25 protein-coding genes are annotated in these 44,701 nt (G+C 50.6%); 12 read left to right on the top strand and 13 right to left on the bottom strand.

Annotated elements, in window-relative coordinates; translation table 11 throughout:
• Positions 1 to 286 precede the first annotated feature (286 nt).
• The 6 genes from A3842_RS22300 to A3842_RS22275 form a co-directional block, all read right to left on the bottom strand.
• Positions 287 to 1,132 carry a DegV family protein gene (locus A3842_RS22300; RefSeq protein ID WP_074102783.1) on the bottom strand — a complete coding sequence of 282 codons (846 nt, stop codon included), beginning with the start codon at positions 1,130 to 1,132 and terminating at the stop codon, positions 287 to 289.
• Between the two features lie 174 nt (positions 1,133 to 1,306).
• Complete coding sequence (locus A3842_RS22295; RefSeq protein WP_256701808.1) at positions 1,307 to 2,200, bottom strand: AraC family transcriptional regulator; 894 nt, start codon at positions 2,198 to 2,200, stop codon at positions 1,307 to 1,309.
• A gap of 81 nt (positions 2,201 to 2,281) precedes the next feature.
• Positions 2,282 to 3,970, bottom strand: coding sequence for a glycoside hydrolase family 13 protein (locus A3842_RS22290; protein WP_074102781.1), 1,689 nt, complete (start codon positions 3,968 to 3,970; stop codon positions 2,282 to 2,284).
• 276 nt (positions 3,971 to 4,246) lie between these two features.
• A complete protein-coding gene (locus A3842_RS22285) occupies positions 4,247 to 6,565 on the bottom strand; it encodes a glycoside hydrolase family 65 protein (RefSeq protein ID WP_074102780.1) in 2,319 nt (772 codons plus the stop codon).
• A 285-nt stretch (positions 6,566 to 6,850) separates the two neighbouring features.
• Positions 6,851 to 7,513, bottom strand: coding sequence for a beta-phosphoglucomutase (gene pgmB / locus A3842_RS22280; protein WP_074083878.1), 663 nt, complete (start codon positions 7,511 to 7,513; stop codon positions 6,851 to 6,853).
• A 175-nt stretch (positions 7,514 to 7,688) separates the two neighbouring features.
• Positions 7,689 to 8,726 (bottom strand): LacI family DNA-binding transcriptional regulator, encoded by a 1,038-nt coding sequence (locus A3842_RS22275; protein WP_074083879.1) that lies wholly within the window; start codon positions 8,724 to 8,726, stop codon positions 7,689 to 7,691.
• Positions 8,727 to 9,475: 749 nt separating this feature from the next.
• Between A3842_RS22275 and A3842_RS22270 the strand changes: the two genes are divergently transcribed.
• Positions 9,476 to 17,122 (top strand): pullulanase, encoded by a 7,647-nt coding sequence (locus A3842_RS22270; protein WP_074102779.1) that lies wholly within the window; start codon positions 9,476 to 9,478, stop codon positions 17,120 to 17,122.
• Positions 17,123 to 17,709: 587 nt separating this feature from the next.
• Here the strand turns inward: A3842_RS22270 and A3842_RS22265 are convergent.
• Entirely contained in the window at positions 17,710 to 19,455 is a 1,746-nt protein-coding gene (locus A3842_RS22265) for an alpha-glycosidase (RefSeq protein ID WP_074083881.1), read from the bottom strand.
• Positions 19,456 to 20,324: 869 nt separating this feature from the next.
• On the opposite strand from A3842_RS22265, the gene A3842_RS22260 reads away from it, so the two are divergent.
• The 7 genes from A3842_RS22260 to A3842_RS22230 all read left to right on the top strand — a co-directional run bounded on the left by A3842_RS22260 (position 20,325) and on the right by A3842_RS22230 (position 29,840).
• Positions 20,325 to 21,662, top strand: a complete 1,338-nt coding sequence (locus A3842_RS22260) for a sugar ABC transporter substrate-binding protein (RefSeq protein WP_074083882.1) — start codon at positions 20,325 to 20,327, stop codon at positions 21,660 to 21,662.
• A gap of 114 nt (positions 21,663 to 21,776) precedes the next feature.
• Positions 21,777 to 23,090, top strand: a complete 1,314-nt coding sequence (locus A3842_RS22255; RefSeq protein ID WP_074102778.1) for a sugar ABC transporter permease — start codon at positions 21,777 to 21,779, stop codon at positions 23,088 to 23,090.
• Entirely contained in the window at positions 23,087 to 23,935 is an 849-nt protein-coding gene (locus A3842_RS22250; protein WP_074102777.1) for a sugar ABC transporter permease, read from the top strand. The genes A3842_RS22255 and A3842_RS22250 overlap by 4 nt, the downstream gene beginning before the upstream one ends.
• A 98-nt stretch (positions 23,936 to 24,033) precedes the next feature.
• Positions 24,034 to 26,088, top strand: coding sequence for a methyl-accepting chemotaxis protein (locus tag A3842_RS22245; RefSeq protein ID WP_074102776.1), 2,055 nt, complete (start codon positions 24,034 to 24,036; stop codon positions 26,086 to 26,088).
• Positions 26,089 to 26,293: 205 nt separating this feature from the next.
• The gene (locus tag A3842_RS22240; RefSeq protein ID WP_074102785.1) at positions 26,294 to 27,235 is read left to right on the top strand and encodes a helix-turn-helix transcriptional regulator; all 942 of its coding nucleotides are present in this window, start codon (positions 26,294 to 26,296) and stop codon (positions 27,233 to 27,235) included.
• Positions 27,236 to 27,343: 108 nt separating this feature from the next.
• Entirely contained in the window at positions 27,344 to 28,849 is a 1,506-nt protein-coding gene (melA, locus tag A3842_RS22235) for an alpha-glucosidase/alpha-galactosidase (protein WP_074102775.1), read from the top strand.
• Positions 28,850 to 28,943: 94 nt separating this feature from the next.
• Positions 28,944 to 29,840, top strand: coding sequence for a stalk domain-containing protein (locus tag A3842_RS22230; protein ID WP_218618695.1), 897 nt, complete (start codon positions 28,944 to 28,946; stop codon positions 29,838 to 29,840).
• Between the two features lie 65 nt (positions 29,841 to 29,905).
• Here the strand turns inward: A3842_RS22230 and yhbH are convergent, their stop codons facing one another.
• The 4 genes from yhbH to A3842_RS22210 all read right to left on the bottom strand — a co-directional run bounded on the left by yhbH (position 29,906) and on the right by A3842_RS22210 (position 40,346).
• Positions 29,906 to 31,066: a sporulation protein YhbH gene (gene yhbH / locus A3842_RS22225; RefSeq protein WP_074084048.1), complete on the bottom strand. Its 1,161-nt coding sequence runs from the start codon at positions 31,064 to 31,066 to the stop codon at positions 29,906 to 29,908.
• Between the two features lie 106 nt (positions 31,067 to 31,172).
• Entirely contained in the window at positions 31,173 to 32,840 is a 1,668-nt protein-coding gene (locus A3842_RS22220; RefSeq protein WP_074083889.1) for a DUF11 domain-containing protein, read from the bottom strand.
• On the bottom strand, positions 32,837 to 39,559 hold the full coding sequence (locus A3842_RS22215; protein ID WP_143186339.1) for a DUF7507 domain-containing protein: 6,723 nt from the start codon (positions 39,557 to 39,559) through the stop codon (positions 32,837 to 32,839). Before A3842_RS22215 ends, A3842_RS22220 begins: the two co-directional genes overlap by 4 nt.
• 157 nt (positions 39,560 to 39,716) lie before the next feature.
• Complete coding sequence (locus tag A3842_RS22210; protein WP_074102773.1) at positions 39,717 to 40,346, bottom strand: class I SAM-dependent methyltransferase; 630 nt, start codon at positions 40,344 to 40,346, stop codon at positions 39,717 to 39,719.
• Between the two features lie 214 nt (positions 40,347 to 40,560).
• Between A3842_RS22210 and A3842_RS22205 the strand changes: the two genes are divergently transcribed.
• The gene (locus A3842_RS22205; protein ID WP_074102772.1) at positions 40,561 to 41,499 is read left to right on the top strand and encodes a hypothetical protein; all 939 of its coding nucleotides are present in this window, start codon (positions 40,561 to 40,563) and stop codon (positions 41,497 to 41,499) included.
• Positions 41,500 to 41,594: 95 nt separating this feature from the next.
• Here the strand turns inward: A3842_RS22205 and A3842_RS22200 are convergent, their stop codons facing one another.
• Positions 41,595 to 41,996, bottom strand: a complete 402-nt coding sequence (locus tag A3842_RS22200; RefSeq protein WP_074083892.1) for a hypothetical protein — start codon at positions 41,994 to 41,996, stop codon at positions 41,595 to 41,597.
• A gap of 173 nt (positions 41,997 to 42,169) precedes the next feature.
• On the opposite strand from A3842_RS22200, the gene A3842_RS22195 reads away from it, so the two are divergent.
• Positions 42,170 to 42,547 (top strand): DUF423 domain-containing protein, encoded by a 378-nt coding sequence (locus A3842_RS22195; RefSeq protein ID WP_074083893.1) that lies wholly within the window; start codon positions 42,170 to 42,172, stop codon positions 42,545 to 42,547.
• Positions 42,548 to 42,650: 103 nt separating this feature from the next.
• Here A3842_RS22195 and A3842_RS22190 read toward each other — a convergent pair whose 3' ends face one another.
• Positions 42,651 to 43,187, bottom strand: a complete 537-nt coding sequence (locus A3842_RS22190; protein ID WP_074083894.1) for a hypothetical protein — start codon at positions 43,185 to 43,187, stop codon at positions 42,651 to 42,653.
• 219 nt (positions 43,188 to 43,406) lie between these two features.
• Here A3842_RS22190 and A3842_RS22185 point away from each other — a divergent pair, with 219 nt between their 5' ends.
• A complete protein-coding gene (locus A3842_RS22185; protein WP_074102771.1) occupies positions 43,407 to 43,709 on the top strand; it encodes a YunC family protein in 303 nt (100 codons plus the stop codon).
• Positions 43,710 to 44,002: 293 nt separating this feature from the next.
• Entirely contained in the window at positions 44,003 to 44,464 is a 462-nt protein-coding gene (locus A3842_RS22180; RefSeq protein WP_074083896.1) for a Dps family protein, read from the top strand.
• The last annotated feature ends 237 nt before the right edge of the window (positions 44,465 to 44,701 follow it).

Genomic DNA, 44,701 nt, shown 5'->3' with positions numbered 1-44,701 from the left:
ACCCGAACCCCATAACCCCCGACACTAAAAAGATAAAGAATTCTTACAACAACAGCGGCCGGCAGTTCAAACATTCCCCGCAGCTGCGACAAGGCCCCATATGTAAATATCAAATCCAATTGATATAGTAACGCTTTAATGTTGACGCGGAAAAATAAGGCGTCCACATAGAAAACGAACCCATGTCTGCATAAAATGCAGTCAACGGGCTCGTCACAGAGCGCACTGGCTATTTGATTGCGGCTGCAGCTGGAGCATGATCGCTTGCCAGCCTTCAAAAGTCTTATTAATGCATATACATGAGGCCTACTGTTCCAGGGCCACAGTGGCTGCCGATCACGCAGCCTGCATGGATGGTGGCAATTTCGTCCACCCCTGTCTGTTCCCGGAGTGCTTGCTCCAAGTATCTGGCATCCTCTTCTGCCAGGGTGTGGGCGACTATCAGGAGCTCCTTGTCGATCTCATCTGCATGGGCCAGAGCGTGCTGCAGCATCTGCTCGACGACCTTTTCTTTCTTGCCGCGAATCTTGCTGACCGGGACGATGGCACCGTCAATCAAACGCAGCACAGGCCGGATTTTAAGCAAACTTCCAATAAAATTCTGCATACCGGAGCAACGCCCGCCCATATACAGATAGTCCAGCGTATCCACAACAAATTCTGTCTCCACCCGGCTGCGGCACTCCTTCAGCATAGCGGCAATCTCCAGGGCGTTTTGGCCTTTTGCTGCCGCACGGGCGGCTTTTATGACCAGAAGGGCTATGCCTCCGCACAGCGTTTCGGAATCAACCACCTGCACCCGGCCTTCCGGGAACTCCCCGGCAGCCAGCAGGGCATTCTGATATGTAGAGGATAAGGCAGAGGAAAGACTGATATAGACGATATTGCCTCCATCCCGGATCACCGGCTCGAAGGCAGTCATGAAATCGGCAGGCGAGGGTGCGGCTGTCTTGGGAAGGGCACCACGTGCAGCTACCTGTTCATACACTTCCTCAGGCGTGATATCCACCCCATCCTTGTAAGTGGCATCGTCGAACACAACATACAGCGGCACGATACCGATATCATATTTTTCCTTCCAGCTTTGAGGCAAATCAGATGTGCTGTCTGAAAAGATTTTTACGATAGACATGAATTTCTCCTTCACCGATTCTAGGATGACATTCTTTCATAGTATAAAAGCCGTATAATCTGTAATTATACCAAGCCCGCACCAATTCTCAAAATGAAAATAATAGTTTCGCTCCTACATCTGCAAAAAGACCAGCCGCACCTGCGGCTGGTCTTGAAAATAAACGTAGAACGGTTACTTCTTCATCACCGGAATCCACACTTCACAAACGTAATCCTCGGCACTCGGATCTCCTGGTGGATATAGCTCAAACTCGGGTCCGCCTGTATGCTCATAGCCTGTTCCCGGGAACCACTCCTGGAAAATCCGCTGCCACACCTGTTGAATCGCATGGGGCATAGGGCCGACTGAAGTGAATACAGCCCAGCTTGCAGCCGGAACCACAGCAGTCTCATAGCCTTCGGGGTTAGTCTCCGGGGTACCCTCCACTGCAATCCAGTAGGACAGCAGTTCTTTTTCCATGTCCATACCCATACAGATTCCAAGCCAATTGGGGTCAGTGCCGAGCTGAATCAGCTTATCCGAAGTGCCGTCTGCATTGCATTCATTCCAGAATTCCGGGATTCTGCGGAAATTTTCTCCATCCCGTGTAGTAACCTCCATAGATTTACCGATAACGGTAAAAGCTGCTTTTTCCACGATTTTGTATTCCATTTCCTGATCTCCCTTCAAAGATAGATGGAAGGAGAGGCGGGGGAATGCTTTGAGCTGCACTCCGGGCTCACGCGCGGCCGATGGGGTTAGCCCATGTGCCTTGCGGAATGCCTTTGCGAATGCCTCGGGGGAGTCGTAGCCGTATTTCAATGCCACGTCCAGCACCCTGATTTTTGAAATAGCCAGCTCTTGAGCCGCCAGGGTTAATCTCCGTTTGCGGATATAGTCTGCCACCGTTACCCCGGTCAGCATGCTGAACATACGCTGGAAGTGAAAAGGAGAGACATGGGCTACCCTGGCAACGTCTTCGATGCGCATGGGTTCAGTCATCTTGCTCTCCATATAATCCAGTGCATTTTTCATGCGGATCAGCCATTCCAAATCTGCCATCTCCCTTTGTATCCATACTATCATGCTAATCCTGCGCCAGTCCTGTTATTCTCTGCTCATTGAAGACAGGTCTGATAATAGTATAGCCTTAGAGAGATGAAGAAGTCAGCTCCCCAGCCGGCAGACTCTGGCCTCATAAGGACGCAGGGTTCCCCGGTCCATGGCTGCTTGCTCCTCTGGATAATTGCTGATGATGGTTTCAGTTACAGCGTTCAGCTCATCCAGGAGCTCTACGGTTTGCGGAGTTTCACAGAAATTCAGCAGTATCAGCCACCGCTCGCCCTCAAGCGTCCGGGTATAAGCATAAATGTTCTCATGCTCCGGCAGCAGCAACTCGTAATCGCCGTATACCATAATAGGATGCTCTCTGCGCAGCCGGATCAGCTTCTGATAATAGTAAAATATCGAATCCGGATCGGCCAGCGCCTGTTCCACATTGATCTCCTCATAACGCGGATTGAGCTTCAGCCAAGGAGTTCCTTCCGTGAATCCGGCGTTGGCTGAAGAGTCCCATTGCATAGGCGTACGTGCATTGTCCCGGCCTTTGGAATGGATGGCATTGAGGATCGTATCATGATCACCGCCGCCCTCAGTCACCTTTTCCCGGTACATGTTATGAATTTCAATATCCTTGTAATCTTCAAGCCGGGAGAACTTCACGTTCGTCATACCGATTTCCTCACCCTGATAAATGTAAGGTGTCCCCTTCAGCGTGTGCAGCAGGGTAGCAAGCATTTTGGCCGAAATGACGCGGTACTCCCCGTCATCGCCGAACCTGGAAACCATCCGGGGCTGGTCATGGTTGTTCAGGTACAGGCTGTTCCAGCCTTGTTCCGCCAGACCCACCTGCCATTTATGCAGAATGTCGCGCAGCTTGGTCAGGGTCCAGGGAGCCACATTCCACTTGCCGCCAGGGCCGGAATCCACGTCCATATGCTCGAATTGAAAAACCATCTGCAGCTCTTGCCGGTCTTCAGCAGTGTAGAGGATGGCGTCCTCTACCGTAGCTCCAGGGGTTTCACCCACTGTCATCACATCATATTTAGCGAGAACCTTGCGGTTCATTTCCTGGAGATATTCGTGAACACGCGGTCCGTTCATATAATATTCCCCGCCACCGGCCAGCTCGCCGGGAGCAAGACCCTCCTGATGGGCAGAAGGCAGGCCTTCGACCTTGGAGATCATGTTGATGACGTCCATCCGCAGTCCGTCCACTCCTTTGTCCAGCCAAAAAGCCATCATCTTGTACAGCGCATCCCGCAACTTCGGATTCTCCCAGTTGAGATCCGGCTGCTTGCGGGAGAACAGATGCAGGAAGTATTCGCCTGTCTTCTCATCCAGCTCCCAGGCCGGACCGCTGAAGATGGAACTCCAATTGTTGGGCATTTCGCCATCAGGACCAGCGGGACGCCAGATATAATAGTCCCGGTACGGACTATCCTTGGAGGAGCGGGACTCCAGGAACCATGCGTGTTCATCCGAGGAGTGGTTGATGACAAGGTCCATCATCAGCTTGATACCGCGTGTATGCAGCCCGTTCAGCAGATCCTCCCAGTCGCCAAGTGTGCCGAATTCATCCATGATATCTTCGTAATCACTGATATCATAGCCGTTGTCATCATTTGGGGACTTATAGACCGGCGACAGCCAGACGACATCGACCCCCAGCTCCTGCAGATAATCGAGGCGCGAGATAATCCCCCGCAGATCCCCGATCCCGTCTCCGTTGCTGTCCTGGAAACTGCGAGGGTAGATTTGATAGACTACGGCTTCTTTCCAAAAGGTTCTGTTCATATGAAACTAGCTCCTTTGAATGGGATTTTAATATAAGATGGGTTATAAAATAGAATTAGCAAGTATGTTGGTTCCAGGGAACGTTTGGAGTTTCGGCCGCTGTTGTTCTCGGATTTCTATATTTAATGTTCAATATTTCGGATGAAATCCGAGAACAAAGGCGGACGCTAACGCTCCTGCACTTCCAAATTCCCCGCCACCTTTCTTGCCGATTCAATTTTCCAGTGGAACTTATAAAAATATCCCCGAAGCGGAGCTTCGGGGTAACGGCAGCAATTACACCGTAACAGAAGAGCCTTCAGACGTAACGCTGCTCAGACCGTTCACAGTATAATCCTTGCCATGAATCGTGATGGACGCCGGAATATCGGTTTCGTTGACCACGGTAACCAACGCATCCGTAACGTTTACCTTCAGACGGGAGCCGCGGAACATGATCTTGAACGAATAAGCCGTCCAGTGGCCCGGGTTGGATGGATTCAGAATCAGCCGGCCCGACTGCACACGCAGTCCGCCGAAGCCGTGCACGATCGACATCCAGGTTCCTGCCATGCTGGTGGTATGGCAGCCGTCTTCCGTATCGTTGTTGTAATTATCAAGATCCAGTCTCGATGTGCGCAGGTACATTTCATAAGCCTTTTCCTTGTACCCCAGCTCGCAGGCAAGAATCGAATGGATGCAAGGGGAGAGGGAGGATTCATGAACGGTGATCGGTTCATAGAAATCGAAATTGCGCTTTTTGGTCTCCAGGTCATAGCGGTCGCCCAGGAAGTAGAGTCCCTGCAGCACATCGGCCTGTTTGATGAAGCAGGAACGCAGGATGCGGTCCCAGGACCATTTTTGATTCAGCGGCAGATTCTCCGGCAGTACATCCTTGACCTGAATGATCTCCTTGTCGAGGAAACCGTCCTGCTGCAGGAAGATCCCGCGTTCATCATCGGCTGCATAGTACATTTTAGAGACAATCTCATTCCACTTCGCCGTTTCATCTTCTGCAAGCTCCAGCTTGTCGACCAGCTCCGCATAGCGGGAAGGCTCATTCTCCTGCAGATACGCCAGCGCTTCCAATGTATATTCCATCGTCCAGGAAGCCATCCGGTTCGTATACCAGTTGTTGTTGACATTGTTCTCATATTCGTTCGGACCGGTGACGCCAAGCATTACATATTTGTCCTTGTGCGGCACATAGTGCACGCGTTCCTCCCAGAAGCGGGAAATTTCCACCAGCACCTCAAGGCCGTATTGGCCAAGATAGGATTGGTCTCCGGTGTAGTTCACATAGTTATAAATCGCATAGGCAATCGCGCCGTTGCGGTGAATCTCTTCGAACGTAATCTCCCACTCGTTGTGGCACTCCTCGCCGTTCATCGTCACCATTGGATAGAGGGCACCTTTTTTGAAGCCGAGCTTGCGGGCATTTTCCTTGGCTTTCTCCAGATGTTTGTACCGGTAGATCAGCAGGTTGCGGGCAATCGAGGAATCCGCAGTACTTAAGTAGAATGGCACACAATAAGCTTCCGTATCCCAATAGGTGCTGCCGCCGTATTTTTCCCCGGTGAAGCCCTTAGGTCCAATGTTCAGCCGGTCATCTTCACCGGTATAGGTCTGATTCAGCTGGAAAATATTGAACCGGATCGCCTGCTGCGCTGACACATCGCCTTCAATGATAATGTCGCTTTCCTTCCATTTATCTTTCCAAGCCTCCGCCTGTTCGGTCAAAAGCGCCGAAAAACCGGCTTCCCGGGCACTGTGCAGCGCGGTTTCTGCGGCCTCAACCAACTGGCCCAGCCCATGATTACGGGAGGTGACATTTGCAGCATACTTATAAATTACCACCTGATCGCCGGATTTTACCGGAAAGGATACTTTGCTGGCTACATATTTTTCCTGCTCGATGGCTTCAGCTGTACGGGTAAGCTTGTCACCATTCACGAGAATGTCGAACAGATAAGCCGAGGTCACGTGAAAATCGAGTTTCTTTGTTTTAAGCGTCAAATGCCCGCCGTCCGGTGCGCCTTTTTTCTCGACTTCATTCCAGAATTTCTCGTCATAGTTGGCATCTTTGTTCTTGATGTCACCGTCGAGGTAGGGGGTGATGGTCAGGTCTCCGGCAAAATTAAGCGGGGTGATGGCATAGCGGATGGCACCAATCTCGCGGCGGGCCATGCTGACAATACGGATGGTCTCGACCCGTACTTCCTTGCCGCCCTCTGTGGTGGCTGTGAAGCTGCGGGACAAGGTGCCTTCCTTCATATTAAGCTCCCGGTGGAAATCGCTAACGGTGCAAGTCGCCAAATCCAGCGGTGTGCCGTCAATGTCAATGTTGATCCCGATCCAGTTCGTGCTGTTCAGCACTTTGGCAAAATATTCGGGGTAGCCGTTTTTCCACCAGCCCACCCGTGTTTTGTCTGGATAGTAGACGCCAGCCATGTAGCTGCCTTGCAGGCTATGCCCGCTGTACTGCTCTTCAAAATTAGCGCGTCCGCCCATGTACCCGTTCCCGAGGCTAAAGACGCTTTCGGAAATTTCCTGGGTCTGCGGATCAAAGGATTCTTCGATAATGGACCATTCGTCGATTTTTAAATATTGTTTCATGCGTACCGGCTCCTTTTAAATGGGGAATGATATAAATGGAACTATCTGTTCAATGTTGCAAGTTACATGGCCGCTCCACAAGCGAAAGGTTGTTACGATCGCTGTTGTCCCCGGATGCTCCGATTGAAGCTTAAGGTAAGCATCCGGGGACAAAGGCGAGCGCTGACGCTTCTTCACAATCCTTTCGTCCGTTACGCTCTCACGTAACTCCAGTTCTCACATATAGTTCTTTTATAAAAAAGTAGGGCAAAAGAGACTCACATTACTTATAACTGTTAATGTTCGTCAAACGCTTGTAAATGATTCCCTGAGTGCTGCAACGCTGATATGCGCCAGCGAAGGGACGACGATATCCGCTGCCGAAAGTGTCTCCGGCGAACCGATACCCACACTGCGCATGCCGGCGCGGATAGCGGCGGTGATTCCTGCTTCGGCATCCTCGAAGACAACACATTCTTCAGGTTCAACATATACGGCTTTGGCTCCGAGGAGGAAGACTTCCGGATCAGGCTTGGCTGCGCTGGTATGTGTGCCGTCGATAATGCCATCGAAATAGGGCGTAAGCCCGGTGTTCTGCAGGATCATCATTGCGTTTTTACTGGCGGAGCCGAGAGCGGTCTTGATCTTCTGCGCCCGGCATTCCTTCAGGAAGTCCAGGGCGCCCGGCAGAATCTCCGAACTGTCCATCTTGGCGATGTATTCGACATAGCGATTGTTCTTCTGCTCGGCGAGCTCGGCTTTGCGTTCTTCGTCCAGGGTCAGTCCGCCGATCTCCAGCAGAATGTTGAGCGATGCCGTCCGGCTGACGCCCTTGAGACGTTCGTTGTCCTTCTCGGTGAAGACGAAGCCGAGCTGCTCGGCGAGCTCTCTCCAGGCAATGTAATGATATTTGGCGGTGTCGACGAGCACGCCGTCCAAATCGAATAAACAGGCTTTGATTTCTGACATATTGAACCTCCTAAAAGTTTTGTGAGCATAACCTCATCGATTCACTTCGTACAAAACTCGCTTCGAAAGCATAGGCTTAAGTTTTGTGAGCTTGCTCTTTATGTAGCGCAAACGTTTGTACAAGTGTCGAAAAAATAAATGAAGCATCGATAGCTTCATTTATTTTGTTGCGAAGTTACTTCTTCACTGGTGAATACATGGAAGATTCCCTGACGATTAAGCGGTGCGGAATCACGAACCGGTTCGTATATCCGTCATGGTTATCCGGTTTCTGGATGCTCTGGATCAGCACCTGGGAAGCGGTGTAGCCTAGATGATAGATACCGATATCGATACTGCTGATCGGCGGGCTCGACAATTCCGAAAGCGGAATATTGTTAAAGCTGACGATTGCCAGATCCTCAGGAACCTTGTATTTCAGCTCATTCAGCCCGCGAAGGACACCGAAAGAGACCATATCATCGACTGCTACAAGTGCTGTGGGGCGGTTCGGGAGATTCATGAAGAAAGACATTGCCCTGTAGCCGCTGTCCTGCAAAAATTCACCTTCGACAATCCATTCAGCCCGCATTTCCAGTCCGTTCTTCTCCATCGCTTTGCGGTAACCTTCAAGCCGGTCGCGTGAAACGATGAGGTTGGGCGGCCCGCTGACGAAGCCAATGCGTTCATGTCCCATCGATATCAAGTGGTTGGTAGCATCGTAAGCAGCCATGATATTATCGTTATCCACCGATAAGATGTTCTCATAGCGGTCACTTCGCCCTACCAGTACAAAAGGGTAGCCACCCGATTCCAGAAAATCAATCACGGCATCGTCTTTGCGTGAATACAGCAGAATAACGCCGTCAACACGGCGGCCTTTGAGCAGGCGTGAGACGGACTCAAGCTCTTCCTTCTCATTCGCGCCGGAACTGATCAGCACATCATAGCCGGACCGGCTGGACTGTGTAACGATCCCGCGGATCAATTCCATAAAAAACAAATTGGAAAACAGCTCTTCAGCCGGTTTTGGCAGGATAATGCAAATGCTGTTCGTCGTCTTCGAAACCAGGCTTTTGGCCATCATATTCGGAGTGTAGCCCATTTCCTCCATAATCACTTTGACTTTACGGGAAGTTTCTAGGCTAATTCTGGGATGGCCTGACAACACCCGGGATACCGTGGAGGGAGATACTCCCGCTTTCTTAGCCACGTCCTTGATGGTAACTGTCATAGAAACCTCCTTATGGAACCGTTTGCTTTACTCTGTAATATTAATCGAAGAGCTGTTAATTGTAAATAGTGAAACTCTTGTTCAGGGATATGATTAGTGGTTCTGCAGGACAGCCGGAGATGGTGCCTCCCTGTACTTTACCAATGAGATCAGGTGATGAAGGGGAGGATTAGGAGCTTTCTGCAAAGGCTGCTGAAAGGGGGGCGGTGTATTTTTCTGTCATCAGCGATGTAATGAACGGACTTACTACTGGTTGCCCTGATCTGGATTTTTCAAACCCGATGATCCGCAGTGTTGTGCAATATTGTGCAAATTACGGGTGTGTTTGTGTGCAAATGATACCTGTTGCAGAATTGGAATTCTAGATGAGGTCTACAGATTCATTTGGAAATGATTGTTGACAACGCTCCAGGTAGAGGATTAGTATGTTGAACAGAAATAAAAAGCGCTTACAATCGTTGGTTTTGCTTGATTAGCCTTTCTCTATCCCTAATTTTATATGGCTTATCCGCCACATTCCTATTTTTGCAAACGTTTGCGCATAAACGGAGCAAATCAGCGGATAGCAGACAATATTATTTGGCCGGGAGGGAGTTAGGTGACAGGGAATAAAGGGGGGATGGAAGAGGAACGGAGAGGATTAAGGGATTGAAGCCGCAATGAACAACATGAACTAGTCCAAGAATATGCGGTGAGATTGAGGAACACCTGCTTTTCAGGCTAATTCAATTACGGGGGGTATTCGCACAATGAAACGAGCGTTATGGGGCAAGAAGGCATTTGCCATCTGTATGATTGTGGTTTTTGTATGTTCTTATTTCTCATATCCGGGCAATGTGAAAGCGCAAACATCTAAAGTCGTGCTTGTTGGCAATCTTCAATCGGAATTATCAACGGAGGCAGCGCCTACAAGTGACTGGAATCCGGATGCCAGCGTGACACAATTAACCTATGTGGACAATGGGATGTATAAGTTCACGGGCACCTTGCCGGCAGGCGTATATGAATACAAGATCGCCTTGAACGGCACCTGGGACGAGAGCTACGGATACAGCAGCTATACCAATCCCGCCGGAGTCAATACAGACGGCAATATTCAGATAACGCTTACTGCCGAGACCAGCGTAACCTTTTATTATAATGACCTCACCAAGAAAATCGCCGATTCCACGTACTATACACCTCTTTCGGTTGATAAGCTGCCGAGGCTGACAGGAACACTTCAAACGGAGCTGGGCGATGCCCGGGATTCTTCTCCGGCTGATGCGGGAGCCACGTTGTCCGATCCTGATTTTGATGGGATCTATGAACGGGTAGCCGATCTGCCTGCAGGAGAATATGCCTATAGAGTGTATGTTCCCGGAGATACCCCGGAAGCAGATAAGCTCTATCCAGACCAGGATCAGACCCTGAAGCTTCCTGCCGATCTAAAAGTCACGTTCAGGTACAATGCACAGGACCACGGGGTCAGTGCTTCTTTTACAGCTCCGGCTGTACCCGGAAAGGTGATTCCTGTACCGGAGGGGCAGCTGCGGATTCATTACAACCGGCCGGCCGGGGATTACTCCGATCAGGGACTGTGGCTATGGGATGATGTAGCTTCACCTTCTGCAGGCTGGCCGACAGGGGCAACCCCTTTTCCTGAAGGACAGACTGATGCTTATGGGGCTTATGCCGATGTGCCGCTGAAGGCGGGGGCCAAGAAAGTCTCCTTCCTCGTCGTTAACCGCAGCACACAGGCCAAAGACAAAGGCGATAAGCTGTTCACGATCAATACACCGCAGACCAATGAGCTGTGGATCAAGCAAGACTCGGATATTGTGAGTCCTTACGAGCCGGTGGTGCTTCCGGCCAATACCGTGCGGGTCCATTATACGAGAGAGGACAGCAATCAGAATCAATACGGCTTATGGCTGTGGGATGATGTGGCTTCGCTGCCGGTCACCTGGCCGGGAGATGCAGCTCCGTTTCTTGCGGAGCATACCGATGCCTATGGGGCCTATGCCGATATTCCGCTAAAGGCAAATTCCAAAAAAATGGGCTTTGTGGTGGTGAACCGCTCCAGCGGCGATAAGGACGGAGGCGACAAAACGTTCGGTCTGCTGGACCGCTACAATCAGCTGTGGATCAAAAAGGGTGATGATCATGTATATGTGTCCCCTTTTGGAGAACTGCCTTTGAGTCTTGCATCGGCGGAGGTGCTGTCCACCAGCAAGATTCTTCTGACCTTTACCTTAACGGACGGACTGGACGCTGCCGGGTTGAAATCTGCCATAACGGTCACGGATAAAGCGGGCACTCCGGTTCCTGTCACTGCCGTGACGATCAAGAGCACGACTTCGGTAGAGGTGGACACAGGAGCTTTTGAACTGGATCAATCTCCGCTTAGTGTGACTTATTCCGGGAAAAGTGTATCCGCTTCCGCAGGCTGGAGAATGCTTGATGAAATGTACAATTACACCGGAGATGATCTGGGAGCGACCTATCATCCGGCGGACAAGTCGGCAAGCCTGAAGCTCTGGGCACCTATGGCCAGCAGTGTAGTGGCGAATGTGTACAGCAAGACCGACGCTGCTGCAAAAGTCGGACAGGTCAGCCTGACTCCAGGCGATAAAGGCGTCTGGTCGGTGGAGCTGAAGCCGTCTGATCTGAGTGGTGCGGGGGATGTGCGTGGCTACTACTACCAATACGAAGTAACCAATAACGGCGTAAGCAAGCAGGTACTTGATCCTTATGCCAAGTCAATGGCTGCATTCACTGTGGATACCACGGATGCGGCAGGGCCTGACGGTGACAGGGTGGGCAAAGCGGCAATTGTTGACCTCAGCGGGACGAACCCGCCGGATTTCAAGGCAGGGGCTATTGCTGGCTACCAAAAGCGCGAGGATGCTGTTATTTACGAGGTCCATGTACGGGATTTCACTTCTGATGTATCGATTGAAAGCCAGCTGGGCGGCGAACGTTGGGGCTCTTACGCAGCTTTTGAGAAGAAGCTCGATTATATCAAATCCCTGGGCGTGACCCATATCCAGCTGATGCCGGTGATGGCCTGGTATTATGGCGACGAGACGAAGATGGGCAACAGGGAATCCGCCTATTCTACCCAGAACAATGAATACAACTGGGGGTATGATCCGCACAGCTATTTCTCACCGGATGGGGCATATTCACAGCATCCAACCGATCCCGAAGAGCGGATCAAGGAGCTGAAAGGCCTGATTGATGCGGTCCATAAGGCGGGCATGGGGGTCATTCTCGATGTGGTGTATACCCATATGGCCAAAAAAGATTTTCTGGACGACATCGTGCCGGATTACTACGCCTTTAAGGATGCGAACGGCAACTTCGTCGGGGGTTTCGGCAACAATCTGGCGACCAGCCACAAGATGGCCGAGAAGCTGATGGTGGATTCGGTCAAATACTGGTTCAGCGAATATAAAATAGACGGCATGCGCTGGGATATGATGGGTGACGCGACAGCGGATGCTGTTCAGGCAGCCTATGATGCCGCTGAAGCGATCAATCCGAAGGCGCTGTTCATCGGAGAAGGCTGGAAAACCTTCGCCGGGGCGGCCTCCGATCCGCTACTAACCGGCAAAGGCGCAGACCAGTCCTGGATGGACAAAACGGATAGTGTCGGTGTATTCTCCGATGAATTCCGCAATGAGCTGAAGTCCGGCTATGGCTCGGAAGGGGAGCCGCGGTTCATCACAGGCGGAGCACGTTCTATCGCTACGATCTTCAACAATATCAAAGCACAGCCCTCCAATATTCCTGCGGATGATCCGGGCGATGTCGTGCCGTATATCGAAGCCCATGACAATCTGACGCTGCATGATGTCATTGCACAGTCGATCAAGAAGGACCCGTCAATAGCCGAGAATGAGCTGGAAATCCAGAAGCGGATCCGGCTGGGCAATCTGCTGGAGCTGACTTCCCAAGGGACAGCCTTCCTGCAAGCGGGCCAGGAGTATGGACGCACCAAGCAGTGGAAGGCAGCGGGGGTGCCCGAGCAGAAATATACGGAATTAATGGATGGGAACGGGCAATCCTTTGGCTATTTCATCCACGACTCCTATGATTCTTCGGATGCGGTTAACCATTTTGATTGGGCCAAAGCAACGGATGAAGTGAGCTATCCGGTTCAGAATACAACCCGGGCTTACACGTCGGGGCTCATTCAGCTCAGACAATCTACCGATGCCTTCCGGCTTGGTGACAAAAGTCTGGTGGACTCCAATGTCAGCCTGATCGCAGCGCCTGAGATCAAAGCAACCGATCTGGTGATCGGCTACAAGAATAAAGCGACCGATGGAACCGGGCTCTATTATGTCTTCATGAACGGGGACAACACAGTAAGAACCCTGACGCTGTCCGAGGATCTGACCGGAGGGCAGGTGCTTGTAGACAACGATCAAGCGGGAACTGGGGCAATCCCTGCCGGAAGCCAGTCGGGCTTCACGCTCACAGCAAATTCGATTACGCTGGCCCCGCTTACTGCCGTGATCATCCGTAAGGATGCTGCCGCCGCCGTTCTGGCTTCTCTTGGAACGGACAGCCCAAGCTATTCGCTCCAAACCGGCAGCACGCATCAAACGGCTGTAATGGCTAAATACGATGATGGCAGCTCCAGAAAGGTTACCGATAATGCGGCCTATATCTCCAGCAATCCGCAGATTGCCACGGTGACAAGCAAAGGACTGGTCAAAGCCGTTAAGGCAGGTGCAGCCACGATCACCATCTCCTATGGCGGTCTCACTACCAAGGTTACTGTTGAAGTGACCAAAGATGCGGTGGATACCAAAAGGTATGTCCAGATCACCTATGTCCGTAAAGATAAGGATTATACAGACTGGAATCTCTGGGTGTGGAATACGGGGGTCAAAAACGATCAGATTGATTTCACCACCTTCAAGGACGGTAAGGCCAGTGTGCTGATTGAGGTGGCACCGAATGCCACAAGTGTGGGCTTTATGCTGCGCAAGGGAACAGACTGGAACACTGGCAAGCAGGATTATCCGGATGACCGGGTTATACCGTTGACGGCGGGTGAAGCTTTTACCAAGGTGATTGTGACCAGTATGGTAAAAGAGCTGGATATCAAGCCGGTGATAAGCGGTCCGGTGATGAAGGATGGGACGATTACCTTCCGGTACCGGGACGATGCCCTGTTCCGCAGTGATAATCTGGCTGCAATCAATGCGGTTAAGGTCAAAGTGAATGGCACGGAGTATCCAATGGTGTACGAAGCGGCCAATGAATGGTTCAGCTATCAGCTGAAGGATGTGCAGGAAGGCACGTACAAGTATACCTTCCTCGTGACCAGGGACGGAGTGACCGAAGAGCTGACCGACCCGAAAAACACTGTGAACGGTGAATCGGCTGCAGTCTATCATATCCCGGCTGTCACGATTACTGCATTAGTCCAGCCGGAGGCTATTAACTCCAATGAAAATGCAGTGGTTACCGTTAACGCTGCTTCTCCGGAAGATGTATCCTATGTGGACGGTTATATGGATCTGACTGCCCTCGGCGGACCGGGCGCAGTGAAGCTGGATACAGCGCTCATGAAACAGACGGTTGCGGTTAAGGACACTGTGCCAGCGGGGATCAAGACCATCCCGATCACTCTAATGGATCAGTACGGGAATTCGCATAAAGGTGCAGCCAAAGTCGAAGTAAAGGCAAGAACGTATACAGATGACCGGCTTGATTTTGACTGGGATGAAGCCCGGATCTACTTCGCGCTGACTGACCGGTTCAAGGACGGGGACAGCACGAATAATACCGGTGTCGACAAAACCCATCTGGAAGCCTATCACGGCGGAGATTTCCGCGGAATGATCGACAATCTGGACTATCTTCAAAAGCTTGGCATTAATACTCTCTGGATTACGCCGATTGTAGACAATATCGATTTCAACAAGGGTGTTGATTTCGGCGGAACGCAGTATGCTTACCATGGCTACTGGGCCAAGGATTTCACCCAGCTGGATGAGCATCTTGGCAATATGGCAACGTTCAAGGAACTGATCGAGAAAGCCCATGACAAGGGCATCAAAATTATGGTGGACGTTGTGCTCAACCATGCCGGTTACGGCCTAAAGGCGGAAGACAGCTATCCGGGCGTTACGGCTGAGGATAAGGCTCGTTTTGAAGGGATGCTCCGCACAGACGGTGTATCCGCTGACACCGACCCGGTTAAAGGTGAATTGGCAGGGCTGCCTGACTTCAAAACCGAAGATCCGGCAGTGCGCAAGACTATCATCGATTGGCAGACGGGCTGGCTGGACAATGCCCGGACAGAGCGCGGAGATACCATCGACTATTTCCGTGTGGACACAGTGAAACATGTGGACAACACAACCTGGAAAGCGTTCAAAAATGCGCTGACCGCGATTGATCCAGAATTCAAGCTAGTCGGAGAATATTACGGCGGCACTTTGGACAACGATGGCGGTAACCTGAAGTCTGGCCAGATGGATGGACTGCTTGATTTTGGCTTCAAGAACGCCGCAAAAGACTTTACAGACGGGAAAATTTCGGCTGTGGATGCGTATCTGCAAACCCGGGAAGCGCAGATGGACAACACCGGAATGATGGCTCAATTCCTGAGCAGCCATGACGAGAACGGCTTTTTGTCCAATGTTGTAGGCGGAGACAAGGGCAAGCTGAAGGTGGCTGCCGCGCTGCAAATTACGGCCAAAGGACAGCCGGTTATCTACTACGGGGAAGAGCTGGGCCGTTCCGGTGCGAATGCCGGAGACATGTCCAAAGGAGAATTCAGTGAGAACCGCGGGGATATGCCTTGGGATCAGCTGAGTGCGGAACAGGGGCTTCACGATCACTACCAGAAGCTGCTGAACATCCGTGCCAAGTATTCGCAGATCTATTCCAAAGGTGTGCGTACCAAGCTGGCCGGCTCGGACGAGCTGGGTTATCTGGCTTTTGACAAGCAGTATGGAACTGAACATATTGTAACAGCGATCAACACGAAGACAGGGGCGGTATCCGTCAGCCTTCCGGTTCCTTTTGCCGTACAGGCTGCGGTTGTGGATGAATACAGCGGCAAGACCTATACGGTATCACAGGATCAGAAAGTGACGGTTGAGCTGCCGGGCAGGGATGACGGCGGGACGGTTATTTTGGCCGCAGTGCCGAAGGTAACGCCGACGCCGACACCGTCGGTGAAACCTACACCTACACCTAGTGTGACACCTGCACCAACAGCGACACCTGTGTCTACGCCAGTCTCGTCTTCGGCTGTTGTGCCGACAGCTGTACCTGCTGCAGATACGCAGCTTGTGAGCGGAGACACGCTGAAGAACGGCAAGGACGGTAAAGTCAATGTGGAACTCGCTTCAGGCAAGCAAGCAGTGCTATTGCCCCTCCAGGCTGCAGCCTTGCTGGGGTCAAATGATCTGGTGCTCCATATGAATAGTCTCACAATCACGCTGCCCGCCCGGGTTCTGGGTAAAATTCAAGGGACATTGGCTGGTGCGGATGCGGAGGGTGCGCAGATTCTATTTAGAGCAGCGCCGCTGCAAGGCAATGCATCAAGCACTCTGCTGGCTGGTCTAAGTAAGGACCATACGGCTGTAAAAGCGGCATCGGATGTCTATGAGTTCAAGCTCAATATTGTGCGCAAAGACGGTACGCTTCTTCCGGTAACCTCATTTGCAGAACCAGTTAGGCTGGCCTTCCAGATTAAAGGAAATCCCGACAAGGCGCTGCTCGGTATCTACTATCTGGGTGACGGCAACCATTTGGAGTATGTCGGAGGTACGCAACAGGGGGATGTCATCACTGCTGAGGTTACACATTTCAGCAAATATGCAGCGCTTGAGATCAACAAATCCTTCTTGGATGTTCCGGCTGGCCACTGGGCAGAGACGGCGATAAAATCACTCAGTGCGAAGCAGGTGATTTCGGGGGTTACGGCTGCCGAATTCAAGCCGGAAACTTCTGTCACCCGTGCGGAATTCACTGCACTGCTCGTACGGGCGCTGGGACTCCGAGCTGACGGGCAGGCTGCATTTACGGATGTGAAGGCGGATGCCTGGTATGCTTCCTATGTGTCCGCAGCAGTCCGTCAAGGGATTGTGACGGGACGCAGCAAGGACTTGTTCGCTCCGGGTGCAGCAATCAGCCGTGAAGAGATGGCTGTCATGATCATTCGGGCACTGGAAGTGAAGCAAGGCAAGAAGATGGAAGCTGTAAATGGCAGCCCGGCCTTTGCCGATGCTTCCAGCATTAACTCATGGGCAGCAGCTTATGTTCATGCTGCTGCAGAGCAGGGGCTTCTGCAGGGCAGAGCGGACAACCGGTTCGCGCCGAAGGCATCGATGACCCGTGCTGAAGCTGCACAGGTGGTCTATAGATTGCTGGATAAATAAGCTGCTTAGTGAGTCTACAACCACAGTGAGAATTGTCTGCTTCACGGAGCGTGTGAAATGTATGGGAATTAGCATGATGTCCTATCAATTTAGTAATTAGTAACCCAAAGGGCCCTCTTCGTCGCGAAGAGGGCCCTTTGGGTTGGTTAGTTGTTTAGTTGTGCTGTATGGATGCTAATAAATGATAATAAATGTTGATCAATGCCTGATCGATGCCTGATAGATGCTAATTGTGCTGATGGACGCATGTATGGTGCTAAGTGGAAAAAGTAAAACAAATTCGGTGCAATCCTGGCTACAAGCGGTTTTAGTTGGATTTTGTATACTTAAATATTTCTATTTCACCACATCCGGCCGGATATGGCGGAATTAGTTATCCTTTTTCCAACGAAGACCGCTCCCTGTAGAGGAATGGACTGGATTAGTTATCCTTTTTCCACTATGGGTATTACACACGCTGGATATCTTAGCTTAAGGATACTTTTATTCCGGCTGCAGTTTACCCCTTGAGTTTTGCGTTCAGCTGTGACGAGTCAGAAGCCTATACACCCAGGAGTTACTTCACCGTACAGCCGCTCCAGCTTCTTTTACAGCAGCGCCTTAAGCACCGCATACCCGTAGGCAGGCAGCTTGATCGACAGCTTGCTGCGGTCGGCGCGCAGCGCTTCGCCTGTGAATAAATTCTCCCAGTTGCGGTCCTCCACATCAAGGCGGAAAGTTTGTGCTGTTTCCTCTGTGTTGACCAGTACCAGGATGATGTCGTCACCCAGACGACGCTCATAAGCCAGCTTACTGCCGTGTCGTCCGGCTTCCAGGAAGGTGAAGCTGCCGGTACGAAGCGCAGGATGGCTGCTGCGGATTTCAATCAGCTTGCGGTAGTAGCTGAACAGGTCCAGGTCCTGATTCTCAGGATTCCATTCCATGCATTTGCGGCAACCGGGATCACCCTCACCATCCATCCCGATTTCATCGCCGTAGTAAATGCAAGGTGTGCCCATGAAGGTGAATTGGAACAACGAAGCGAGCTTTTGCTTGTTCTTGTCTCCTTCAGCCAGAGTCAAAAGACGCGGAGTGTCATGGCTGTCCAGCAGGTTGAAGGCCACTTCACTAGCCTGCAGCGGGTAGCGGGAGAGCTGTTTGCCAATGGCGTTAGCGAAGCTTTCGGCATCAAGTGTGCCATAGATGAAGAAGTCGAGCACCGCATCGGTGAACGGGTAATTCATGACTGCGTCGAATTTGTCGCCCTCCAGCCACGGTGCAGATTCATGCCAGATTTCGCCCAGGATATAGGCATCGGGGTTTGCTCTTTTGACGACCTTGCGGAAATCGCGCCAGAATTCATGGTCTACCTCATTCGCCACATCGAGCCGCCAGCCGTCAATATGGGCCTCGGTAATCCAGTATTCCGCGACCTTCAGCAAATAGGCCTTCACTTCGGGGTTCTCGGTGTTCAGCTTGGGCATCAACGGCTCAAACGCAAAAGCATCATAGGTAGGAACACTATCCACTACCTGTAACGGGAATTCACGGATATGGAACCAGTCTTTGTAGCGGGAAGCTTCACCCTTTTCAAGTACATCCACAAACGGGGCAAAGGTTCGGCCCGAGTGGTTAAACACTGCATCGAGCAGGACCCGGATGCCGCGTTCGTGGCAGGCGTCCACCAGTTTTTTCAGCGTTTCGACATCACCGAAATGCGGATCCACAGACATGTAGTCTTCTGTATCATATTTGTGGTTGGTAGTGGCGGTAAAGATCGGCGTGAAGTAGATACCGGTAATGCCAAGCTCGCTCAAATGGTCAAGATGGTCGATGACTCCTTGCAGATCACCGCCGAAGAAGTTCTCCGGTGTAGGCGTTTCGCCCCAGGGCTGCACATGTGCCGGATTGCGGCTGGGATCTCCGTTCGCGAACCTTTCAGGGAAAATTTGATAAAAAATAGCGTCCTTCACCCAAGCCGGTGGAATAAAGACGTCGCCGCGGTTGATGTACGGAAATTCAAACAACCGATTGGGGTTGGTAGGGCGTTCAGTCTGGAAATCACTTTCGGTCATCCAAATGCGTTCATGTCCTTTTTGCAGCAGAAATCCATATTTAAGCCGCCGGTGCTTGGGGACCGAAGAGCATTCCCAATAGTCGAACATCGCATCCGAGGTGAAAAGGGTCATCGGGATTAGCTCCTTGGTGGCATCCCAGGCATATTTATCTCCGGCCCAGGCGAAGACCTCGGTTAAATCCCCTTTTTTGGCGCGCAAGCGCAGATGAATCGTCTCGTGATCATAGGCATAAGACCAGTTTAAACGCGGACGGTGGTAGACAGCTTCAAGCAACATTCATAATTCCCCCTAAAAGTTTTGTGAGCATAAGCAACCTGGAACAGCTTCGTACAAAACTGGCTTCGGAAGCACACGCTGGGTTTTGTGAGTATAAGCAACCTGGACGGAATCTCTGCTAAATAGGCAGCAGTCATCCCTTAGGCGTTACAGATGAATAAGGCCGTATTTCACCACAAAAAGGTAATAACATGAAATATGAATCCGTTATGCCTTGTTGCACTCTTTTTTATGCCTTAATGCACCAACCGGTCCGTTCTATGTACACAACAAAAAGGCACAACCGCCGCCGGGTGGCTTGTCCGAGGTTGTACCTTTTTGAAGTAACATTGCCTTTTAGTTGTTTGAAATGAAAGGACGGCAGTGGTGCCTTGTTGAAAGGACAGGCTGCTTATAATGTTTTGGATTATAGCACGGAATAATTATAGGTTCAATACTTTAGTACAAACCATTGCACAAAATAAAAATACAAAGAAAACCGGTTTTCTTTTGTAAAAAATATTATTAATAACATAAAAATAACCATTTATCAAGAATAAATCTCCGCTGAACACAATTTTATAGTGATTAACTACTGTAAAACGGAAAAAATAGGAGTTTCCTTCTGAAATAGAGAGGAAACCGGTTTTTTTATAAAAAAAACGAACAAATTCGCCTAAATTTACTATGTGCAAACGTTTTTGCAATTATGATTCCTGTTGTATTATGAAATAGGAAATGAAGCGCTTTCCAGAACTTGATGAAGCGTATATAGAAGGGGCAACAACGAATACATACTTTTTTTTGAATCCCCTGAAATCGTTTGCGCAAGATCTGGGGCATCATCGTAAGCGTGAGGTATGATACACAAATTAGGAGGGGTTTAAGCAATGGAAATGAAAAAGCTCATGGTTCTCACCGCAGCGTTCTCTATGGCAGTATCCATCACGGCGTGCGGTTCTAACAACAATGGCAATAACGGGGGAAATGCTGCGGCAAGCAATGCACCAACAGACAACGCTACAGCTACTAATGCTGCTACGAACAGCGGTAATGCTGCTGCAACTGGTGAAATTGCACCGGAAGACGGCGCATCGCTGCTTGTATGGGAGAGTAAAGAAGAGAGACCTTTTGCCGAAGAAATCGCCAAACAATTTACAGCTAAATATAACGTTCCCGTGAAAATTGAAGAGATAGCTCCGCCGGATCAAGTAGGCAAGCTTACACAGGATGGTCCATCCGGTCTGGCTGCAGACGTAGTACTGATCCCGCATGACAATCTGGGCAAAGCCGTAAGCGCAAGCCTGCTGCTTCCAAACGATATCTTTACTGAGCAGACCAAAGCAGACAACACAGAGGCTTCCATCATAGGCTCCTCCTTCGACGGCGAATTGTACGGCTATCCTAGAGCGGCAGAAACTTATGCGCTCTACTACAACAAATCGTTGGTCAAAGAAGCTCCTAAATCCTTCGATGACGTGATTGCCTTCAGCAAAACGTTCACAGACAAGGCGAAGAGTAAATATGGAATTATGTGGGAAGTGGGCAACATGTACTTTGGCTATCCGTTCATTGCCACTACCGGCGGTTACCTGTTCGGTAAAGACGGCACAGACAAAGACGATATCGGCCTGAACAACGAAGGTGCCATTGAAGGTCTGAAGACTTTCGTCAAATTGAAGGAAGCACTGCCTGTCAAGAGCGGTGATATTACTGCAGACATCAAACGCAGCTTGTTCAGCTCCGGAGATGTAGCCATGGATATGACAGGTCCTTGGGAGCTTGCCGCCTACAAGGAAGCGCTTGGTGACAAGCTGGGTGTTGCCCCAATCCCAACTATTGACGGCAAAACAGCAATTTCATTCTCCGGCATCAAAATTTTCGGTGTCAATGCTTACTCGAAATATCCGAACGCAGCCAAATTATACGCTCACTTTGCGTCAAGCAAGGATGCACAGCTCCTGCTCAATAAATTGATCGGTTCCATTCCAACCAACAATGAAGCGCTGAAGGATGCACAGATTACGGGTGATCCGTACATCTCCGCTTTTGCTGAGCAGGCGAAGAACTCCCAGCCAATGCCGTCCATTCCTGAAATGGGCAACGTATGGAGCCCTGTGAATGCGGCCCTTCCGGAAATTTGGGATAACAACGCTGATCCGAAGGCGGCAATGGATAAGGCCGTTCAGCAGATCAAAGACCTCAATAACGGTTCAACTTCTAAGTAACAGAGGTTTTTAAACAGCACATCATTAGCACATAGTGGATATTCATTCGCCCGCCGCTCCGGGTAGCGGCGGGCGGTTTCCTGAATTCCGCGCGGAGAGGAGAACGGAAGAGAAATGCAGCGACACCGCAGCAGAGCCGCAATACTGTCGACCATTTTTATGGGATTGGGACAAATATATAACCGCCAATTCATTAAAGGGCTTATTTTTTTAGCTGTAGAGGCTGGAGCTCTGGTCTATTTCATCGCTAATTTGGGAAGGGCTTTTTGGGGGATTACTTCACTAGGGGACTCTCCAAGCCATTTGGTAAAGGTAAAGGGAATCACGAAAATGGTGGCTGGAGACCATTCCATCGTCATTCTGATTCAAAGCTTGATCACCCTGATGTTCTTTGTGTTATTCCTGATTGCCTGGTATATGAATATTAGGGATGCCCATAAAACCGGAGAAGAACGCGATAACGGTCGTCCTTCGAATACATTCAAACAGTCTGTACGCTACATTCTGGATTACAAGTTTGCCCAGAGCTTTTTATTGATTCCGGGTCTCGGTATTTTGTTCTTTACCATTATGCCGATTATCTTTATGATCATGCTGGCCTTTACAAACTTTGCCGCACCGGATCATATTCCGCCGGCGAAGCTGGTGGACTGGGTAGGGTTTCAAACCTTCCGCAATCTGCTTGTTTTGAAATCCTGGAGCCACACCTTTTATGGGGTACTTACCTGGACGATTGTCTGGGCGGTTCTATCAACTGTAACTACTTATTTCGGCGGGATGCTTGTCGCTCTGCTGATTAATCAAAAAGGTATCCGTTTCAAGGGTTTGTGGAGAATGATTCTTATTTTGCCTTATGCGATTCCGCAGATGATTTCCCTGCTGCTGATGCGCAATCTGTTCAACGGGCAGTTCGGCCCGATCAACCAGTATCTCGGCTATTTCGGACTTGGAAAGCTGCCTTGGCTGACAGATCCGTTTTGGGCTAAGTTCACTGTTATTATTGTCAACATGTGGGTAGGGATTCCAGTATCGATGCTGCTGATTATGGGTGTGCTGACTACGATCCCGCGAGACATGTACGAAGCAGCCGAAGTCGACGGGGCGACCAATTATCAAAAGTTCCGGATTGTTACGCTGCCAATGATCTTGTTCTCTACTGCACCTACGTTGATTATGCAATTTGCCGGCAATATCAACAACTTTAATGCAATCTACCTTCTGACTCAGGGGAATCCGGTCAACGGGAATTATCAGTATGCCGGATCAACGGACTTGCTGGTAACGTGGCTCTACAAGCTGACGGCGGATCAGAACAAAAATAATATGGCTTCCGCAATAGGCATTATACTCTTCATTATTGTAGCCGGGTTCTCCCTGTACAATTACCGCCGGACCAAATCATTCCAAGAGGAGGATATGATTCAATGATTATCGGACGCAAGCTTACGAGCATTATTCGCTTGAGCCTCAGTTACATCGTTCTGATTGCGCTGGCGATTGCTGCAATCTATCCGGCACTCTGGATTCTGCTAGCATCCTTCCGGCCGGGCAAGTCTTTGTACAGCAAAACGCTGATTCCTGAACACTTTACGTTAGCGCATTACAAGGAACTGTTCACTTCACCGGTCTATATGTTTGGGACCTGGTATGCGAATACACTTAAGATTGCCGTATTCTCTATGCTGATCGGTGTGGTGCTGACCCTTCTGACCAGTTACGCTCTATCCAGATTCCGCTTCAAAACCCGTAAGACTACCATGTCGGTACTGCTCATTCTCGGGATGTTCCCGGGCTTCATGAGTATGATTGCGATCTATCTGCTACTCAATCAGTTCGACCTGCTGGATACGCACATGGCACTCATTATCGTCTATGCGGCAGGAGCGCCCCTTGGCGGTACGCTGATCGCCAAGGGCTTCCTGGATACCATTCCACGATCATTGGATGAAGCGGCGCGGATTGACGGAGCCAGCAATTTCGGTATTTTTGTCCGGATTATTCTTCCGCTCTCCCGGCCTATGATTACCTATATGGCGCTTACTCAGTTTGTCGGCCCGTGGGTGGATTTCATCTTTGCCAAGCTGATTCTGCGGACCAAGGAGAACTGGACGGTCGCTGTCGGGATGTGGGATATGGTCAATACGATGCAGAATTCCAATTTCACACTGTTCGCAGCGGGGGCGGTGTTGATCTCTGTGCCGATTATGATTCTGTTCGGATTCCTGCAGCGTCTGCTCGTTGACGGTTTGACCGCTGGCGCCAGCAAAGGATAGTTGTCTTGCCTGCTTCATGAATCACCGAAACACAAGGTACAGCCTTTATGTTGTCTATTAAGGGCTGTACCTTTATTTTGTCCTGAGGAGAGAGTGTAATGAAACGCCCGCGTAACTTACGATTTAGATCGGTAGGCATCAAGTTGTTCGTCATTTTGTTCTGTACGATTGTGCTGCTGTCCTCGGTCCTGGGTCTGACTTCATATTATGCAGCAAAAGGCATCATTACAGATCAGGTTGCTGCTGCTTCCTCCCAGTCCATCGTGCAGGCTGCAGACAAGCTGGATTTTCTATTTGCCGAGTATGAAGCACTTTCGCGGCAGTTTGCCGTGGATTCCATTTTAAAAGCAGATATGGAGACGGTGAACCATCCGGGAGCCGGAACTGTCGCCAAAGCGGCGGCTGAGGACCGGATCCGCCGCAAGCTGGACTCGGTCAAAGGCTCGGATGAACGGATGCTGGGCATCCGGCTTATCTCAAGAAACCTGGTGGAGTCCGAATCTTACAAGTCGACAGGCATCAGCGCCGTCCGCAGCGACGAAGGCATTCTGGCAAGAGTAAAACAGATTGATGAAGCCAAAGGCGATCCCGTCTGGTTCTCGGTAAGGGCCAAAGGCTTCTTCGATGTGTATGCCGAGTCTTCGATGACGATGGGCAGGCTATTACGGAATATCAAGCATCCCGAAGCGGAGTACTACATGCTGATTGAGATCAAGGGTCAGGCGCTTACAGATATTCTCTCCAATCTGCATATCGGGCGTGCCGGTGAGATCCGCATTCTGGACCCGTCAGAAAGTATTGTGTATGGAGCGGACAACAAGCTACTCGGCGAAGCCTCATACATACACCCTGAAACAGAGCCACCGAAGGGGCAGCTTCATTCGTTCACAAGTGAAAACGAGCAGGGTGCTCCTCAGCTTGTGGTCTATCAGCCGCTGGATACGGCCAAGTGGACGCTGATGGGATATGCTCCGGTTAGTGATTTTACCAAATCTGCGGACAAGCTGCTCTACATCACACTGTTGGTTGTCCTCGCTGCGGTTGTGATTGCTCTGTTGATCGGCTACCTTCTGGTCCGCCAGATTGGCCGTCCTCTGGGCAAGCTAGCCCGGCTGATGGAGGAAGGCGAGCAGGGCAATCTTCAGGTGCGCACGAGCTTCAAAGGCCAGGATGAGATTGGCCGGCTGGGCCACAGCTTCAACAAGATGATGGAGCAGATCTCATTATTAGCAGGCCAGAGCGGCAGCTCGGCAGCTCAGGTTCTGTCTACCTCGGAGCAGTTGGTGAATGCGTCCAGTACGACCTCCACCCATGCAAGAGAAGTGGCGGCTGCCACTGAAGAAATTGCTCACGGGGCAGCCAGCCTGGCGCTTGAAGCAGAGAGCAGTAACCGCAACGTGGAAATGATGAATCTACAGATCAAGGACGTGAAGGAGATCAATCAGGCCATGGATACTTCGGCGGAGAAGGTCATCACAGTCAGTGACCAGGGAGCCGAGCTGATGAAGACACTGGTTGCCCAGAGCGAATCCACTGTGCGGATGATGGATTTGATTCAGGAAAATTCCATCAGACTGAGAGAAAGCACACATCTGATCCGCAGCATCCTGACCCCAATGGTCGCTGTGAACAAGCAGACGAATATTCTGGCGCTCAATGCTTCCATTGAAGCTGTTAGAGCCGGAGCAGCCGGAAGAGGCTTCATTGTAATTGCCGACGAAATCCGCGGTCTGGCCAATCAGTCCAACCAATCGATTGCCTCCGTGTCAAGGATTACAGAGGAAATCAGCAGCCATATTGAAAATACGGTTCAGGTTGTGGGCGAGACCGCTCCGTTATTTCGTGAACAGATTGCTTCCGTACGGGAATCTTCTATTATCTTTGAAGATGTCCGGGCAGAGATGGAGCAGTTCATCGGCTATTTGAATGAGTCGTCGGCGTCGGTCACGGCACTGACAGAATGCCAGCACCTGCTGGGTGAATCCATGGCTAGCGTCCGGGCGGTGGTTCAGCAGACCAGTGCCTCTACTGAGGAAGTGGCCTCCATGTCCTCACAGCAATTCATCGTGAGCGAGGAACTGGTCGCTCTGTCCGGCAAGCTGGAGACGCTGGCTGAGGAGCTGAAGCAGTCGCTGGTTTCTTTTCACGGATAAGCTTGATTGGAAAAAATGGGCCCCTGCGTCGAATCATCGGCGGGGGGCTTTTTGGCATCGTCTGTTTCGCGTTGAACCTATCCAATTCTTGTTCTGGCAGGGTTCAAAGGATACACTTAGTCTATAATAACAGAACGCATTGAGAGGCCTTATAGGAAGAAATGAGCACTCTGCATACTGAAAGGGGGAGGCTTGCTTGCCAGAATTGAATGGAAGCCTGTTTCAGCAGGCTTTGCTGGAAGGGGAGTATGGTCCGCATTTTTTTGCCTACTATTATAAGCAGTGGAATTCATATACGATGGCGTACCATCAGCATCATTCGACGGAGATCATGTACCTGATTTCGGGAAGCTGTATAGTCGATGTGCGGCAGGATGCGAATGCAGAGGAACGCTACCGCCTGAAGCGGGGAGAGCTGATTATGCTGGATGCTAATGTGCCGCACCGTCTAATTGTCGAGGAGGGCACGTCCTGCCGGATGCTGAATGTTGAATTTGGCTTCACAGCTTCTACGGGAGCGGCCCCTTCCATCGCCAGACTGGCCGGGGAGGAAGAGGACCTGGCCGCACTGCTGCGTATGCCATTCCGCAGTCTGGTGCTGCCGGACCCTGAAGAGGTATTTCATGTGCTTAAATCGCTTGTACTGGAGCTGGACCGGCACGGCGGCGATGGTGAAGCGCGGGGGGCCGGGCAAGGGGGCATAATGATCGGGCTGCTGTTTGCCGAGCTGCTGCTGCGCTTATCCAGACTTCGTCGGGAACAGCTTCAGACCAGCCAGCAGCCCTCGCAGCTCTATGTGCGGCGCGCGATTGAATTTCTGCATCAGAATTATGACCGCAGTATTCAGGTCAAAGAGGTAGCTGCCGAGGTTAGCGTTCATCCCGGCTATTTGCACCGCATCTTCCGGGCGCATACGGGCCGGACACTGACGGACTACCTGAATATGCTGCGTATGGAGAAGGCAAAGATGCTGCTGGGACAGAGCGAAATCCCTGTTGCGGAAATCGCTGACTATGTAGGGATCAGCAGCAGACAGTATTTTCACCTCCTATTCAAGAAGTACACCCGCTGTACTCCAGTGGAATACCGTAATTCGATAGAACGCTTCTCATGGAGTGATCATCAGCCAACGGCTACAGACAGGTGAGGATTATTGACAGGTTACCGGTAAAATAGTCATGATATTGGTAACGCTTCCCGCGGCCACCTTGCTACAATGGACAGGAACCATTCATTCATTGGGAGGATGATAGCAATGTCTTTTAAAGTAGCTTTTATAGGGGCGGGCAGTATCGGGTTCACACGCGGCTTGTTGCGTGACCTGTTGACGGTACCGGAATTCAAGGAGATCGAAGTCTCCTTTATGGATATTAATCCTCAGAATCTGCAGATGGTCACCGAGCTGTGCCAGCGGGATATCCGGGAGAATGGCCTGAAGATCACCATCTCGCCTACGACAGACCGCAGAGAAGCTCTCGAAAATGCCAAGTACGTATTTTGTACTATTCGTATGGGAGGGCTTGAGGCGTTTGCAACCGATGTGGATATTCCGCTGAAGTATGGCGTAGACCAGTGCGTAGGTGATACCTTATGTGCAGGCGGAATCATGTACGGGCAGCGGGGGATTGCCGAAATGCTGGAGATTTGCCGTGATATCCGGGAGGTGGCTGCGCCGGATGTGCTCCTGCTCAATTACTCGAACCCGATGGCCATGCTGACCTGGGCCTGCAATAAATACGGGGGTGTGCGGACGATTGGACTGTGTCACGGAGTGCAGCATGGGCATCAGCAGATAGCCGAGGTCTACGGGCTGGAGAAATCCGAGGTGGATATAATTTGTGCCGGGATCAATCACCAGACCTGGTATATCTCCGCGAGGCATAATGGCAGGGATTTGACCGCAGGGCTGCTTGAAGCTTTTGAACAGCACCCAGAATTCAGCCGGACGGAAAAGGTGCGGATTGACATGCTGCGCCGCTTCGGCTATTACAGCACCGAATCTAATGGACATTTGAGCGAGTATGTTCCGTGGTACCGCAAGCGCAGCGGTGAAATTATGGACTGGATTGACCTGGGCTGCTGGATCAACGGAGAAACCGGGGGGTATTTACGGGTATGCACCGAGGGACGCAACTGGTTCGAGACTGATTTTCCCAACTGGATGAAGGACCCCGCACTGGAATACCATTCTGAACACCGGAGTGAAGAGCATGGCTCCTATATTATTGAAGGATTGGAGACGGGCAGAGTATACAGAGGCCATTTTAATACCGTCAATAATGGTATTATTGCCAATCTGCCGGATGATGCCATTATTGAAGCGCCGGGATATGTCGATCATAACGGCATCTCTATGCCGCTGGTCGGTGAGCTGCCGCTTGGTCTCGCCGCTGTGTGTAATGTCAGCATCTCCGTACAACGTCTGGCCGTTGAGGCTGCCGTTCATGGCGATGACAAACTGTTGCGCCAAGCCTTCATGATGGACCCGCTGGTCGGAGCCGTCTGCAACCCGAAGGAAATCTGGCAAATGGTCGATGAGATGCTGGTTGCCGGAGAACCTTGGCTGCCGCAATACGGTGCAGCAATTGCCGAAGCGAAGGCGCGCCTCTCCTCGGGTGAACGGATCCCGACCCTCACTGATAATGCCGGTGCTGCCCGGCTGAAGGTAAAGAGCGTGGACGAAATGATGCAGGACCGTGATGCCGCGAACAAAAACGCCGGTGAATCCGATAAGGGCAAGGATAGAGAGAAGGCTAATTAGGACTCCAAAGGAAATACATGGAAGTTGACGATAAAGTAGAAAGGGTGATTTTAATTATAATGGGGGTATAAGGAATTTGATGAAGAATTTAAATATGAGTAAAATTGCAGTGTTCTTTCTGGCCTTCGTTCTGACAGTTATGTCTTTGGGTCCGGCAGCAGCCTCCGCAGCGGCACCAAACGTGAAGACGATCCGTGTCTTCGTCCAGAGCAAGGAAATCCATCCGAAGGCTGCTCCTATCCTGCAGGGGGGCAGAGTGTACATCGAGTTCCGCAGTGTTGTACTGGCTTTAGGATTCAAGTTCAACTACGATGCGGCCAAAAAGGTGATCACAGTAGATTCGGAGGATGCTTCCTTCAAAATTGATCTTAAATCGGGGAAGACCTTTCTTAACGGCCGTGAATTTACCTACAGTAAAGATGCTCCAATGATACTGGGCTCCGGAGCCAATGTACTGGTTATGAATCATTTGTTCAATGCTACCTCCAATATTAGAGTGAACTATGATGCCGTTCATAAAAATATTGTTGTCTACCGGACCGAAGCAGAGTCTGTCGATTATCTCTCCCTTGCCAATAAGGAAGCGGCTGTTCCGGATGCCGACAAGGCAGCCATCTATACATTGCTTGATAAATATATACAAGCAATGAACGATGAGGATGCACTGGCGCTGATGGCGGTGGATCGCTCTCCTGAAGCATATTATACCAATCGGAATCTGAGCAAAGATCAGGTCAAGCTGCTGCTGGAAAACAACTTTCTCAAACACGAGCTGAAGTATACCAAGAAGCAGGCGACCGTTGTCTCATATGGACCGAATAAGGCCACAGTCTATTTTGTTTATACTGTCAGTGACAAGGATGATAAAAGTTCAGTGATACAACTATTTTATTATCTTAAATCGGTTGTCAAGGCCTCCGATGGCAAATGGTATTTGGATAACAAGGGGGATACTGTGCTGCATGTTGAGCTTTTATTAAGTGACGAATAACTGTCAATTGTTCAAAAGGATATCGACAGTAAAAGACCTCCACCTTTCCGGGTAGAGGTCTTTTCTTACTGCACAGTGTGCTTTTTACCGAAAAAGGTCTTCAGTGCCTGATAGACTTCCTTCTTGTCCTTGATCACATAATGCATGAACTGCTCCTGCTTCAGATGACGGTATGCAGACATCAGGGTACTGCTTCGGTTGTATTGGTTAACCTCTCCATAGCCGAACATGTTGCTGCGCTTCAGCAGCTCGCCGATCAGCTTGACACAACGTTCATTATCAGAGGTGAGATTGTCGCCGTCAGAGAAGTGGAAGGGATAGATGTTATATTTGGAGGGCGGATAACGGCTGTCGATAATGTCCAGTGCCTTCTGATAGGCTGAGGAGCAGATGGTTCCCCCGCTCTCGCCACGGGTGAAGAAGTCATGCTCGCTGACCTCCCTGGCCTCTGTGTGGTGTGCCAGGAACACAATTTCCACCTTTTCATACTGGCGCCGGAGGAAGCGGGTCATCCAGAAGAAGAAGCTGCGGGCACAGTATTTTTCAAAGGTGCCCATGGACCCGGAAGTATCCATCATCGCAATAATCACCGCGTTGGAATGAGGCACCGTGATATCATCCCAGGTTTTGTAGCGCAGGTCGTCGGGGCTGATGCTGTGAATGCCGGGTTTGCCCCGGCTGGCATTGCGGCGCAGGTTCTCAAGCAGGGTACGCTTCTTATCAATGTTGGACATCATGCCTTTTTTGCGGATATCGTTGAAGACGATGGATTTGACTTCGATCTCTTCTTGTGCCTTGGGGGCAAGATGGGGCAGTTCCATATCCTCGAACAAGATGTCCTCCAGATCCTCCAGATCGACCTCCGCTTCTACCGTATCCTGACCGGGCTGATCGCCTGCCTTATCGCCTTTACCCGGCTGGGCGGACTGGGAATCGCGGCCGAGTACATCCCCGACCTGACTTTCACCATCGCCCTGGCCGACGTGCTTCTGCTTGCGGAAATTGTAGATAATCCGGTACTCATCCAGACTGCGGATAGGCACTTTAACGATTTGCTTGCCGTCGGACATAATAATATTTTCTTCAGTCACGAGGTCAGGCAGATTATCCTTAATGGCTTCCCGGACCTTCTGCTGATGACGTTCCTGATCCTGATGGCCTTTACGGTGAAGGGACCAGTCTTCTTTGGATACGACGAACGCGTAATGACCGGATGATTGCGGCAGAACGACCACCTCCCATGGAATATTAATCGGTACGGGCACAAAGGGTGACTGAAGGGCAGGTTGTAACTAAAGTATATTCATGGGGCTGGGGGATATGTGAACCTTCTTATTCACTGATTTCTTCGATGATCATTTTATAGCTGTTCGAGCGGGTCTCCCCGGAGTATCTATGCCCATCGATAGTGTACATATAGAGTGCGGTTAAAGAGCCCTGGAGAGCACGGCCCAGATAACCGGGATTGATGCGGATTACATAGCTGAGTTGGATGGTTTGCCCCGGTTGCACCGTACCGAGGGGGATAATCCCGCTGTACGGGGTTTCAGGTGTAACATAACCCGTTGCGAGGGTGCTTCCCTGGGGAACGATCTCTATGAGCGATACCTCAGCCGGATAGTTGCCGCTGTTGGTAACGGAAATATAGAATTCGGCAATACCGCCGGGTTCAGCTATTGGAGGCTCACCTGTAACTTGAACAGAGATGACCGGTGAGAACAACAAGGTGACTACGGTGTTGGAACGTTCAGTCTCCCTTACAATGCGTCCATCAGGCAGTCTATAAGTATACTGTACGCTGCCCTGATTCTGGATTACAGGGTTCTGGTGTATGTTGGTCTCGGCCGGGATGGAGACAAGAAAATCAACAATAGCCGCGGAGCCTGCCCTTAGGGTGCCAAGGGGAATACCCTCTCTGGGATGGGTCCCCTTCTGAGCAGTTCCGTTGAGATTCACACTATCCCAGATAAAAAGTGTGTCATCAGGCATAATATCTGCAAGGACTGCATCCACCGCCAGATTCCCGCTATTGCTGACGGTGAACACATAGCGCAGATGATCCCCGGGAGCTGCGTTGGATTTATTAACCTTTAGGCTGACGGACAGCCCGGAGTGAACAACGGTAACATTGACCGTGTTGCTCTTGGTATCAGCCGTATCCCCGCCTGTGTAGTAAGAAACAACGGCCTGCGTGGTTAATACTGATGTTGCAGGGGTTGAAGTGACTCTAACCTGATACGTGATTTCTGTGGTTGTACCTGTGCCCAGCGGCGCCACTAGTATGCCTTTGGCCGGGTCGTTATCAGGCGAATAAATACCGCCGGAGATGACACTTCCGGGGAGGAACACGGTCCCATCCGTCACAGGAATGGTTGCTGTAATATCGGTCAGCAGCCGGGTTCCCTCGTTCTTTAGCCACAGTGTGTAGGTTACAGTATCCCCGATAAATGTGGTAGATGTGCTTGCGACTAGCAGAATGGAGAGCTGGTAGGAGAGCAGAGCAACTGTAACCTGGTTTGATAAAACTTCTCCCTGCACGATCCTCCCCTCCGGAGTGCTAAAGGAATAGACGGCCTTGGCTCTATTGCTCAGCTTCAGTGAAGGCGGAAGTGCAACAACAATGACCTGAAAGGCAATCTGTACGTCGGTCTGTGGAAAGATCGTTCCCAGAGGTATGCCGGAGGAAGGAGAGACCCCGGGAAGGGGAACTCCATCTCGCAAGACGCTGTTGGCCATAAAGGATACGCCAGAAGGAATAGCGTCTATCAGGGTAGCCAATGCCGACACATTGCCTTCATTTCGGGCAACGAATGTGTATACTAGGGTCTCTCCAAGGGAGGCACTGGTTTGATCCGCGCTTTTTAATATAGAAAGAACCGGACCTACAATCGGGGTGTTGATCTTATTAGAGTAAGTAATGGAGTCTATGCCCGCTGCCGATCGGAAGAACACCTTGGATTGATTGGTTACAACAGGTTGAAAGGGGAAAGCAGAGCTCATGTCTGAATCACCCTTACCTGGAAGGTGGTGGTAGAGGAGGCTCCAGGCGCAACCGTTCCAATTACAATGCCTGTAGCAGGACTAGCGCCGGGACGGGCGGCTCCATCCACCGTGACACTGCCGGTGACGAACTGGCTGCCTTCTGGAATCGGGTCAACCACCACTACATTATTCACGGGAACAATTCCGTTATTCGTGACCACAATAGTATACGTGATTATGTCTCCGACGACCGCATCAATAACAGGAGTGCTCTTGACGGCCGTTACATCAGGAGAGGAGACCGGAATAACCAGTTTGTTCGACAAAGATGAGCCAGAGAGCAGACGGCCATCCGGCGGACTAAATGTGAAGGTGGACGCGGCCTGATTCACAAGCTGCTGCGGTGATGGCAGCGATGCCACGGTGACCTGCAAGGTAATCGTCACGGTGATAGTTGCACCCGGAGCAACACTGCCGACATTCAGCCCGCTCGCCGGATCAGCTCCAGGCTGTGATACGCCATTTATGATTACACTGTTCGGAATAAACACCGCGCCTGGAGGAATGGTGTCTGTAATCGTGACATTCGCCGCAAGGTTGCCGGTATTCGTGATGTTGAGGAAATAGGTTACAGTATCTCCGACCGTTGCGTTTGTGGTATCCGCTGTTTTGACAATGTTAATGAACGGCTGGTACACCGGGGTAGCTAGAGTGTTGGAATATGAAGCCCCTGAGAACGCCCCGGAGGTAAAGCTCACGGAAGCCTGATTGTTCAGAATGGCTGGCGTAGGCAGTGTATTAACAAGGATGCTGAAAGTGACTTGTATTGTTGCTCCCGGTGCAATGGTGCCCAGTGAAATGCCATTGGCCGGATTGGCTCCCGGCAGAGGAGTTCCGTCAACGACTACGCTGCCGCTGACAAAGGAAGCACCTGCCGGAATGGGATCACTGAGTACTGCATTATTGACCGGTGTAATGCCGCTGTTGGTAACAGAGATGCTGTAACTGACGGTATCCCCGATAACGGCATCGGTTGCAGCTGTAGTCTTAGCGACAAGCACATTTGGCGATGAGACTGAAATCTGATTGATGTTGGAGTGCGATGTCTGATTGAAGGTCCGGGCATCCGGTAAGGTATAGGCATAGGAAACAGTAGCCTGGTTGGTCAACTGCTGGCTGACCGGCAAAGTATCGATAACAACAGAGAAAACAACACTAAGGCTTGCCCCGGCGGCAATCGACCCCAGTAGAATTCCTGTTGCAGGGTCAGACCCCGGAGACGGAGAACCGTTAATCAGCACGCTGTTGGCGAGAAGAGTGGACCCGGCGGGAATGGTATCCGTTAAAGTGGCATTTGCCGGGTAATTCCCTTGATTACTTACATTGACCGTATAAGTAATCGTGTCTCCAACCGTCGCATTTACAGAGCTTGAGCTTTTGGCTGCACTGATAACCGGCTGATAGACTGGTGTAGTCTGGATATTGGAGAAGCCTACACTAGAGAGTGCTCCGGAGGTGAAACTGACAGAGGATTGATTGTTCAGCAATCCGGTTGCCGGCAGCGAGGTTACCGTAACGTTAAAGTCTACGGTAACTGAAGCGCCAGGGGCAATAGTGCCTATGGTTACACCTGTAGCCGGAGAGGTTGCGGGTCGCGCCACACCATTCACCAGCACACTGCCTGTTACAAATGTAGTACCTGCAGGGAGCGCATCTGTGAATACAGCATTATTGACAGCAGCAATCCCATTGTTGGTCAATGTCACTGAATAAGTAATGGTATCGCCAATGGTGGTAGCGGTTGTTATTGTCGTTTTGACTACGGCGAGATTCGGATTCGAGACAGGAAATGTAATGGTATTGGACAGGACCGAGCCGCCAAGCGTCCGCCCATCAGGCAAGGTGAAGCTGTAAGCTACGGTTCCTTGATTCACCAGCACTTGAGGATTAGGGAGTGAAGTGATCACTACCGAGAAGGCGACTGTTACTGTTCCTCCAGGAGCGACAATACCGGCGGCAATTCCAGTAGACGGATCAGCCTGAGGGAGCGGGGAGCCATTAATCAGCACGCTGTTGGGCTCAAAGATAGTACCGGCCGGAATATTATCCGTAACGGTTAGGGTTGCTCCATAATTGCCTGTATTGCTGACCGCTAAGAAGTAGGTTACGGTATCGCCTACTGTGGCATTCATTGTACTGGCGCTTTTGACGGCGGCAATAATGGGCTGATATACGGGGACGCTAACCAGATTGGAGAATACCGAGCCGGAAAAAGAAACGCCCGAGGTATACGTAACTGTGGCCTGATTGTTGATTGATACGCTAGCCGGGAGGGATACAACCGTTACACTGTATGAAACTATAGCAGATGCGCCAATAGCCAATGTGCCTATGCTTATCCCGGTAGCCGGATTGGCATTTGGAAAAAGAACGCCATTGACCGACACACTGCCTGGCACAAAAGCAGTTCCCGGTGGGGGAGGATCACTTAGTATTATATTGTTGACCGGATCAATCCCGTTGTTGGTAATATTGACGGAATAAGGGATAGTATCTCCAATGGCAACCGATGTAGAGGTTGTGCTTTTCACCACAGCGACGTTAGGCGCGGAGACGCCGATCGTCACCACATTGGATAATGCTGTGCCGGTCAGCAGACGTCCGTCAGGCGGTGTAAAAGTGAAGGTTGCCGAAGCCTGATTGACTATTTGCTGTGGGGAGGGCAGCGAAACAATAATGACGGTGAAACTGACGGTCACACTTGCGCCCGGAGCCACAATTCCGACAGCGATCCCCGTATCCGGGGCTGATCCCGGCTGGGGGAATCCTCCTACAATAACACTGTTGGGATCAAATTCAGTGCCGTCCGGGATGTTGTCTGTAAGGGTTACATTTGCGGTAAGATTGCCGGTATTATTGACTATAATCGAGTAGATGACAGTATCGCCAATGGTTTTATTGAACGCGTCGGGACTCTTGACCAAGGAAATTTGCGGCTGAATGACCGGTGTAGTTGTAATGTTGGATGATGAGGAGCCTGAGAATACACCGGAGGTAAAGCTGACGGTTGACTGGTTGTTGATTTGTGAAGGAATCGGCATTGTTATCTTCACCTCAAATGTTACGGCGACTGAGGCCCCGGGGCCCAGACTGCCGATTGGAATGCCGGCGGACGGGATTGATAGCGGCTGGGAGACACCGCCCACAATTACGGTTCCGGAAATGAAGGCTGCATTCTCAGGCAAGGGATCACTGAGAATGATCTTGCTGACAGCAGCAATACTGTTGTTCGTCAGAACGGAGGTGAATGTTAGAATATCACCCGTAACGGCGTCAATGGCATTCACGCTTTTTACAATACTTACGTTAGGCGCGGAGACAGGAATGGAGAGTGTATTCGATACGGAATTCCCCCCAAGTTGCCGGCCATCGGGTAGGGTGAAGCTGAAGGCAGCCGCCGCTGTATTAAGCAGCAGCTGGCCGGGTGGCAGCGCGGTAACTGTGACCAGGAATGAGACGGTAACACTGTCGCCTGGTGCGAGTGGTCCTACAGGAATCCCTGTGACGGGATTGAATCCCGGCAGAGGCGTACCACCAATGCTCACGCTGTTTGCTTCGAATACTGCCTGCGGCGGCAGAGTGTCGGTCAAGTTCATCGTTGCGGCAATGTTCCCGGTATTACTGACAAGAATGGAATAGGACAAGGAGCTGCCGACAGAGGCCTGTGCTGCATTCGCGCTTTTTTCAAGAACGATAACGGGGATGAACACTGCAGTGCTGATCGTATTTGACAGAGCGGCACCACTGAAAGAACCGGAAGTGAAAGAAGCGCTTGCCCTGTTCACAAGGACTGCCGGATTAGGCACGAAAATCACATTCACCTGAAAGGTTACGGTTGCTGTGGCACCTGCAGCGATGGTTCCGAGGCTAAAGCCGGCGCCAGGGTTAGCGGAGGGTAGCGGCGTCCCGTTGATGGTGACACTTCCGGCTACAAATGCACCGCCAGTTGGAACCGGATCGGACAGGACCACGTTGTTCACAGGTACGCCACTGGGATTTGTGACCGCCACAGTGTAGGTGATATACTCCCCGACAGCAGCATTGGTAAGATTCACACTTTTGATCAGGGTGATGCCCGGTGCGGATACCGGAATACTCACTGTGCTGGACAAACTTGTTCCAGAGAGGGAGCGCCCGCTCGGCAGTTGATAGGTGTAGCTGCTGCTGGCTTGATTCACTAGCACGGCTGGAGACGGAAGTGACTGCACCGCTGTAAGGAAGGTAACAGTAACCGTTGCTCCAGGGCCCACAGCTCCCAGGGGTATCCCCACAGTGGGTGAATCCGATGGACGGACCACACCGTTGACGGTGACACTGCCGGGCACAAAGACTGATCCTGCCGGAATGTTGTCACTTAGAATAACTGTGGCAGCCAGATTCCCCGAATTCTGCATCTGCAGGGTGTAGAGAACATTCCCGCCTACAGTCGCACTGGCTGTATTCGCACTCTTATTGATCCCTATGACTGGCTGATAGACAGGCGTTGCCGTCGTATTGGATTGGGTGATCCCGGTAAACGCACCGGAGCTGTAGGATGCGGATGAGCGGTTTGAGAGCTGTGCAGGTGAAGGTACAGAGGTCACAGATACCTGAAAGGTAACGGTGACACTGGCGCCTGCTGCAATAGTACCTACAGTTATTCCCGTTCCAGGATCAGCAGACGGGCGCGAAGATCCGTTGACATTGACGCTTCCTGCAACAAAAGTGCTACCCGCCGGAAGCGGGTCAGACAATATAAGATTGGTGACCTGGGCAATTCCATTATTACTGATTATGGAGGTATATAGGAGGACGTCACCTACGGCAACATCAGGGAAGCTTGCACTTTTTACGATCACAACATTCGGCAGAGTAACAGGAATTGTAAGCGTGTTGGAAGCGGCTGATCCGGCCACCGTCCGGCCGTCCGGTACCACAAAAGTATACGCGGCAGTTGCCTGGTCTACGAGCTGAGACGATGGAGAAAGACTATTTACCACTACCCGAAACTGGACGGTTGAGCTGCCTCCGGCAGCAATGACGCCGATGGCGATACCTGAGGCTGGATTGCCTGCTACCGGGGTTCCGTTCACTGTGAAGCTTCCGGGCACATAGGAGCTGCCGGCGGGAATATTATCGGTTAGCGTAGTAGTTGCGCCAATATTACCCGTGTTAGCAATCTGCAGGGTATAAATAATTTGATCGCCGACAGTGGCATTTGTGGTGTTGGCGCTTTTGACAATGCCAAGGACCGGAGAGTATACCGGCAGAGAGGCAGTATTTGAAGGAATAACTCCAGTCAATATCGATCCGCCCGCGACACTCTGGAACGTAAATGCGAGATTGGCCGTATTGGCAACAATCTGCGAAGGTGGCAATGAAGTGACTTTGGCTTGGTATGTAACGGTCACAGAGGTGCTGAGAGTCAAAGTCCCAAGGGGAATGCCTGCTGTTATATCATACATAGGCCTAGGTATACCGGCTACAACCACACTTCCGGTCACAAAAGTTAAGCCTGCCGGCAAGGCATCTGACAAAACGGCGCTGGTCGCACTGGCAGTGCCCGTATTGCTGACAGTTACGGTATAGGTCAACGTATCTCCGACGATGGTTCCCGCCGCATTTGAGCCTTTGGTTAAGGTGATTTTGGGAGCATTGATGTCAATCTGCAGCGCATTTCCATTGACAACGTAGGCATCGCCAGAAGTGGTTAGGGTCAATAAGGCAGAAGACTGATTGTTGACGAGTCTCGCGGAGACATCGACATTGGTGATATCCCAGCCTTGACGTCCAGCAATGATGTTGGTTCCAGGACTGCCGTTGGTCTGATTGCGGGTCCCAAAGGTCCCGGTTGTATTGAGCACTCCGGCATCATTATTTATCTGTGAAGCAAAAAAGTTGGTGGCGAAGTTATTGGGGCCAGACAACGCTACCTGGGTAGAGGTAGTTGGACCAAACAGCGCCTGATCTCCGGAACGGTTGGCATCTCCTTCCTGTGCGCTGAACAGAATTCTTCCGCCCAGTGCTCCTGACACAGGGGTCGCGAATCCAGTAATGGTTGTGACCACAGGAGCAGAACTGGCCTGTACAAGCACAGCGCCTGCCCGGAGAGACATATTGCGGAAAGGAAGAGACGGATTCGAGTAAATAACGCCTAAGGTCCAGCCCGCATGATTCGCTGTAGTATCGCCAGTAATTACTATCGTACCGACTACACTGCCTGCGGTATAGCTTCCGGCCCCCCCTGTCTGAATAATGCTGGTTACATTCGCGGAACGTACATAAGCGAAGCCTCCGCCGCCCAAATCGACAGAATTGCTGGTCGCTGCGTCCGGGGAGACACTGAATAGAGTGCCCGCCGGCGTGGTGAAGGAGATCGGATTGTTAATGACAGAACTCAGGTTGACGGAACCGTTAATATAGGAGCCTGCCCAAATCAGCTCTGCATACAGCACTGTACTTCCTGAAGGTATCGACAGAATGGCAGCCGAGCTGTTGCTTGTATATAGATTTGTAGTTCCAGCGGGATATGTTCCAAATGTGGAGGAAGTATTTACTGTGGTAAACGCCCCGATACTATCTTGAGTGCCCGGTACACCAGTTGTTTCAGACCTGCTCAGGCCTAGCGTGTTGCCCGTGAAAGTGATGGCACCGGTCGCGTTAATTGTAGCCCGAACGACTAGAGGAATGATTTTCACCTCCTTATAAAGAAGATACAGTATGTTATGACAACAATAAAAAAGGCAGACCGCTCGTTTTTTGAGAACGGTATGCATTTTATTCGGTTTGTTATTAGCCTATGACAGAATGTGTTAATAATTGTTTGTAATGGGCACATAATTAAGTTTATCTTGTCTATTCTGTGATCGGTCTTCTCCGGGCGAGCAGGGCGCGGGGTTCAGGGTAGGCTTTGCGGCTCATGTCTTCGAGCTCTTCAGCTGTTATTGGTTTTTTAATCACCGCAAAATGGTACATAATTTCATGAACGACATTAGACTGCAGCGTCTTCAGAATCTCCAGTTCCTCGGCTTCATAAAGGATGTCGTCAAAAGGATACTGATAGAATAGCTCCATCCGAAGCAGCCGATAGTCAAAGGGTGGCGCAGGCACCGGATAATCGGGGATTTCCGGAGAAACGGCTCCGGAGGAAGGCTGGAAAAAGCTGCCCGTTAAATGGCGGGGAGTATACTCGTCGAATTTCTGCTTGAACAGAGGATTAGAAATGTGGGGGAAACTGTGGGCATAAGGGGCCAGAATACAAACAACAGCTTTGTGGGTGCTGATCCGGTAGATTTCCGCCATTACGGCAAATAAATTGTCCACATACGGCAGCACACGGCTGGCCATAACAAATTCTGCAGTATTATCCGGCAGTGGAATTCCCGTATTAATATTGCACACGATATCCACTCCGGGGCAACCTTCACGGCCGATTCCCAGATAACCAGATTCTTTGCCGGAACCGCAGCCGATATCTATTTTCAAGGAAATCACTCCTTCAGGGTCATTCTAAAAAAGGCTCTTCACCATTGTATTAATTTTGCAGCATGCTGCTTCCGGCGAATGCCTATCCCAGTTGTAAACGGTCCAATCTATATAGCAGAAAGTTTATGCAACCCGGGCGAAGGGTTATTCGTTAATAAGAGTAAGCCTAGGCAGGCGATTCGATTACCGTTTCACCAATGAGGAGGCAGTCAACATGAAATCACAACGTAAACTACCTGTTCTGGCGGCAACAGTTGTATTAATGCTGGCTATAACCGCATGCAGCGGCAATACCCCGGCCGAGGCTCCGATAGAGCCTTCGTCCACCACCTCTCCCACTCCGGCACAGAGCACGGCATCACCGTCACCAAGCCCTTCGACTGAACCCAGTTCTTCTTCTGCAACTGAACCCAGTTCATCTCCTGCAAAGGAAGCAAAGATGATTCACGGTACAGGAATCTATGTCGGACAGATTGATAATCACTCGGTAGAGATCAAGACAGAAGAAGGAGCAACATCATTTGAGCTTGGTGCGGGGCTGGAGCAGTCTCTAGAGACCTTAAATATGGATGATCCTGTAGTCTTCGAATATGCCCAGCGAAGTGTAGAAGGAGACTCCTCCATTTCACAGCGGGTGCTGTCGAAGCTGGAAAAGTCTGCGGAGAGCGGAAGCGCAGCACCTTCAACAGGTAGACTCGCCAAGACGAAGACACTCAAGCTGACGCTGGAGGGCATGGAGGAAGAAAAGACGGCAACCCTGGCGACTGGAGCGGGATATTCACTCTATGTATTCGATATCTTCACGTTTGATGCGAAGACTGGCAAGCTGGCAATGAAAGTTGATCCCGGGTATTACGCCGAGATTACCAAGCTGCCCTCCGACTTCAATCTCGATGCCCTTCAACTGGAGGGTGAGGAGGAGCTGGCTTCTACTGGCAAAGTGACTGCACTTGGTCAAAAGGAGCGTGACCAGCGGATGACCGGCATCCGGCTCTATCTTACTGCTATGGGATCCGATTTGACCCGGGAGTATGTGGTGAAGGAAATGGACGGGCAGGGATATGTCATCAAGCTGAACATTCCGCAGCGGGAGGCTTCAGAGGGATTTGGACCGCATGTCTATGCTTCGCTGGACAGTATGGTCAGCCGGTAATTCCGTACTGGGCTGCAGTTTACACTAGGAAAAAAAGGGCCGCTTCCGAATAAAATCGGGGCGGCCTCTTCTTTGGAATGGGTAAGTGTTTGGCCTCAGGCTGAACCGGCATTAACGAGTACGGTGGCAATCATCAGCATGAACAGCAGCAGAATGACTCCATTAATTATAGTGCCGATGACAGCAAGTACCCTGCGGCGCTTGCGGAGGGTAAGTCCGATTATGCCGATTACAGCCCCGATCACATTAACCGCTGCCAGGACGAGTACAGACATTCCCAGGTAAAAGATAGACTCTGCAGAATTGGTAATGAAAGAGTCGCTTCCACCTGTGACGGAGGAGACGTTAGCACCTACAACGACAAAGGCAATAATATAGCCGGCAAGGGTAATCAGGGCGATAACAAACGAGGCAATACCGGGGCCGGAATGTTTGAAATCCCGGGGGTTTTCTTCATACAGAACTTGCTCTTCTTGTGGTGGAGAATAATCGTCCATGTGAGGCACTCCTTGTATCCTATTTGATATAAATGATGGTAGTACCCACTTTTCCATAAGATGGCGGCAAATGCAAGCCCGGTTTGCAAAATGTTCCAAACTTACGGCTGCTGGAAATACAACGTCCAGGTACGGTAAGATAGGAGAAGTTCAATAGAAGGAGCTGTGTATCCATGCAACGAAGATTTATAGCCTATGGAGCCTTGCTGGTCATGCTGTCTGTCGGCATAGGCGCGTTCGGAGCGCATCTGCTTAAAACTGTGATCAGTGAAGACTACCTGAAGGTCTACGAGACCGGTGTGCATTATCACATGATTCATGCGCTTGGACTGATTCTCATTGGGCTGGCGGCAGGTCAATGGGGGGAGAGCTCACGTCTGCGCTTAGCGGGACGGCTGCTGATGCTGGGGATTATTTTCTTCTCCGGCAGCTTGTACATGCTGAGTATTACCGGCATTAAGGTGCTCGGAGCGATTACTCCTCTTGGCGGGGTATGTTTTATTGCCGGGTGGCTTTGTCTGGCTTGGGAAGCTTTTTCACGAAAAGATTGATGGATACTCAGAACGAAGACCATAAAAATACAAACAAGCACCTGCCCCGAAGATTCCTTCCGGGACAGGTGCTTGTTTGTCTGGTGGTGAAGGTGTACATGGTCTACGAAAATTCGTCGATTTCATTGAGCTTGAACGTATACACTTGCTTCTCATCCACATGATATACACTGAGTGAATTGGCGGCTTCATCAAAATTCAGGATACGGCAGGGCATAGACACCTGTTTGCCGTGCCGGTTAGCGCGGAGCCGGACCAGTTGGTTGTTCTGAATGTATAGTCTGATTTTACCGTACGCATCTGCAGGGGTTGCCGCAGTTGTAGCCGCAGGTGTGACTGCGGGGACATTCTTGGGTTCAGGCTTTTCAGCCTGCTTACCCGGTTGCTTCACTGGCAATTTAAAAGGTACATGAGCAGCCGTGGCGGGTTCCTGCTTCAGTGCAAGCTTCGCGGACCGGAGGAGATTATCAATTGTTTTTCCGAGCTCAAGACCTGAGTTAATGTTGAAATCCGTGATTTTCTCATTGCTGTTCAACATTTCAAGCAAGTATTGCAGTGCAAGCGGGTTAGTACGGGCGTTGATCAGGATGTCGACATTGAATAAATAATTGCCGTCCGTGTGTTGTAGTTTCTTGTCCATAAATCCCCCAGCTTTGTCAGTAGACACTATTGAAAATACTATTTTAAAAGTATATAAACTATACCATTAATTCATGAATAAGCATATACCTCCTTATTGGGAAATCAGGACTATTGACCCTCATTTAGCGGAGAACTAGTCCTTCATCCGCACACTGATCCCCAATAAAGCATACACATACAACGTGATGGAGGATCAAGAACAAGGAGGTCATGTTGGTTGGTTACCATGGAGCCTGTTGTCGTAGGTGGTCATGTAATGATTGGTGTCGAAGTAAAGCTTCCCAAGACTACGCTGCTGTCGATCAGCACGGATAAAGGGTATATCATGTGCGGAGCGCTTGACGTGGGGTTGCTCAATGAAACGCTTAGCGACCGCAGGATTATAGCAGCCCGGGCCGTTGGTGTGCGGACATTGCCGCAGCTTCTGTCTGCACCTATGGAGTCCGTAACCATAGAAGCTGAGAAGCTGGGAATTGTACCGGGAATGACCGGGGCGGAGGCCTTGCTTCTTATGCTGTAAGCTGCTCTCACCCTGCCCGGTACTTTATTAAGGGAGGCCTCCGGGCCTCTTTTTGCTGCTTCCACCACTTCAGTCCAAAGTTGATACTTCTGGAAAAGCATAAGCCGGACAGGCTTGGCTCATCCTACAGAATAAGCCATCAACAAGGAAGGCGTTCAGACTTGGTGTCTTGCACCAGAAAGGATATTTCATGTTTCGTCTCCAGTATGAAAGGGTAAATTCAGTATAGACAACTGCATGCCGGACCATGGACAGGCAGCCGGCTAAATTATGGATAAGGAAGGGATATTACAATGGCTAAAGCATCTGGCAAAGTCAACACAACTTCACTCGAACAAGTACTCAACCGTGAGGTTGCAAACCTGAACGTACTATACGTCAAAATTCATAATTATCACTGGTATGTGAAAGGAGAGCAATTCTTCTCCCTGCACGTGAAATTTGAAGAACTGTATGATGATGTTACCCTCAAAATGGACGAGGTGGCTGAACGTCTGCTGAGCATCAAGGGCAGCCCGGCGGCTACCATGAAAGAATATCTTGAACTGGCTACCATTCAGGAAGCTACAGGCAAAGAAGATACCCGCGGCATGGTTCAGACGCTGATTGAAGACTTCGCCACCGTGGCCGAAGAGCTTACTGAAGGCATTGAGCTGGCCGAGCAGGTGAGTGATCAGCCAACGGCCGATTTGTTCATCAAAATCCGCAGCGATTTGGAGAAAAACCAATGGATGCTGCGTTCTTTCCTGGGCTGATCATCCATTGCGAATAATCGCATCTACAATAGAAGTAAAGCCTCCAGTGCGGGGGCTTTCTTTTTTGATTTTTTTCAAATACAAGACTTTAAATGATTACATGGATTGAAAATAGATATTTGTAAAAAAACATGGTTTGTAATAAAATTAGTGAGAATCATTGATAATCACTCCGTTACACTTTATAATAATTATAATATGATATAAAATCTAATTTTGCTGGCATCAGGGATAACC

It is taken from the genome of Paenibacillus sp. P3E (genome assembly GCF_001909045.1).
Taxonomy (GTDB): Bacteria; Bacillota; Bacilli; order Paenibacillales; family Paenibacillaceae; genus Paenibacillus_AQ; species Paenibacillus_AQ helianthi.
Note: the sequence above shows the minus strand (reverse complement) of the source record. Positions and strands in the feature narration are given on the sequence as shown.

Coding starts and splice junctions, on each gene's coding strand:
- A3842_RS22295 (WP_256701808.1), bottom strand. CDS start 2,200: ATGATAGTATGGATACAAAGGGAGATGGCAGATTTGGAATGGCTGATC.
- A3842_RS22230 (WP_218618695.1), top strand. CDS start 28,944: ATGAGTAAAATTGCAGTGTTCTTTCTGGCCTTCGTTCTGACAGTTATG.
- A3842_RS22265 (WP_074083881.1), bottom strand. CDS start 19,455: ATGTTGCTTGAAGCTGTCTACCACCGTCCGCGTTTAAACTGGTCTTAT.
- A3842_RS22285 (WP_074102780.1), bottom strand. CDS start 6,565: ATGAAACAATATTTAAAAATCGACGAATGGTCCATTATCGAAGAATCC.
- A3842_RS22180 (WP_074083896.1), top strand. CDS start 44,003: ATGGCTAAAGCATCTGGCAAAGTCAACACAACTTCACTCGAACAAGTA.
- A3842_RS22275 (WP_074083879.1), bottom strand. CDS start 8,726: ATGACAGTTACCATCAAGGACGTGGCTAAGAAAGCGGGAGTATCTCCC.
- A3842_RS22220 (WP_074083889.1), bottom strand. CDS start 32,840: ATGAGCTCTGCTTTCCCCTTTCAACCTGTTGTAACCAATCAATCCAAG.
- A3842_RS22290 (WP_074102781.1), bottom strand. CDS start 3,970: ATGAACAGAACCTTTTGGAAAGAAGCCGTAGTCTATCAAATCTACCCT.
- A3842_RS22195 (WP_074083893.1), top strand. CDS start 42,170: ATGCAACGAAGATTTATAGCCTATGGAGCCTTGCTGGTCATGCTGTCT.
- A3842_RS22260 (WP_074083882.1), top strand. CDS start 20,325: ATGGAAATGAAAAAGCTCATGGTTCTCACCGCAGCGTTCTCTATGGCA.
- A3842_RS22300 (WP_074102783.1), bottom strand. CDS start 1,132: ATGTCTATCGTAAAAATCTTTTCAGACAGCACATCTGATTTGCCTCAA.
- A3842_RS22255 (WP_074102778.1), top strand. CDS start 21,777: ATGCAGCGACACCGCAGCAGAGCCGCAATACTGTCGACCATTTTTATG.
- A3842_RS22205 (WP_074102772.1), top strand. CDS start 40,561: ATGAAATCACAACGTAAACTACCTGTTCTGGCGGCAACAGTTGTATTA.
- A3842_RS22270 (WP_074102779.1), top strand. CDS start 9,476: ATGAAACGAGCGTTATGGGGCAAGAAGGCATTTGCCATCTGTATGATT.
- A3842_RS22200 (WP_074083892.1), bottom strand. CDS start 41,996: ATGGACGATTATTCTCCACCACAAGAAGAGCAAGTTCTGTATGAAGAA.
- A3842_RS22190 (WP_074083894.1), bottom strand. CDS start 43,187: ATGGACAAGAAACTACAACACACGGACGGCAATTATTTATTCAATGTC.
- A3842_RS22250 (WP_074102777.1), top strand. CDS start 23,087: ATGATTATCGGACGCAAGCTTACGAGCATTATTCGCTTGAGCCTCAGT.
- pgmB (WP_074083878.1), bottom strand. CDS start 7,513: ATGTCAGAAATCAAAGCCTGTTTATTCGATTTGGACGGCGTGCTCGTC.
- A3842_RS22245 (WP_074102776.1), top strand. CDS start 24,034: ATGAAACGCCCGCGTAACTTACGATTTAGATCGGTAGGCATCAAGTTG.
- melA (WP_074102775.1), top strand. CDS start 27,344: ATGTCTTTTAAAGTAGCTTTTATAGGGGCGGGCAGTATCGGGTTCACA.